The sequence below is a fragment of the Paraburkholderia caffeinitolerans genome (assembly GCF_902859945.1).
Classification (GTDB): domain Bacteria; phylum Pseudomonadota; class Gammaproteobacteria; order Burkholderiales; family Burkholderiaceae; genus Paraburkholderia; species Paraburkholderia caffeinitolerans.
In genome coordinates this window covers 1-56,628 of sequence record NZ_CADIKL010000009.1, presented here as the reverse complement: position 1 = coordinate 56,628, position 56,628 = coordinate 1, and the positions used below count along the sequence as shown (strand labels likewise).

The following is a 56,628-nucleotide window of genomic DNA, read 5'->3' as shown; positions in this document are numbered from 1 at the left end:
AACTTCTCGCCGAGGCCTTCCAGTTGCCTCGAAACCGATAATCCAACGGAATCCTATGAACATCGACATCAAGATCCTGAACGAACGCATGCGCGACCAGCTGCCCCACTACGCCACGCCGGGCAGCGCCGGCCTCGACCTGCGCGCGTGCCTCGACACGCCAATCACGCTCGAACCCGGCGAAACGAAGCTCGTGCCGACCGGCCTCGCGATCCATCTGGCCGATCCCGGCTGCGCTGCGCTGATCCTGCCGCGTTCGGGCCTCGGCCACAAGCACGGCATCGTGCTCGGCAACCTCGTCGGCCTGATCGACTCCGACTACCAGGGCGAGCTAATGATCTCCACCTGGAACCGCGGCCACACCACGTTCACGCTCAATCCGATGGAGCGCCTCGCGCAGCTCGTGATCGTGCCGGTGGTGCAAGCGCAGTTCAATATCGTCGACGACTTCGAGCAAAGCGAGCGCGGCGCGGGCGGCTTCGGCAGCACGGGCAAGCACTGAGCCTCAACCCCAGGCGCGCTCCAGCGCACCGCGCAGCAACAAAAAAGCACGCTCCCGGCGTGCTTTTTTCGTTCAGAGCGACTCTTGAGCCCGTGTGGCGGGCTGCATCCGGCGATACCACAGCGCATACACCACCACGAGTACCGCGAGAAATGCGAGCCCATACGCGAGCGTCATGCGGAATTCGCGCGTGAACACCGTGCCGACCAGAATGCCGAGCATCAGCAGCGCGCCCAGCACGCTCGTGAACGGAAAGCCCCACATGCGAAACTCGAGCGGCGCGCTTGCGTCGCGCGCGCGCCGCACGCGGAAAAAGATCTGCGTCACGAAGATCATAAGCCACGTGAACATCGCGCCGAACATCGCGATCGACATCATCAGCGTGAACGCCGCCTGCGGCCACAGCGCGTTGAGCACCGCCGCCACGGCGATGCCGATGGTCGACAGCGAGAGCGCCGCAGTGGGCACGCCATTGGGCGTGAGGCGCCCGAACAGCGCCGGCGCGTAGCCCGCGCGCGAGAGGCTGAACATCATGCGCGTGGTGATGTAAAGCTGGCTGTTCATGGCCGAAAGCGCGGCCACGAGCACGATAAAGTTGATCGCTCCCGCCGCGTACGGCACGCCGGTTTCGGCCATCACCTTCACGAATGGGCTCTCGTTGCCGCCTGCCTCGGTCCAGGGGACGATGGCGAGCATCAGCGCGAGCGTGAGCAGATAGAACAGCACGAGGCGCAGCACCGTCGCGCGGAACGCGCGCGTGACGGCGCGCGCCGGGTCCTTGGCCTCCGCTGCCGCAACCGCGATGGTTTCCACGCCGAGGTAGCTGAAAAGCGAAACGATCGTGCCCACCCAGACGCCCCACCAGCCCTTGGGCAGCAGCCCGCCATGCGACGTATAGTTCGCAATCCCCACGCCCGAACTGGCGGGCGCGCGCCACACGAACCACGCGCCGAGCACGATGAACGCGACAATCGCCGCGATCTTGAGACTGGAAAAGAGATACTCGATGGTGCCGTAGGCCTTCACACTCATGGCGTTCACGGCGATCAACGCCGCCGAGAAGCCGACAATCCAGTAGAGCCCCGGCACATGCGGCAGCCAGAACTTCATGTAGATGGCGATGGCCGCGACCTCAGTGCCCACGGCCAGCACGTAGGCCGACCAGTACGCGTAGCGCACGACAAAGCCGGCGAGCGGGCCGATATAGTGCTCCGCATACGCACCGAACGAACCGGAGGTCGGATGCGCGACGGTCATTTCGGCCAGCGCACCCATCAGCAGCAGAGCGATTAGCGCGCCGATCGCATAGGACACGAGCACGCCCGGCCCGGCAAAACCGATGGCGAAGCCGCTGCCGAGAAAAAGCCCGGTGCCCACCGCGCCGCCGATGGCGATCATCGTCATCTGGCCTGCGGACAAGCCCTGGCGCAGCCCCTGCTCGCGCTCGACGATGGAGTCGAACGCGCCCGATTTACGTGGTACCACTATTGCTCCCCTGCTTTGCGCTGCCGCTACGAATGGACGCCTATTTTACTTTGCGAAAGTCGCATCCACCTTAAGGATGGCGCAAATCATTTCGCATTCCTTATATTCTGGCGGAAAATAAAACGGCGTAACCCATAATGGGCTACGCCGTTGTACCTTGACGTCAGGCGGCGCTTACTCGACTTCCACCGCTTCCGGATTGCGCGGCGCGGGTTGCGCGTCGAACGTGAGCTGGATCTTGTCCTCCTCGTCCACGTCCACGGTCACGCGGCCTCCGTTCATGAGCTTGCCGAACAGCAGTTCGTCGGCGAGCGCACGGCGGATCGTGTCCTGGATCAGGCGTTGCATCGGCCGCGCGCCCATGAGCGGGTCGAAACCGTGCTTGGCCAGATGCTTGCGCAGCGCGTCGGTGAAGAGCGCATCGACCTTCTTCTCATGCAATTGGTCTTCCAGTTGCATGAGGAACTTGTCGACCACGCGCATGATGATTTCTTCATCGAGCGCGCGGAAGCTGATCGTCTGGTCGAGCCGGTTACGGAACTCGGGCGTGAACAGCCGCTTGATGTCGGCCATTTCGTCGCCCTGCTCGCGCCGGGTCGTGAAGCCGATGGTCGACTTGTTCATCGTGTCGGCGCCCGCGTTCGTCGTCATGATGATGATGACGTTGCGGAAGTCCGCCTTGCGGCCGTTGTTGTCGGTCAGCGTGCCGTGGTCCATCACCTGCAGCAACACGTTGAAGATGTCCGGGTGCGCTTTCTCGATCTCGTCGAGCAGCAACACGCAGTGCGGCTTCTTCGTGACGGCTTCGGTAAGCAGACCGCCCTGATCAAACCCTACGTAGCCCGGCGGTGCGCCAATCAGACGGCTCACCGCATGGCGCTCCATGTACTCCGACATGTCGAAGCGAATCAGCTCGATGCCGAGCGTGAACGCAAGCTGACGCGCCACTTCGGTCTTGCCGACGCCCGTGGGGCCGGAGAACAGGAACGAGCCGATCGGCTTGTCGGTCTTGCCCAGACCCGCGCGCGCCATCTTGATGGAAGCCGAAAGCGCATCGATGGCGGGATCCTGACCGAACACCACGGCCTTGAGGTCGCGGTCGAGCGTCTGCAGCTTGCTGCGGTCGTCCTGCGACACGCTTTGCGCCGGCACACGCGCGATCTTCGAAATGATCTCTTCGATCTCGCTCTTGCCGATGGTCTTCTTCTGCTTCGACTTCGGCAGGATGCGCTGCGCCGCGCCCGCTTCGTCGATCACGTCGATCGCCTTGTCAGGCAAATGACGGTCGGTGATGAAGCGTGCCGAAAGCTCAGCCGCTGCGTTCAAAGCGCCCGACGAATACTTCACGCCGTGGTGCTCCTCGAAACGCGACTTGAGCCCGCGCAGGATCGCAACCGTCTGCTCGACGGTCGGCTCGACCACGTCCACCTTCTGGAAACGCCGCGACAGCGCCGCGTCTTTCTCGAAGATGCCACGGTATTCCGTGAAGGTCGTCGCGCCGATGCACTTGAGCGTGCCCGACGACAGCGCCGGCTTGAGCAGGTTCGAAGCATCGAGCGTGCCGCCCGATGCGGCGCCCGCGCCAATCAGCGTATGAATCTCGTCGATGAAGAGAATCGCATGCGGGCGCTCCTTGAGCTCCTTGAGCACGGTCTTCAGACGCTGCTCGAAGTCGCCGCGATATTTGGTGCCCGCCAGCAGCGCGCCCATGTCGAGCGAGTAGACCTGCGCGTCCGCGAGAATGTCCGGCACTTCGCCGCGCGTGATGCGCCAGGCGAGGCCTTCGGCGATGGCAGTCTTGCCCACGCCGGCTTCGCCCACGAGCAGCGGATTGTTCTTGCGACGGCGGCACAGCACCTGCACCACGCGCTCGACTTCGGGCTCGCGCCCGATCAGCGGATCGATGCGGCCATCCTTCGCCAGCTGGTTCAGGTTCTGCGTGAACTGGGCGAGCGGGGTTTCCTTCTGGCCTGCCGCGTCTTCGGCTTCGGCATTCGCGTCGCTGGCCTTGGCGGCTTCGCCGCTGCCGGTCTTCGCAATGCCGTGCGAAATGAAATTCACCACGTCCAGACGCGTGACGCCCTGCTGCTGCAGGTAGTACACCGCGTGCGAGTCCTTCTCGCCGAAGATCGCGACCAGCACGTTCGCTCCCGTCACTTCCTTCTTGCCGTTGGAAGTGGACTGGACGTGCATGATCGCGCGCTGGATCACGCGCTGGAACCCGAGCGTCGGCTGAGTATCGACGTCATCCGTGCCGGGAACCGTAGGGGTGTTGTCGTGAATAAAGTTGCGCAGGTTCTGTCGCAGGTCTTCGATATTCGCAGCGCACGCTCGCAGCACTTCCGCGGCTGTTGGGTTATCCAGCAGCGCGAGTAAAAGATGCTCGACCGTAATGAACTCATGCCGCGCCTGACGTGCTTCCATGAACGCCATGTGCAGGCTGACTTCCAGTTCCTGGGCAATCATGCTTCCTCCATCACACACTGCAGCGGGTGCCCCGCTTGCCGCGCGTGGGTAACGACTTGCTCAACCTTGGTCGACGCGATGTCCCGCGTATAGACCCCACAAACGCCCCTGCCCTCGCGATGCACCTTCAACATGATCTGTGTTGCGGTCTCGCGGTCCTTATTGAAATACTCTTGCACGACCATCACGACGAATTCCATCGGCGTGTAGTCGTCGTTCATCAGCACGACCTTGTACATGGAGGGCGGTTTGACCTTGTGCTCCTGCCGCTCCACTACGGTTGAATCCTGCTTGTCCGGGATAATCGCCATACACCCATTCTAAACAACTCGGACAGGCCCGCAATCCTGCCGAAACCCGACCGGCCGTCCGGTGAACCGGGCTGCGGCGCCGTGCGGACAATCCCGGCGCAGCTCCGTTTTCCCGGACTCGATCAGCCTCGCCCAACCGGTACTTCAAGCCGTACTTTCGCGGGCGCCCGGCTGCGGGGCCGGTTCGAACCATTGTGCCAGCAGCTTTCGGGCCACCGTCGAATCGAGTATCGCACAACCTGCGTGCGCACGTGGACAGCCACTGTCGGCCTCCGCACGCATGCCTGCAAATTCCGTGCTGCGATGCATCCCATGTGAGTCGATTATGCGACTTTTCAAGACAGCTCGTGCAACTCCGACTGATAAAAATCGAACCCGATGAGCACACCGCCAACGGGCTTCGATTCCCGACAGACAGAGTCGCAAGAAAAGCCGGAAAAACCCTGGAATGTGGTCTTTACAACGCGTCAGATAACGTCTCAAAATATTCTTGACAGCAGAATAAAGAGCCTCAACAATCAAGCTGGCACTTTTTTCAACCGCCTATATTTTCGAAAAAATGCCGTTGGTGAGCTTGTGAGGAGGGGGCGTTCGCACCATGCGATCGTTTAGCTTTTCGAACTGCTCGTGGTAGTGACATGAGTTACAGGGGAAGTTGGTATGGCAACCGGTACGGTCAAGTGGTTCAACGACGCGAAGGGTTTCGGATTCATCACGCCGGATGAAGGCGGTGAGGATTTGTTCGCTCACTTTTCGGCCATCCAGATGAATGGCTTCAAGACCCTCAAAGAAGGTCAGAAGGTGAGCTTCGAGGTCGTGCAAGGCCCGAAGGGTAAGCAGGCATCGAACATTCAGGCAGCGGCCTGATCTGTTCGGTATCTGTACCTGAGAAACCCGGCTTCGGCCGGGTTTCTTTTTGGGCGGACGCCTCGCGCCGCGCCCGCCTTTTTCACACCGGCTTCGCGCCGATTTCACGCGAGTTTTACGATCCGTGTGCTAGATCACGCGCAACGTGCCCATCATGCCGAGGTCCTCATGCTCGAGGATATGGCAATGGAACATGCGCTCGCCCGCGACGTCCTGCACGGTCGCGATATGCACGCTTTCCCCGGGTTTCACGTTGACGGTATCGCGCCATGCGAGATACGGCTCGTCCACGCGCTTTGCATCTGTCTCGCGCGACATTACCTGGAACTGCGTACCGTGCAGATGGAACGGATGATCCATGTCTGTGTGGTTCGCAATCGTCCAATGCTCGACCTCGCCGCGACGGCTCGTGAGCGTGACGCGCTCGGGATCATAGGTTGTGCCGTTGATCATGAATTGCATACCGCGCGGCATACCCGATTGCGATGCTCCCGGCTGATGCATTGCATGCATGTCCATGACTTCGCTGAACACCACGGATTTTTGCGTGGGGGCCGCCATGGTCTTACCGCGCGAAGCCAACGGTTCGATCGTGCGCAACTGCGCAGGCAATGCCGGCGCCTCATCACGCGGCGCGAATTGCATCTGGGCCAATGCGGCCGATGGCGTGGGCGGCAGGCTTCCGTGCGACATCGCCATCTTGCGCCGGTCGTACTGCGCGGCCATCAAGCGCGCGCGTGACTCTCCCTTGCCCGCGTGCACGATCAGTTCGGCGCGCTCGCCCGGCGCGAGCAGCAGCGAAGTTACGCCTTCGCGCGGGACGGCGAGCAGACCGCCATCGGTGCCGACGTGCGCGAACGCGCGGCCATCGTCGAACGCGAGCAACAGATAACGCGCGCTGCAGCCGTTCCAGATGCGCCAGCGCTCGTCGCGTACGACGTCGATGCGTGGCTCGCGCGCGCCGTTCACGAGCACGAACTGGCCTTCGCGGCCGTTCATCCAGTCCATCATGTCGTTCGCAGGAATCGTGCCGTCGGCGGCAAGCTTGAGGTCGGAAGCGAACAAATGGCGCTCCGGCCAGGCCGCAAGCGGATCGTTCGCGGCGCGCACGACGATCGGACCCGCGAGCCCGCGAAACACCTGCTCGGACGTGTGCATATGCGGATGCGGGTGATACCAGTAGGTGCCGGCACTGCCCTTGGGCAACGTGAACCGATAAACGCGTTCGTCGCCTGGCGCCACGAGGTTCATGGGATTGCCGTCCTGATCGGGTGGCACGGGCAGACCGTGCCAATGAATCGTGGACGGCTGCGGCAACCGGTTGACGAAGCGGATCTCGACGGTATCGCCTTCGTGCACGTCGATCAATGGACCGATCCCGGGGCCAGTGTCATTGGCCTTATCGCCCGCGTCGTATTGCCAGAATGTGGTAGCCGGCTGACCCGCGAGCAAGGGCCGCGTCACGGGCCGGGCAATCAGCGTCGCGCGAAAATGCCCTGCTTCGTCGCTTTCGTTCGCCAGCGTCCGCAACGTCGCCAGCGGCGCGCCCGCGGGCAATGCATCGGCTGCCGCGAGCGGCGTCTGCGCGTGCATCATGGCGCCGGACATCCCGCTCATGCCGCTCATGTTGGCCATGCCGGACATCGCATGGCCGCTCTGCTGTGCCAGCGCCGCGCGCGCAAACAGCGACGCCGTGGCGGCGCTCAACGCGCCGGACAAAAAAGTTCTGCGTTTCATCGATGAATTCCTCAAACACACCTGACGACGCGACGCGCAATGACAGCGCGCCGCACATGTAGCCATTGGCTTCGCGTGCGCTCACCGCACAACGAATCCTTTCGGACATGCATCGGGCCGCTTCCGCCCATGAGACGGAGCGCCCGCGTTCAGACAATGGGAGGCGGCAGCGGAGGCGCGTGGGTAATGCCCGCGCGCAGTGCAGCGGCAGGAGCAAAGCGCGGGGAGCGCTCGAGCATGCCCACACCTATGCGCATGCCGGCAGGTGGCGCAGCGCAATGCCCACAGCAACTCGCGGCGCAATTGTTCACATGGCCGGCGCAATGGTCATGCGAGCGTGCCGGCGCCGTGACACCGCAATGATCGTCCGCCGCAACGGCCCGATGCGCATCCGGCGAAATCCACGCAACCGGCGATGAGTCAGCGCCTCGCTGCATGGGCTCGCACGCGCTGGCTCCGCTCATGCCAAGAAGCGCGAGCAGACCAACGAGAAGGAGACGGCACAGGAAAGTCATGCGAAACGAGACGGCGAAGGAACTCAATTGATGGGCGTCATGATAACGCACAGGCGACTTCGCCGCGCGCGCCAAATCGTGCGCCTTGGCACGAGTACGACAAAGAAACAGGTAGGAGTGCTCGATAAGATCGCGGCAGCCTCGCCGGAACGGCGAGAGCGCAACGCGCCGATGAGCGCTTCCCATACAAGAAAACGGAGCATCGCTAATCATGTCATCTAAATCCGTACGCCTCGCCGCCCTGCTTTCGACTCTGCTCATTGCCGCCTGCTCGACCTCGCTCACCGGCACACCCATTTCCACCGTCAGCGAAGCGTCTTCGCGCGCGCAACTCGATCAGGCCGCGCGCGAGGCCTTGCATACGCTTTATGAGACAACGCCGGGCGCTCGGGCACTGGGCGCAAAGTCCGCCGGCATTCTGGTCTTTCCGCAAGTGCTGAAGGCGGGCTTGCTGGTAGGCGGATCGAGCGGCAACGGCGTGCTGTTCTCGGCGCAAGGCAAAGTGCTGGGCTACTACAACTCCAGTGCAGTCTCGTGGGGTCTGCAGGCCGGCGCACAAAATTTCTCCGAAACCATGTTCATGATGACGCACGAGTCGATGCAGTATCTCAATAGCTCAGATGGCTGGTCGGTTGGCATGGGGCCGAGCGTCGTGATCGCCGACTCCGGCATGGCCAAAGACCTCTCCACCACCACCGAGCGCTCCGACGTCTACGCGTTCATTTTCGGGCAGTCCGGCCTGATGGCTGGCCTTGGCGTACAAGGGCAGAAAATTACGCGCCTGAGCGAGTAGCAGATTCAGTTCTCCGCATCAATTCGCATATCAAATCAATCAGAATCGAGCATCGTTTTCTGGCAAGCCAAAACGCAAAAACCCCGACAGCCTTTATGGCCTCGTCGGGGTTTTTACGTTGCGGCGCGAACGTGCCAGATTACGCTTACATATTGTCGATCATCACCTGCCCGAACGCGGAGCACGACACCTGTGTCGCGCCTTCCATGAGCCGCGCGAAGTCGTACGTCACGCGCTTTTGCAGAATCGACTTTTCCATCGAAGCGATGATGAGATCCGCCGCCTCCGTCCAGCCGAGGTGGCGCAGCATCATTTCCGCGGAAAGAATCTCCGAGCCCGGATTCACATAATCCTTGCCCGCGTACTTCGGCGCCGTGCCGTGCGTTGCTTCGAACATCGCCACCGAGTCCGACAGGTTCGCGCCCGGCGCGATGCCGATGCCGCCCACCTGCGCCGCCAGCGCGTCCGAAATGTAGTCGCCGTTCAGATTCAGCGTGGCAATCACGTCGTACTCGGCCGGGCGCAGCAGGATCTGCTGGAGGAACGCGTCGGCGATCACGTCCTTGATCACGATGTCGCCGCCCGTCTTCGGGTTCTTGACCTTCATCCACGGGCCGCCGTCGATGAGTTCCGCCGCGAATTCCTTCTGCGCGAGCGCATAGCCGTAGTCGCGGAACGCGCCTTCGGTGAACTTCATGATGTTGCCCTTGTGCACGAGCGTCACCGAGCGACGCTCGTTGTCGATCGCGTACTGGATCGCCTTGCGCACGAGACGCTCCGTGCCTTCGCGCGAAACCGGCTTGATGCCGAGACCCGAGCTGTCCGGAAAGCGGATCTTGGAAACGCCCATTTCCTCTCGCAGGAACTTGATGATCTTCTTCGCGCCTTCCGATTCGGCGGGCCACTCGATGCCCGCGTAAATGTCTTCCGAGTTCTCGCGGAAGATCACCATGTTGACCTTCTCGGGTGCGCGCACGGGCGACGGCACGCCCTTGAAGTACTGCACCGGACGCAGGCACACATAGAGGTCAAGTTGCTGGCGCATCGCCACGTTCAGCGAGCGGATGCCGCCGCCTACCGGCGTCGTCAGCGGGCCCTTGATCGACACGACGTATTCCTTCACGGCGTCGAGCGTCTCGTCGGGCAGCCACACATCGGGGCCGTACACGCGCGTGGCCTTCTCGCCCGCGTAGATCTCCATCCAGTGGATCTTGCGCGTGCCCGCGTAGGCTTTCTGGACCGCCGCGTCGACCACCTTGAGCATGACCGGCGTAATGTCGACGCCGGTGCCATCACCCTCGATGTACGGAATGATCGGCTGATCGGAGACATTGAGCGAGAAATCCGGATTGACAGTGATCTTCTCACCGCTAGCCGGGACCTTAATGTGCTGATACGGCATGATCAACTCCAGTAGGGGGATCGGTCTGTCGACCGCGAACAGATTCAAAAACGGTATGTGCCCGATTGCAAGGCGGCCGTGCACAGCGCCAGGGTCTGGTCGTTATTCTAGCCCACGGCCCGAATGCCCGCCCCGCTGGTCATTCATGCATTTATGCTGCGCAGCGCCGCCGCCAGCCATGCATGTTTGATGTCTTATATAAGACCCATTATTCGATGTGGAGCAATATGCATTAATATCGCGGCGCGCCCTGATTCCAGATTTCCATTCCTCACTGGCACGCTTGCCCTATTCGCTATGCGCTTGATCGCCCTCAATAAGCCGTTCGGTACGATTTGCCAGTTCTCGCCGCACGAAACACGCCAGTCGCTTGCGGATTGGGTCAAGACGCCGGGCGTCTATCCTGCTGGCCGTCTCGATGCGGACAGCGAAGGTCTGCTGCTGCTCACCGACGACGGCGCGCTGCAAGCCCGCATTGCCGAACCGAAGCGCAAACTCGTGAAGCGTTATTGGGCGCAGGTCGAAGGCGCCCCCGGCGAGGACGCGCTCGCGGCGCTAGAGCGCGGCGTCGATCTTGGCGATTTTGTGACACAACCGTGCCGCGCAAAAAAAATCGCCGATGCCGACGCCGATCTCCTGTGGCCGCGCACGCCGCCCATTCGCTATCGCGCGGCGATTCCAACCACGTGGATCGAACTCGCCATCAGCGAAGGCAAGAATCGCCAGGTGCGGCGCATGACTGCGGCAGTGGGCTTTCCGACGCTGCGTCTCGTGCGCGTAGCAATCGGTTCGCTCGATATTTTTTCGCTGGGCCTCGCTCCCGGCGCAAATGTTGAAGTGCCCACCGATGCCCCCTGGCGCCGCGCGACAGCCACGCGCGCCGCACACAAGTGACTGTTGCATAAGCACTTTTCCCGCGTTCGGGCCCTGCCGCATGCGCCATGCATCGGCGCGCTGCCTTGCGAATTTCGCGCGATGAAAAACAAATGCGCATTTCGCGTCAACCGGTACGCGAAACCATGCGTTATTTCACGCAGATGCCGCCCAGAAGCTATCCGGCATTCAGCCTTACGGGTTCAGCGCAGCAATGCGTGATCCCGACCGCTGGCAGACGCGTTCGCGAATTTGCTCTGAATTTGTCGATCACGACTGTCAACCGAAAGGTGGATGGCACGTTTACTGACCTGACTCCAATAACCGGGTCACTTGGTTAATTAACTCAAGCTGAGGATTCACAAAATGAACAAACTGATCGCCGCTCTGGTCGCTGGCCTCTTCGCAACGGCTGCATTCGCACAAGCTTCGGCTCCGGAAGCTGCTGCTCCGGCAGCTGCAGCTCCGGCTGCTGCTGCTTCGACGGCTCACAAGTCGTCGACGCACAAGAAGTCGACGCACAAGAAGTCGTCGCACAAGAAGGCAGCTAAGGCTGAAGCCGCTTCGGCAGCTTCGGAGTAAGCTCGCTGAAAGACGCCTCGAAGAGCGGCCCATCGTGCCGATCTTCACCGCGTTCGAAAGGCAGAGTGTCGCAAGGCACTCTGCCTTTTTGTTTATGCATCGTCCGCATATCGTCCCACTACGGCCCCACTACGGCTGCATGTTTTGACCCGCGTTCGCGTACTCGCGTAACATGCGCGGATTATTCCCAGGTAAGGAGCTCACTCGTGCGATTTTCCCTGCGCCCGCTTATCGCGCGTTGCGCGCTCGCCATCGCTTTTCCGCTCGCCGCCACGCTCGGCACCCTTGCGGTCCTCACGTTCACCGCGGCCGTCACCAGCAGCGCAGCGCAGGCACAGCAGATGCCGCCCGGCGCCAAGCAGCCCGGCGATTTTCCGCATACGAAGCTCACCGCGGGCATGTTCGTGATCGACGCCGCCGTGGCCGCCAATGACACGGACCGCGAACAAGGCCTCATGTATCGCACGCAGCTCGCGCCGAACGAAGGCATGCTGTTCGTGTTCGGCGAAAACGCCGTGCACTGCTTCTGGATGAAGAACACGCTGATTCCGCTGTCGATCGCGTTCATGCGCGCCGACGGCACGATCACCGACATCGACGAGATGCAGGCCGAAACCACCAACAACCACTGCCCGCGCAATAACGGCGTCTATGCGCTCGAAATGAGCAAGGGCTGGTTCACGGCAAAGGGCATCAAGCCCGGCATGAAGATCGACGGCCTGCCGCCGCTGCAATAAGCGCTCGGGCAACATCGGCCCAAGATTGACGGCCCGGCGCCGATTTTCCGCCGCCCCGCCGCCTTCCGACGCGCATGAGCCGGTTTCCGCAGTTCGCGGCGCCGGCTTTTTTTCACCCTCATCGCGCACCGCCCGGCCGCGCCCAGCTGACGCGCCCCTTCCGCCCGGCCGCGACGCGACGCCCTCCACAAGACGCTTTTTCAGGCTCTGACGCCCTTTCAGCAAAAGCGCCGCGCAAGCGCTATCCTAGTAATCCGCCGCGCGGCACGCGCCTGCCCGATGTACGTTTAAGCACCTCGAAGCACGCTTAAACACCCCGGGCACGCCACCGCACGGACCGCCGGACCACGCGCAGGCCGCGCCGCGCGCCGCCCGGCACATTCCATGGCGCGTTATTCCAAGGAGATCACCGTGCCTCGCAAGACTCCCATCGAGCGCTATCGCAACATCGGGATCAGCGCTCACATCGATGCCGGCAAAACCACGACAACCGAACGCATCCTTTTCTACACCGGCGTGAATCACAAGCTGGGTGAGGTTCACGACGGCGCGGCGACCATGGACTGGATGGAGCAGGAACAGGAGCGCGGCATCACCATCACTTCGGCCGCGACCACCGCGTTCTGGAAGGGCATGGCCGGCAATTACCCCGAGCATCGCATCAACATCATCGACACCCCGGGGCACGTCGACTTCACCATCGAAGTCGAGCGCTCCATGCGCGTGCTCGACGGCGCCTGCATGGTGTACGACTCCGTGGGCGGCGTGCAGCCGCAATCGGAAACCGTGTGGCGCCAGGCGAACAAGTACAAGGTGCCGCGCATCGCGTTCGTCAACAAGATGGACCGCGTGGGCGCGGACTTCTTCCGCGTGCAGCGGCAGATCGGCGAGCGCCTGAAGGGCGTGGCCGTGCCCATCCAGATTCCCGTGGGCGCCGAAGACCACTTCCAGGGCGTGGTCGACCTCGTGAAGATGAAAGCGATCGTCTGGGACGACGAGAGCCAGGGCGTGAAGTTCGCGTACGAGGAGATTCCCGCGAATCTCGTCGAACTCGCGCACGAATGGCGCGGAAAGATGGTCGAGGCCGCCGCCGAAGCCGATGAAGTGCTGCTCGAAAAATATCTGCACGACCACGAGAGCCTCACTGAAGAGGAAATCAAGGGCGCGCTGCGCAAGCGCACGATCGCCAACGAAATCGTGCCGATGCTGTGCGGCAGCGCGTTCAAGAACAAGGGCGTGCAGGCGATGCTCGACGCCGTGATCGACTATCTGCCCTCGCCGGTGGATATCCCCGCGATTCTCGGCCACGACCTCCACGACAAGGAGATCGAGCGCCACCCGAACGACGAGGAGCCGTTCTCCGCGCTCGCGTTCAAGATCATGACCGACCCGTTCGTCGGCCAGCTGATCTTCTTCCGCGTCTATTCGGGCGTCGTGAATTCGGGCGACACGGTGCTCAACGCCACGAAGGACAAGAAGGAGCGTCTCGGGCGCATCCTGCAGATGCACGCGAACGAGCGCAAGGAAATCAAGGAGGTGCGGGCGGGCGACATCGCCGCCGCCGTGGGCCTGAAGGAAGCCACCACGGGCGACACGCTCTGCGATCCGGCGCATGCGATCGTGCTCGAAAAGATGATCTTCCCCGAGCCCGTGATCTCGCAGGCCGTCGAGCCGAAGACCAAGGCCGACCAGGAGAAGATGGGCATCGCGCTAAACCGCCTCGCGCAGGAAGACCCGTCGTTCCGCGTGCAGACCGACGAGGAATCCGGTCAGACCATCATCTCCGGCATGGGCGAACTGCACCTCGAAATTCTGGTCGACCGCATGAAGCGCGAGTTCGGCGTGGAAGCGACCGTCGGCAAGCCGCAGGTTGCGTACCGCGAAACCGTGAAGAACAAGGTCGCAGATGTGGAAGGCAAGTTCGTCAAGCAATCGGGCGGGCGCGGCCAGTACGGCCACGCGGTCATCACGCTCGAACCGCAGCCGCCGGGCAAGGGCTACGAGTTCGTCGACGCCATCAAGGGCGGCGTGATTCCGCGCGAGTTCATCCCGGCCGTCGACAAGGGCATCCAGGAGACGCTCAAGGCGGGCGTGCTTGCGGGCTACCCGGTGGTCGACACCAAGGTGACGCTCACGTTCGGCTCGTACCACGACGTGGACTCGAACGAAAACGCGTTCCGCATGGCCGGCTCGATGGCCTTCAAGGAAGCGATGCGCAAAGCCAAGCCGATTCTGCTCGAGCCGATGATGGCGGTGGAAGTCGAAACGCCCGAGGACTTCATGGGCAACGTGATGGGCGACCTCTCCAGCCGGCGCGGCATCGTGCAGGGCATGGAGGACATCGCGGGCGGCGGCGGCAAGATCGTACGCGCCGAAGTGCCGCTTTCGGAGATGTTCGGTTACTCCACGTCGCTACGTTCGCTCACGCAGGGCCGCGCCACCTACACAATGGAGTTCAAGCACTACGCCGAAACGCCGCAGAACGTGGCCGAAGCGGTCATCAATGCGAAGAAGCAATAAGGTGTGCGCCTACGCCTTGCGCGTAAGCGAGGCGTACGATTCGAAGCCCGTCCCCGTCAGTTCATGGGGGCGGGCTTTTTCACAGGAGACACGGCGATGGATCACGATCATGAGCACGATCACGAGCACCACCATGAGGACGCGCCCGACTGGCGCGAGAACGGCGTCAAGGTGATACGCGGCGACCAGCTCGACACGAACACGGCGCAAACGCCCGGCATGAACCGCGCCGCCGCAATCAACGCGGCACGCGTGGGCGCACAGAAAATCTGGGCCGGCACGGTGACGATCCATCCGAACGCGAAGACGGGTGCGCATCATCACGGCGCGCTCGAAAGCGTGATCTACGTGGTGCGCGGCCATGCGCGCATGCGCTGGGGCGAGCACCTCGAATTCACGGCCGAAGCGGGCCCGGGCGACTTCATCTTCGTGCCGCCCTACGTGCCGCACCAGGAGATCAATGCGAGCACCGACGATCCGCTCGAATGCGTGCTCGTGCGCAGCGACAATGAGGCCGTGGTCGTGAATCTGAACATCGACGCTGTCGAAGCGCCGGAAACGGTCTATTGGGTCGATCCGATTCATCGCCATCCGCACGACCATTGAGATCGCATAGCGCATGACATTGTCCGCCCCGCCCGTTTCAGTCGCCTCGGCCAGATCGCTGCGTCCGCGCCTCATTGCGCTTTACGCAGTCCTGATCGGGGTCAACATCGCGGCGTGGGCGTGGGCGCTGATCGCGTTGCGCCACTATCCGCTGCTCATCGGCACCGCCGTCATCGCCTACGGCTTCGGCCTGCGCCACGCCGTGGACGCCGACCACATCGCCGCCATCGACGCCGTCACGCGCAAGCTCATGCAACGCGGCGAGCGTCCGCTTGGCGTGGGACTCGCGTTCTCGCTCGGACACTCGAGCATCGTGATCGCGGCCACGGTCGGCATCGCGCTCTCGGCGCTCACGCTGCATGGGCGCTTCGAACAGTTGCACGAGATCGGCTCGACTATCGGCACGCTGGTGTCGTCGGGTTTCCTGCTCGTGATTGCGGGCGTGAACCTCGTGATCTTGCGCGACGTCTGGCGCCGCTATCGTCGCGTGCATCGGAACGAAGAAGCCGAAGAAACAGCGGCGACCGCTGAAACGATGGCCCCCGCCGGGCTCTTCTCGCGCGCGCTGCGGCCGCTCTTCGCGCTCGTGAGCAAGAGTTGGCACATGTACCCCGTGGGCCTGCTGTTCGGCCTCGGCTTCGACACCGCCACCGAGATCGGCCTGCTCGCCATCGCCGCCGCGCAAGCGGGCAAGGGCTTGCCGATGGTGTCGATCCTCGTGTTCCCGGCGCTTTTCACCGCGGGCATGACACTCGTCGATTCCACCGATAACGTGCTGATGGTTCATGCCTACGGTTGGGCCATGGACGATCCGAAGCGCAAGCTCTACTACAACGCGAGCATCACGCTGGTCTCTGCGCTGGTAGCGATCGCGATCGGCGGCGTGGAGGCTGCGGGACTCATCGGCGAGAAACTCGGCGCGAGCGGCGGCCTGTGGCCGGCGGTTGCCGACGTGAATGCGCACTTCGGCGAGATCGGCTACGCGCTCGTCGCGCTTTTCATCGCGTGCTGGATCGGCTCGGTGCTGTTCCACCGCTGGCGCCGGCCCGGCCTGGTTGGCCTGGCAGCGCAATCCGGTACAACCCCGGCTACGCCCGTACCGGCGAGCATGGCCGAAAACGCATAGACTAAACACTATTCGTCGTCTGCCGTACCGCATGCCGCCGTCGCGGCCGCTTCCATCGCGGCCGCGCCCTTCCACGGAACAGCACGGAAACCCGCGCCGATGAAACGTCAGCAGTCCAAGCCGCCCCGCCGCCTCTCGCTCTCGAAGCCCGCTTTACAGCCTGCTTCACAGCCCGCCCCACAGCCCGCCCCACAGCAAGAGCCCTCCTTGCCCGCCTCGCACGAACCGGCGCAAGCCTTGCGTTCGACAGTGGCCGCCTCCTTCGACGCATTGCGCGCTCACGCAGGCGCATACGGCAACCATGCCATCGACGAGTTCCTCGCTGGCCGGCTCACTCGCCGCGAGTTGCTGCGTTATGCAGGCGTGCTCGGGCTGTCGAGTCTCGCGCTCGCGGGCGGCGGCCTCGTCGCGCCGCGCAGTGCGCGCGCCCAGGCAGCACCGGGCAAGCCCGGCAACCAGACCATCCGCGTTGCGCACCTGATGCCGGCGGGCGCAGTCGACCCACTCACCGCGACCGACGCGGGCGCGCTGTGCCTCATCAACCAGACCGGCGAATTCCTCGCCAACGACGACGCCGACGGCCATCTGCAGCCGGCGCTCGCGCTCTCCTGGGAGCCCAACGCGAAAGCCGACGTCTGGACCTTCAAGCTGCGCCCCGGCGTGAAATTCCACGACGGCCAGCCGTTCGGCGCAAAGGACGTAGTGGCCACATTCGATCGCCTCGCCGATCCCGCGAGCGGCTCGGCGGCGCTTTCGGTACTCAAGGGCGTGCTTTCGAAGGGCGGCACGAAGATGGCCGATGAGCACACCGTCGTGTTCCATCTCGACGCGCCCAACGGCAACTTCCCCTACACCGTTTCTTCGGACAACTACAACGCGGTGATGCTGCCCGCGAATTACACGGGCAATTACGAAAGGAGCTTTATCGGCACCGGGCCGTTCAAGCTGGAGCGCTACGAGACGCGGCGCGGCGCGAGCTTCGTGCGCAACGACGCCTACTGGGGCGAGAAGGCGCTGCCCGAACGCGTGCAGTTCGCGTTCTACGCCGACGAGCAGGCGCAGATCCTCGCGCTGCAGGGCCATCAGGCCGACGTGATGGGCACCTTCACCGTACAGGGCGGCCTCGGCATCCTGAACAATCCGGATTTCAAGGTGATCGGCGTGCGTTCGAGTTCGCACCGGCAGATTCACATGCGCAACGACTCGCCCACCTTCAAGGACAAGCGCGTGCGCCAGGCGCTCGCGCTCGCGCTCGATCGCGACGTCATGGTGCGCGGGCTCTTCAAGGGCCGCGCCGTGGTGGGCAACGACAGCCCGTTCGCGCCCGTCTTCCCGTCGACGGCCACCACGGTGCCGCAGCGCAAGATTGATGTGGCGAAGGCGCGCCAGCTGCTGGCCCAGGCGGGCGTCGCCAATGGCTTCGACGTCGCGCTCACGACCGAGAAGTTCATGGAGATCCCCGATCTCGCCGTGGTCGTGCAAAACGCAGCGAAGGCGATCGGCGTGCGCATCGCGTTGAAGGTGGAGAGCCAATCGCAATACTACGGCGCGGGCACCTTCGGCAAATCGGACTGGCTCGACTCGCCGCTAGGCATTACCGATTACGGGCATCGCGGCGTGCCGAACGTGTTCCTCAACGCGCCGCTTACGAGCGGCGGCGCGTGGAATGCGGCGCACTTTCGCAACCCGCAGTACGACAAGCTGGTCGCGCAGTTCGTGGCGACGCTCGACGTGGCCGCGCAGAAGCAGGTCGCCGCGCAAATCGAGACGCTGCTGCTCGACGAAACACCCGTGATCATCCCGTACTTCTTCGACCAGTTGATTGCGCAGCGCACCGCGCTTTCGGGCGTGCGCTTCACGGCGCTCGCGCAGCTCTACTTCGACCGCGCCACGCTAGCGGCGTAAGCGTCGCTCAACGCCCGCAACGCCTGCAATGCCCGCATCTGGAGTCCGATGGCTACCCCGCTGACGAGACCGCCCTCATTGAACCCGCGCGAGCCGCTCGGCGCACACCCCATGCGCGGAGTGCGCGGCAGCGGCGTCGCGCGCTTTCTCGCGCGGCGCGCCGCATGGGCGCTATTCACGCTCTGGCTGCTTTCCGTGCTGGTGTTCGCGGGCGGCCAACTGCTGCCCGGCGACATCGGGCGTGCGGTGCTCGGCCCGCTCGCCGACGCGCGCGCCGTGGCGGCGCTCAACCACACGCTCGGCGCGGACCGGCCGCTACTCGACCAGTACGCCAAGTGGATCGGCCATGCCTTGCGCGGCGACTTCGGCACCTCGTGGACTTTCCGCGAGCCCGTCGCGCCGCTGGTGGGCGATGCGCTCCTGCAATCAGCGAAGCTCGGGCTGCTCGCGTTCGTCGTGGTCGTGCCGCTCGGCATCGGCGGCGGCGTGTGGGCCGCACTGCACGGCGGGCGCTGGCTCGACCGGCTCATCAGCACGCTGGGCCTGTGCGCGAGCGCGGTGCCGGAATTCGTCTCGTCGATCGCGCTCATCCTCGTGTTCGGGGTCTGGCTGCGCTGGCTGCCGATCGAGGCCGTCGCGCCAGCGGATGCAGGGGTGCTCGACACGCTGCGCCACCTCGTGCTGCCGGTGCTGCCGCTCGTGTTCGTGTTCTTCGGCTATCTCGCGCGCATCGCGCGCGCGGGCATGCTCGAAGCGCTCGAAGCCGACTACACGCGCACCGCGATCCTCAAGGGCCTGCCGCGCCGCGTCGTGATCGTGCGCCACGTGCTGCGCAACGCACTGCTGCCGAGCGTGACCGTGGCGGCCACGCAACTCGGCTATCTGATCGGCGGGCTCGTGGTGGTCGAGTCGTTGTTTCGCTACCCCGGCATCGGCTCGCTCATCTACAACGCGGCGAAGGCAAAGGACTTCCCGTTGCTCGAAGCAGGCGTGCTCACGGTAGGCCTTGTCTACACGCTCGCGAATCTCGGCGCCGATCTGTTGCACGCGCTGTTCGATCCGCGACTGCGTGCACAAAAAGGTTCTTGACGGATTCACGGGGATACGCATGAACGATACGGTATCCGAATCGATTAACGATGCACCGTCGCACGAGACCGAAGCCGACGCACCGCGCTTCGTGGCCACGCTGCGCCTTTTGCTGCACTCGCCCGCGTTCGTGCTGGGCGCGCTGATTCTGCTCGCATGGATCGTCTGCGCGCTCGCGGGCGCCCGGATCGCGCCTTACGACGCCTATGCGTCGGACCCGCTCAGCTCGCTCCTGCCGCCCGACCACACGCACTGGTGCGGCACCGACCAGCTCGGCCGCGACATCTGCTCGCGCGTGATCGTAGGCGCGCGCGACATTCTCACGATCGCGCCGCTTGCCACCTTGACGGGCACACTAGTGGGCGCCGCGCTCGGCCTGCTGACCGGCTACGTCGAAGGCTGGGTGGGCACGCTCGTCGCGCGCGCGCTCGACGCCGTGCTCGCGCTGCCCCTCGTGATCGTCGCGCTACTCGTGCTCGCCGCCGTGGGCGCGTCGAACCTCGCCGTCGTGCTGGTGATCGGCATCACCTTTGCGCCGCTCGTCGCGCGCACCGTGCGCGCGGCCGTGCTCGCCGAGCGCCATCTCGACTACGTGGCCGCCGCGCGGCTGCGCGGCGAGCGCGCGCACTACGTGATGTTCGCGGAGATCCTGCCCAACGTCTGGCCACCGATCGTTGTTGAAGCAACGGTACGCCTCGGTTACGCGATCTTCGCGGTGGCGACGCTCTCGTTTCTCGGCTTCGGCATCCAGCCGCCTTCGGCCGACTGGGGCCTCGCGCTCGCCGAGTCGTACACGCTGCTCGCGGGCGGCGCGTGGTGGACCGTGGCCTTCGATGCGCTCGCGATCGCGTCGCTCGTCGTGGCGGTCAACCTGATCGCAGACAGCCTGCGCGAGGTGCTCGACTCATGAACGCCGCGCGCCCCGCCCTCGCCACCTTCCACGCGCCGCGCGCCGACGACGCGCTCGCGCTGGTCGGCCTCACGGTGGCCTACCGCGTGCGCGGCAAGGACCGCGACGTGCTTACCGACGTGTCCCTGCGCATCAAGCGTGGCGAAGCGTATGGGCTCGTGGGCGAGTCGGGCTGCGGCAAGTCGACCGTCGCGCTCGCCGTGCTGCGCTATCTCGCGCACAACGGCCGCGTGAGGGCGGGACGCATCGCCATCGCGGGCGAGGACGTGCTCGCGCTCGATCGTGAAGGCCTGCGCATGCTGCGCGCCCACAAGGTGTCGATGGTCTATCAGGACCCCGCCAGCGCACTGAACCCGACGCTCACGATCGGCCGGCAGTTGAGCGAGGCTTTCGAAGCCGCCGGCGCAAACGCCGCCGATGCGCTTGCGCAGTCGCACGCCATGCTCGAACGGGTGCGCATCGCCGACCCTGCGCGCGTGATGGCGAGCTGGCCGCATCAGCTTTCCGGCGGCATGCAGCAGCGCGTGGTAATCGCGATGGCGCTCGCATCGAACCCGGCGCTGCTGATCCTCGACGAACCCACCACGGGCCTCGACGCCACCGTCGAAGCCGAGGTGCTCGCGCTCATCGCGCAACTGCGCGCGGAACTCGGCATGGCCGTGCTGCTCATCAGCCACGACCTGGCGGTGATCCGCGGGATGTGCGAGCGCATGGGCGTGCTCTACGCGGGACGCCTCGTGGAAGAAGGCGCAACGCGCGACGTGTTCGCGCGGGCGCGCCATCCATATACGGTGGGCCTGCTGCGCTGCCTGCCGGCGCCGGGCCGCAACAAGGCGCACGGCGCGCTGGACACGATTCCCGGAGAACTGCCGGCGCCCGGCACGCTCGCGCACGGCTGTGTCTACGCCCCGCGCTGCCGCCTCGCTGACGCGCGTTGCCACGAGCACGCGCCGCCTCCGCATCGTATGGAGGCCGCGCACGGTGAGCAGATGTCGCGCTGCCACTATCACGAGCGAGCCATCGAGTTGCCGGTTGCTGACGCGGCTAACGATGCGAACACTGCCGATTTGCGCGCCGGCGCACAGACCATCGCGCCGCCAGCCGGACAATCGGACCCACGGACCAACGAACCGGCCGGGGAAACGCCATGCGCGCCGCGCGCGCATGAGGAGAAAGTGGTGCTGCGCGCGGCCAATATCTCACGCACCTTCGGCCGTGGCCCGCACGCACAGCGCGTGCTCGACGACGTCTCGCTCGAGTTGCGCGCGGGGGAAACGCTCGGGCTCGTCGGCGAATCGGGCAGCGGCAAGACGACGCTCGCGAAGCTTCTGCTCGGGCTCCATGCCGCCGACCCGGGCGGCACCGTCGAACTCGACGCACGGCCCCTCGCCGAGCGTCTCGCGCAACGCGACGCCGGACAGTTGCAGGCGTTGCGCATCGTGTTCCAGCATCCTGACGCCTCGCTCAATCGCGCGCTGCCGGTGAAGCGACTGGTGGGCCGTGCGCTCGCCCTGGCACGGCGCGCAGGCGCGAGCAATGCGCCGAGCGCAGGATCACACGAAACGGCGGCGGAACCTGCGGACGAAGCGGCAGGCGAAGACGCCGAAGCCCGCAACGCGGCGCGCGTCACCGCGCTGCTCGATGCGGTGCGCGTGCCGGTGCGCTACCTCGCGGCCCGCGCGCGGCAACTCTCGGGCGGCCTCAAGCAGCGCGTGGCGATCGCCCAGGCGTTCGCGGGCGAGCCGCGCGTGGTGATCTGCGACGAGCCTACCTCGGCGCTGGATGTCTCGGTGCAGGCCGCCATCCTGAATCTGCTGGCACGCCTGCAGCGCGAGCACGGCGTGAGCTATCTGTTCATCTCTCACGACCTGGACGTGGTGCGTTATCTCGCGGACCGCGTCATGGTGCTCTATGCGGGCCGCGTGCTGGAGAGCGGCCCCGCGAACGCCGTGCTCAACGGCCCTTGCCACCCGTACACCGAAACGCTGCTCGATCCCGGCATGCTCACGCGCGATACATCCGCGAGCGAGGCGCGGATCGGCACGCCCGGCGGCGACATACCGCGCAACCCCACCGGCAGCGTAGCGGGCTGCGTCTTCAGCGCGCGTTGTCCACGCAAGCTCGGCGCGATCTGCGACGAAGCGGCGCCGCCCTTCGATGCGGACGCCCACGGCCATCGCATCCGCTGCCACATTCCGGCCGAGCAGCTACGCAAGCTTCAAGCCGAAACGGCTCCAGCACAGCCTCACCCCTGATCCGCGCGAAGGTCAGACGAAATCCGTTGCGTTGTCCAGTTTTGCAACGCGAATCATCGGGCACACCGCACACGTTTCATCGGCGAAACGTTTTCCGCGAATTTCCCCGCTTCAAGACTGTAAAGAAAATGTTAAGTCCGCGTCACACGGACGTCTCGGACCGATGGCATAGAACTCGCTAAATCGAGACCAGGCATCCAGTCGCCGCCCAGCGACGCGAAATCCGCATGGATTGGGGATGAAGCGCGCGGTTCGCCGCGCTGGGCGAACGGATGGCCGGCAGCACGGCACACCTGCTTTCCGCCGCCTCCGTAACGGACTGCGGCAATCAGCAAGGATTCCTTACTGAGCTGGCCATCCGGTAAAAATCACCCGGGTGCCACGCATGCCGCCCGCGCCGGCGAGGCTGTGTGGACAGCACACAGCATGAAGCGCGCGCCGGCGCGGTGTGGGCACAAAACGGTTTTTGCCTGACGGGGAACGGGGTCTGCGCCTCAGTAGTGCAGCGCCGGACACAAGGCGAAAGAGAAGCGAAGCGGGTACACGCTATCGCTTCCCGGGAGGAAGAAATGAACAAAGCAGCTTTTTATAAGCACTGCTACGGGGTTGGTCGGGGGCTCGCAATTGTTGCGATCGGTGCAATCAGTGCGATCGGCGCGGCGGGCGCGAGTGTGTTTCTGCCTGCCGTCGATGCCCATGCCGCCGATAACGCAACGGCTCCGAGTTGGGTGATCGTCGCCGACGCCGCGCTGCCTGCGAGCGGCGCGGCCGGCACGGTTGACGCCGACATGCCGGTCGAAGGCGCGTCGCCGGGAAATCCCGCGCCCAAGTCGACTATGTCGGGCACCACGGGCAATGCGACGGGCGCGGATACCGCCGCCACGGACCCGGCCGGCGCGGCAGCCGATGCCGCCTTCGTGTTCGAGCCGAAGAAATGCTACGCAGGCACTAGCGGCAACTGCGGTCGCGGCGGCGGCAACGGGCCTGCGTCGAGTTCCGCGAGCGCTGGAGGTACGGGAGGGACAAGCGCTGGAAGCAGTTCGGGAGCGGGGTCGGGATCTGGCCGCGGCAGTTCGGGCGTCGGCGGCGCAACCAGCGGCTCCAGCAACTCGGGCGGTGGTAGTGGCAGCGGCCGAGGTGGAGGCAACGGCAGTGGCGGCAGCAACGGCGGCGGTGGAAACAACGGCGGCGGCGGAAGCAACGGCGGCGGCGGAAGCAACGGCGGCGGCGGAAGCAACGGCGGCGGCGGAAGCAACGGCGGCGGCGGAAGCAACGGCGGTGGCGGAAGCAACGGCGGTGGTGGAAACAACGGCGGTGGCGGATCGAGCGGATGCGGTTGCGGCGGCGCTCACGGTGGCCCTTCGGGTGGACCTTCAGGTGGACCTTCAGGCGGCCCATCGGGCGGGTTCGGCGGAGGTTTTGGCGGAGGCTTCGGAGGCGGTTTCGGCGGTGGCTTCGGTGGAGGATTCGGCAAGGGGGGACCGTCGGGCGGCCCGGGCGGCGGGTACGGCGGCGGTTCCGGTGGCGGCAAAGGCGGCGGTCATTGAGTTCGCACGGCGGTGCGAGCATGCCGCCGCAACCACTCCGAATTGGCGCGACGGCCGGTCGCGTCATTCCAGGCATCACGGCGGCGGTCTCCTGGTCCCCCGGCCGGGCGCCGCCGCCGGTGGCCGGAAGCCTCCGCACTCTCCCGGCCTGTCCAGGCCTTTCCCGCGCGCTACAGCATCTCCAGCGGCCGCTTGCTGCGCGGCGGCTTGAAGTACGCGTCCAGCGTCGCGTGGTCCTCGGCGCTCAGCACGAGGTCGAGCGCAGCGCGGTTGTCGCGCACGTGATCGACGCGCCCCGCCTTCGGAATCGTGCAGACGTTGGGCTGGCGCAGCACCCACGCGAGCGCCACCTGATAAATCGACACGCCATGCCGCGACGCGATGTCGTCGAGCGGCGAGCGTCTCGGCAGACGCGCATGATCGACGGGGCTGTACGCCATCAGCGGCATGCCGTGCGCGCTGCCCCAGGGCAGCAGGTCGTACTCGGGGCCACGCCGCGCGACGTTGTAGAGAATCTGATTGATCGCGCAGGCGTCGCCGCCGGGGACCTCGAAGAGCTCCTCCATGTCCTCGGTATCGAAGTTGCTCACGCCCCAGTAGCGGATCTTGCCCGCGCGCACGAGCGCCTCGAACCCTTGCACCGTTTCCTCGAGCGGCACGCCGCCACGCCAGTGCAGCAAATATAGATCGAGCCGGTCGGTGTTCAGGCGCTTCAGGCTCGCCTCGCAGGCACGCTCGACACCGCGCCGGCTCGCATTGTGCGGATACACCTTGCTGACGAGAAATACGTCCTCGCGCAGCCCTTGCAGCGCTTCGCCGACGAGCGTTTCGGTCGCGCCGTCGCCGTACATTTCGGCGGTGTCGACGAGCGTCATGCCGAGCGCCACGCCTTCGCGCAGTGCGGCGATTTCGTCGGCCTTGCGCGATCCCCGCTCACCCATTTCCCACGTGCCCTGCCCGAGCTTCGCAATGCGTTCGCCGCCGGGCAGCGCGATACTGGCGATATCCGTTGTCATGTAGTCTCCTGTCCCATGCAAAGCGCCCAAGCCGGGCCTTTGTTCGCGGCCTCACGCGAATCCGCGCTTGCAGCAAACGGCCAGTGTATCGCCTCGCGTGGCCCCGGGCCATGTGCCGGCGAGTAAGTCCATCATTTCCTCGCCGCGCCGCCCTTGGCATAAAATTGCCGTTCGCTTCTCACGCCTGCCTCCCATGAACGCCTCCACGGAAGACCGCTGGCGCGGCCTGCGCCCGGACCCGGACAACGACACGCCGCTCTATCTGCAGCTCGCACGCAAGCTGACCGATGCCATTCACGAGAACCGCTGGGCCGCCGGCGAGGCGCTGCCCTCCGAGCGCGTGCTCGCCGACGCGCTCGGCGTCTCGCGCATCACTGCGCGCAAGGCCATCGCGCTGCTGGTCGAGCAAGGCATGATCCGTCGCACCCAGGGCGCGGGCAGCTTCATCACGCCGCGCTATGAAGATCCGCTCTCGCGTCTCACGAGCTTTAGCGAAATGCTGCGCCAGCGCGGCTTCACGCCGAGTTCACGCTGGCTCTCGCGCGAGATTCAGCCCGCGAGCCGCGACGAGGTGATTCAGCTCGGCCTTTCGCCCGCCGCCGCCGTGACGCGGCTGAAGCGTCTGCGTCTGGCCGACGGCATCGTCATGGCCGTCGAGAACTCGACCTTCCCCGCCGCGTTGATCCCCGACCCGGGCGCCATCGGCGATTCGCTTTACAGCTTCCTCGAGCAGCGCGGCCTCACGATCGTGCGCGCACTGCAGCACTTTCGCGCGGTCAACGCGAGCGAGGAAATCGCGCAGCAGATGAGCATCGCGCCGAACGAAGCGCTGCTGCTCATCACGCGCGTGGGCTATACCGCCGATCAACGCGCCATCGAGCTCACCGACACCTACTGCCGCAACGACTACTACGACTTCGTCGCCGAGTTGCGCAAATAAGGCAAGAAGCAAAGCGGCGTGCATGGATGCGCGCCGCGCTCACACAGCGGCTCACCGCACCGCTTACCCCGCTTCTCGTGGCCCACTGCGTGCGGCCCAGTGCGGCGCATCGGTCCCGATCGGCACGCTTGGGCGCGCATAGAACGCCGGCGTGCGTTCGAGCCGCTCGGCGCTGGCCACGGCGCGCACGCGTCCGAACGGCGTATCCATCTCCTCGAAGCAATCCGCGAGATCTTGCGCACACACGTCGGGCACGCGCTGGCCTTGCGCGAGCGTGCCCATCGTCTGCAGCCAGCGGCCCGTCTGCGCGAGCGAAACGCGCACGTGCCAGCTTCCGCCTTCCTGCGCGCGCCGCGCCAGCGCGACCATCGCCCCGTATGCGGCGAGATAGCCAGTCGCATGATCGAGCGCCTGGCAAGGCAGCGGGCGCAGCGCATCGAACGGCTTGCAGACCGATGCGCCGGTTGACGCATCCGCTTCTGTGGCCGGCATGACGCCGCCGTGCGCGGCCGCCACGCTCTCTGCCCAGACGATCCCGCTCGCCGACTGCACGAGGCTGTCGAAGCCGCGCCGCTCGCGCCACGGCCCGCGATGCGAGTACGCGCAAATCGATACGCACACGATACCGGGCCGCTCGCGCGCGAGCATCTCGGGCGCGAAACCGTGCGCCGCCAGCGCGCCGGGCCGGTAGCCTTGCAGGAACACATCGGCGTCGCGCACCAGCGCGTGCAGTTGCGCGCGGTCCTGGGCCTCGCGCAAGTCGAGCGTGGCCGAGCGCTTGCCGCGCCCGTTGTCGATCACGAGCGGCGCGATGTTGGGCAGATGCGGGCCGTTGACGAGCAGCACGTCGGCGCCGTGATGCGCGAGCACGCGCCCCGCCACCGGCCCCGCGATGATGCGCGTGAGGTCGAGCACGCGCACGCCATCGAGCGGACGCGCACCGTGCCGCGGCAAGGGCGCGCCATCATCGCCATCGCCGATGCGCTCGATTTCAAGAAGCGGCAGGCTCGCCACGGCCTGCGCCTGTTCGAGCGCGGCCCATTCGCGCGGCGTGCGCACGAGCGCCGCGCACAGTCCCGCCTGCGCGAGCGCCTCGTCCAGCGCGGCGCCGTCCCAATGCGTGCGGATCGCGTGCGCAACGTCGTCGCGGCGCTCGCCACAGCCGAGCACGCGCAGGATGCCGTGCAGATGGTGGGCGAAGTTCGCATGCAACTGGATCCAGCGGTCATCGCGCGTTTCGAAATATCCGGTGACCGGATGGCGCAATTCGAACGGCGCGCCGCCATCGACGCTCAGATAACGCTCGCTGCGAAACGCCGCGAGCGCGCGGCGCACGTCGATGCCCACGCGCTGCTCCGGGCCGCCGCGCAGCCGGTGAAGGCGCGCCGCGGCCAGCCCCGCCGCGCCGATGCTCGCCGCCGCTAGCGTGCCGATGCGAAACACCGAAGGCAGGCCGGGATCGTCGCCTTCGATGTCGACCGTGTCGAATGCCGCCTGATGCGTTGCGGCGCTGTCGTGGGGATGGGCCAGCATCCAGAGGTGCTCGAGCGCGTCGCGGGGTGTCATGGCTTGCGTCCTGTCGGGGCCTGGAAAAGATGTCCCAAGGGTAAGTGCGCGCTCGTCATCGGATCAATCTTGATTATGATGATCAACATAGATCGATTTTTCCGGTTTCACGAGGCGCGCCACCATGTCCAGCTATATGACCGCGGCCGAAGCCGCCGCTGCGCTCGGCATCAGCCGGGCTACGCTCTATGCCTACGTGAGCCGAGGCATGCTCACCTCCGTGCCCGCCGACGCCGCCAACGACAGCGGGCGCCAGAACGCCCCCCCGAGCGACCACCCAAGCCGGCCCCAATCGCGCCGCTACGCCGCCGCCGAAGTCCGCCGCCTCGCGCGCCGCAAGGCCGACGGCAAGCGCGCGGGCAAGGTCGCGCAGAAAGTGCTCGATTGGGGCGTGCCGGTGCTCGAATCGTCGATCACGCTGATCGCGGACGGCAAGCTGTTCTATCGCGGCCAGGACGCCATCGCGCTCGCGCGTCACGCCTCGCTCGAAGAGGTCGCGGCGCTGCTCTGGGAATGCCCACCGCGCCGCGTGCTGGAAGCGAGCGCGGCGCCGATCGCCGTCGCGCAGTGGTCGGCGTGGCTCAAGCTCTGGAGCGCGCATTCCCCACTCGAGCGAGCGCTGGTGCTGCTGCCTTCCGCCGCCGCGCAAATGCCGCGCATCTGGGCCCAAGGCCGCGACGCGCAACTCGAAACCGGCACGCAACTGATGCGCCTGCTGGCCGCCGCGCTAGTCGGTGCGGCCCCGTCCAGCGAGCCACTGCACCGCCAGCTCGCGCATGCGTGGGGCGTGCGCTCGCGCGCGCAGGCGGAACTGCTGCGCGCCGCGCTCGTGTTGTGCGCCGATCACGAACTCAACGCCTCTGCCTTCACGGTGCGCTGTATTACCTCGACGGGCATGCATCTATTCGGCGCGGCGGCCGGAGGTCTCGCAGCGCTCGGCGGCCCGAGCCATGGCGGCGAGACCACGCGCGTGGCGGCGCTCTTCGACGAAGCCGCGCACGCCGATGATCTGCACCGCTATCTCGCCCAGCGGCTCGCGGCGGACGAGTTCGGCGCAACGCCGAAGCTGCCGGGCTTCGGGCATCCGCTTTACCCGGGCGGCGATCCGCGCGCGCGACTGCTGCTCGACCTGCTCGCGCAACACGCGAGTGCCCGCTCGCCGATGGATGAAGTCGATGCGCTCGCGCACGCCGTGGCGGAAACCACCGGCGCGCGGCCCACGCTCGACTACGCGCTCGCGGCCATCGAGCGCGTGCTCGCCCTGCCGCGCGGCGCGGCGTTCACGCTGTTCGCGGCTGCGCGGGTGACGGGCTGGATCGCACACGCACTGGAGCAGAACGCCGATGGCCGCCTGATCCGGCCGCGCGCCCGTTATGTGGGCAAGTTCGCGGGCGAATCCGGCGACGAGCGTTAAGGCGGCGCGAGCGGATCAGCCCAAACGCGGCCCAAGCGCGGCTCAAGCACAGCCCAACCACGGCTCAATCCGGCTCAACTCGGCTCAACTCGGCTCAACCCGCCGCGTGCGCGCCCCACTGCAATCGCGTCGAGCACTCGCGCAGCGCCTGGGCAAGCCACCCCGCAAACCCACGCGCGCCCTGCCCCCGCGGCAATGCCGCCGCCGGCGCCGCTTGCATATCGCGCGCGTCGTTTGCCGATGCCCCGCCGAGCGCAAGCATGAAGCGCGCCCCCACGCGCCCCGCGCTCAGGTACGCACGCACACCCGCGGGAAGTCGAATCGACTCGCCGGCACGCAGCCAGTAATCGTCCGCGTCGCCGCCGAGCGTGAGCCAAAGCTCGCCCTCGCTCACATGCAGTTGCATTGCCTGCGCGAGCTGCCAAGTCTCGGCGGGCTCGCCGTGCTCCAGTTCGAAAATACGGATTTCGCGCATTGCCGTGCTCCTTGATGATGACTCGCGGGCCGGCGCCAATGCCGCCGCCAACGCTCGACAGATCGCGTGTGACAGAGGCTTGAAGGGCCTTCCCGGTTAGAGCATTATTACGGTCAGCGCGGGGCGATCCCATGCACAGTTCCGAACAGTTCATCCGGAACTGTGCAGTGAAAAAACTGAACACTTGATCGTCCCTCAGCCGTCTTCACGCAACGCCCGGACAACCCCGGCAGTTCCCAGCGAGGCCCGCATGAAACTCGAACTCGACCGCGCCAGCGGCGTCCCGCTCACCGACCAGATCGTCGCCGGCGTGCAGACCTGGATCCGCTCGCGCGGCGCGCACCCGGGCGCGCGCCTGCCCTCAATCCGCCAGTTCGCCGCCGATTACCGCATCAGCCGCTTTCCCGTGATCGAGGCCTACGACCGGCTGGTTTCGCTCGGCTATCTCGACTCGCGGCACGGCTCGGGCTTCTACGTGAGCGAGCACGCGCGGCTCGGGCTGTCCGGCATGGGCACCTGCGACCTCTCGAACGCCGCCGACGAATCGGGCCACGTGCTCACCCAGCTCAACCGGCCCGGCGAGACGCTGCAGCTCGACAGCGGCTCGATCCCGCAGGCGTGGCGCGACATCGACGCGATCGGCCAGGCGATCCGTCACGTCTCGCGCACCGACCCGTCGAGTCTCGTCGATTACGGCTCGCCGCTCGGCGACGCCACGCTGCGCGAGCATCTGCGCAACCGGCTCGCGCCGCTCGGCATTGCCGCCGACGCCCAGCAGATCCTCATCACCGAAGGCGCGAGCGAAGGCATCGACCTGCTGATGCGCTACATGCTCAAGCCCGGCGACACCGTGTTCGTGGAAGACCCGGGTTACTTCAATTTGTACGGACTACTGAAGCTTCACGGCGTGCGGATCGTCGGCGTCACGCGCACGACGAGCGGGCCCGATCTCGAGCATCTGCATGCACTGCTCGCGCAGCATCGCCCGCGTGCGTTCTTCATCAACACGGTGTTCCAAAACCCGACCGGCACCATCGTCTCGCCGCCGGTCGCGTTCCGCCTGCTGCAACTCGCGCGCGAGCACGGCTTCACCATCGTCGAGGACGACATCTACGCTGACTTTCAGGCCGAGCCCAGCGACCGCCTCGCCGCACTCGACCAGTTCGAACACGTGATCTACGTGGGCGGGCTCTCGAAAACGCTCTCGTCGTCGCTGCGCGTCGGCTATGTGGTCGCGAATCCGGCGATCGTGCGCGACCTTGCCTCGATCAAGGCGCTCACGAGCCTCAGCGGATCGCGCTTCACCCAGGCCGTGGTGGCCACGCTGCTCGAGCGCGGCGCGTACCGCAAGCATCTGGAGCGGCTGCGCCGCCGCCTGACCGAAGCGCTCGGCACCGCCTCGCGCACGCTGGAAGAGCACGGCTGGGAGCTGTTCGCGGGGCCGCTCGCCGGATCCAACGGGGCGCAAAGCGGCGCTCGCGCTTACGCGCAGAGCGGCGGCAAGTTCATCTGGGCACGCGTGCCCCACGTGGACGACTCGGCCCGGCTCGTGCCCTGCGGCGAGCCGTTCGGCGTGAGCGCGTCGCCGGGCAGCCACTTCCGGCCCCACGGCGAGCCGAGCCCGTGGCTGCGCATCAACGTGGCGTTCGCGCAGGACCCGCGCGCACAGGCGTTTTTCGCGGCGGCTGCTCGCGTTCCGGGGTAATCCGCCTCGCGCGCCAAGCCCCTGGCTGCGCCGCTTTGCCGTATCGCGCAACGGCAGGGGCACGCCGCTACGTCGCTATATCGCCGGGTTCACTACAATGGCGGCTGCCAGCCACCGCCTGCGCGCCCGCCTTCTCCCATGCCCGAATCCGCCGCCTCGCCCAACCCCAACCCCAGCCCCACCCCTACGCCTTCCGCACGCAAGTTGTCCGTGATGCTGTGGCTCGTCGCCACGGGCTTCTTCATGCAGACGCTCGATTCGACCATCGTGAACACGGCGCTGCCGGCGATGGCCACGAGCCTCGGCGAATTGCCACTGCGCATGCAATCGGTGGTGATCGCGTATTCGCTGACGATGGCGGTGATGATCCCCGTCTCCGGCTGGCTCGCCGACAAGCTCGGCACCCGGCGCGTGTTTCTCGGCGCGATCCTCGTCTTCACGATCGGCTCGCTGCTATGCGCGAGCGCGCACACGCTGAACCAGCTCGTGCTCGCGCGCATCGTGCAGGGCGTGGGCGGCGCGATGCTGCTGCCGGTGGGACGCCTCGCCGTGCTGCGCACGTTTCCCGCCGAGCGCTATCTGCCCGCGCTGTCGTTCGTGGCGATTCCAGGCCTGATCGGCCCGCTGATCGGCCCGACGCTCGGCGGCTGGCTCGTGCAGATCGCCTCCTGGCACTGGATTTTCCTCATCAACGTGCCGGTGGGCGTGGCGGGCTGCATCGCCACCGCCATCTTCATGCCCGACAGCCGCAACCCCGATACGCCGAAATTCGACGTGCCGGGCTACCTGCTGCTCGTCACGGGCATGCTGACGATCTCCCTCGCGCTCGACGGACGTGCGGAGCTAGGCATTCCTCAAGCAACCGTGCTCGTGATGCTGATCGTTTCGCTTGCGGCCTTCGTGGCTTACGGGCTGCACGCGGCGCGCACGCCGCGGCCGATCTTCTCGCTCGAACTCTTCAAGATCCACACCTTCAGCGTGGGGCTGCTCGGCAACCTGTTCGCGCGCATCGGCAGCGGCGCGATGCCGTATCTGATTCCGCTGCTCCTGCAGGTCGCGCTCGGCTACACGCCATTCGAAGCGGGCCTCATGATGCTGCCGGTGGCTGCGGCGGGCATGTTCTCCAAGCGCCTCGTCACACATCTCATCACGCGCCACGGCTACCGGCGCGTGCTCGTGACCAACACGGTGCTGGTGGGTCTCATGATGGCGAGCTTCACGCTCTCCACGCCGGCCGAGCCGCTGTGGCTGCGCCTCGTGCAACTGGCCGTGTTCGGCAGCGTGAACTCCATGCAGTTCACGGCGATGAACACGCTCACGCTCAAGGACCTGGGCATGGGCGGCGCGAGCAGCGGCAACAGCCTGTTTTCGCTCGTGCAGATGCTTTCGATGAGCCTCGGCGTGACGGTCGCGGGCGCGCTGCTCACGACCTTCACCGGCCTGATCCGCCATGCGAGCGGCTCGAGCGTGATCCCGGCGTTCCACGCGACCTTCGTGTGCGTGGGGATCATCACGGCGGCCTCGTCGTGGATCTTTGCCCAGCTCTCCGACGACGTGCGCCGCACGGCAAAAAAGACCGATCCATCGGAGCGCGCCTGATAGCACGGGACGCCAAGGCGCGCCGCCTGGCCGCTCGATAGCCCGCGTGCGCACCGCAGCGGTGCACACGCGCCGCGCGAGTGCGGGACCGCCCCACGCATGGCCCCGCAACGGGGCATCGAAGCGAGTCTCGAAATAGCCGCTATCCCGCGCGCATGGCCCGAGCGGCCATGTATCTGAATGCGCATACTTTTTGCACGGCTATCCAGTAATGTAAACTCGAGATTCGCGCGCGGCCTGTCGTGCGCGCCACCCAGCTCCATGACCAGCATGATCGACCTCGATCCTCCCGGCTTTCAGTCACGCCCCGTCGCGGGCGAAGAAGGCGCGCGACGCACCGTGCTCTACGGCGGCTACACCGTGTTCAGCGTGTTCCAGCCGGTGTTCTCGGTCGCCCACCGCCGGGCGATCGGTTACCACGCCTCGCTGCGCGCGCACGACGAGCAAGGCGGACAGGTGCCGTCGCAGGAGGTCTTCACACAAGCCGCGCGGCGCGGCGATCTGCTCGAACTCGGCCGGCTCGCGGAATCGCTGCATCTGGGCAACTTCAACGCCTTCGACTCGCACGACGAATGGCTATTCCTGAGCTTGCACCCCGCCGCGCTGATGGACACGAGCTATGGCGACGCGCTGCTCGCGGGCATCAAGGCGCTCGGGCTACAGCCGCAGCGCGTGGTGCTGGAAGTTTCGGAACAGGCGGGCGGCGAGAATTCGCGCTTCGCGGAGATCATCGACGCGTTGCGCAAGTCGGGTTTCGTGATCGCGCTCGACGGCTTCGGCGCCAAGCATTCGAACATCGATCGCGTGTGGCAGCTACGACCCGATATCGTCACGCTCGATCGCAGCCTGCTCGCCCAGGCGAGCCGCCATGCGCACATCGAGCGTGTGCTGCCGGGGCTCGTTTCGATGCTGCACGAGTCCGGCCAACTGGTGCTGGTGGGCGGTCTCGCGACCGAGCGCGACGCGTTGATCGCGCTCGAAAGCAACGCCGACTTCGTGCAGGGCGCGTACTTCGCGCGCCCCGAGGTGGAGCCCGTGCCGCCCGCGACCGCCGCGCGCCTGATGGACGATCTCTCCGCGCGTCTGCGCGAACGCGTGAGCGCGCGCGAGAAGACCCAGTGCACGCGCCTCGCGCCTTACGTGAAGGCGCTCGAAGCGGCGGCAGCGCAACTCGCTGCGGGCGCGAGCATGGCCGACGTCTCGCAGCCGCTGCTCGGGCTCGCCGATACCGCACGCAGCTTCCTGCTAGACGCCTCGGGCCGCCAGATCGGCGACAACGTGCTGCCCGACGGGCGCGCAACGCCTCGCGCCAAGCGCTTCAGGCCACTCCTGCATTCCGAGGGCGCGAGCTGGGAACGCCGGCCCTATTTCATCGGGGCCATGAAGGCGCCCGGCAGCGTGCAGTTCACGCCGCCGTATCTCTCGATCAACGAGGCGCACCTGTGCGTGACCGCCTCTGTCGCCGCCCAGACGGCGCATGGCCTGCAAGTGCTGTGCGTCGACATCAACTGGGACGCCGCTTCCCGGTAACACCGGGCGCTCAGGCTGGCGCGAGCGATTGGGCGATGCCCGCCAGCAGCGAGCGCACCGCCGCCCCTCCGAACGCACAGTTGGCCGCCCGCAAGGCGCTTGAGCCCGCCGTCGCGGCTACACAGACCACGGGCGTGACGCGCCCGTCGTCGGTCTCGCCGATGTGCAGCCATGCGGCCAGTTCGCCATCCTCCGCCACCAGCACGACGCCCGGCTCGCCGTCGAGCACGAGCGACTCGGTACGCAGGCTGCGTACCGGCGCATGAACGACGCTGGGCGCGCCCGCAGCTCCGGCACGAGTAAATGGCCTGCCCGCCGCGGCATTCATCATCGCATCCGTCGTCGCGCTCGCCAGCGCCGTCGCGGTCACGCCCAGCAGATCCATCAAGCCCACGCGGTCCTGCGCGTGAAGCACCTCGCGCAGCCGCTCGACGGTGAGCGCGTGCTGCGCCGCGTCGGCGGGCTTCATGGATCTGGACGCCTGCTCGCGCACCAGCCGCACCCGCGCGCGGCGCACGATCTGGCGGCAATGCACGGGCGTGCAGCCCGTGAGCGCGGCAATCTCGGCGTAGTCGCAGTCGAACGCCTCGCGCAGCACGAAAACGGCCTGCTCTAGCGGCCCGAGCCGCTCCAGCAACATCAGCAGCCCGTCCGCGAGACGCGCGGCGCGCAGGCCCGCCTCTTCCGCCGAGGGCGCGGCGTCGTCCAGCCACGGCGCGGCGCCGGGCGCTTCGCGTTCGCCCGCGCGCTCGCGGCGCTGCTTGCGCAGCCGGTCGATCGCGAGGCGCACCGTGGCCGTCGCGAGCCATGCTTGCGGCACGCGGACCGCCTGGGCATCGGCCTCGCGCCAGCGAAACCATGCGTCCTGCACGACGTCTTCCGCCTCGGCGCGGCTGCCCAGCACGCGCGTGGCCAACGCCAGCAGCCGCGCGCGCTCCTGGTCGAAGACGGCGGCGCGGCGGCTCTCGCTCCATGCGCCGTCTGGCAGTCCTGGCGGCGCTTCGAACCCCACCTCGCCCCGCTCGAACTCGCGCGCGTCGCGCAGATCCTGCACGCCAATTTCGTCGCTAACTTCGTCGATCACCTGGGTCATTCGCTTCGCTCCTCTTTGCACCGCTTCGCATCTGTTCGCATGGCTTCGCCTGCGCTACATGCGCCCCTCGCCCGCAAGACGATCGCCAGCGCGCCGATGTGACAGTCTCGCGCAAAAAAATTTTTGTCACACGCGACGCGCGCCGCACGTCTTGGTGAGGGAACCGCGCAACCACGCCGCGCCCTTTCACCCATTTACCCGCATGCGAGGAATTTCATGCATTCCAACGTCCAGCATCAAGCCACCATCGCGCCGCGCGCGCTCAGTCTTGTGCCGACCGTCATCGAAACCTCGGGGCGCGGGGAGCGCGCCTACGACATTTACTCTCGCCTCTTGCGCGAGCGCATCGTGTTCCTGGTCGGACCGGTGACCGAGCAGACGGCGAGTGTCGTCGTCGCGCAGTTGCTGTTTCTCGAAGCCGAGAATCCGGAGAAGGACATCAGCCTCTATATCAACTCGCCGGGCGGCTCCGTCTACGATGGCCTCGCAATCCACGACACGATGCAGTTCGTGAAGCCCGACGTCTCCACGCTGTGTACCGGCTTCGCAGCGAGCATGGGCTCATTTCTGCTAGCCGCCGGCGCGCGCGGCAAACGCTTCGCACTCCCGAATGCGCGCATCATGATCCACCAACCCTCGGGCGGCAGCCAGGGAACCGCCGCCGATGTCGAGCTTCAGGCGCGCGAAGTGCTCTTTCTGCGCGAGCGTCTGAACACGATGCTTGCTGCGCACACGGGCCGCGACATCGCGCAGATCGCGCGCGACACCGACCGCGATCATTTCATGTCCGCGGAAGCGGCGGCCGAATATGGGTTGATCGACCGCGTACTCACATCTCGCGGCGAAGCGGTGCCGCGCTGAGATCCAACGCACGCGCAACCCGCCTTGTGGCAATGGACAGGTGGACGGGCGCCGCAAACAAAAAAGCCCTCGATTCACATCGAGGGCTTTTTTTCTGCGCCATTCGAGCCGAACGGCGCAACAGCAAAACTGGGGGACTGCGCTTTACGCGAAGTTCTTCGCAGCGAATTCCCAGTTTGCGATGTTCCAGAACGCTTCGACGAACTTCGGACGTGCGTTGCGGTAGTCGATGTAGTAAGCGTGTTCCCACACGTCGATCGTGAGGAGCGGCTTGGCATCCGTCGTGAGCGGCGTAGCGGCGTTGCTGGTCGACACGATGTCGAGCGAGCCGTCTGCCTTCTTCACGAGCCACGTCCAGCCCGAACCGAAGTTGCCGACTGCAGCCTTCGTGAAGGCTTCCTTGAACGCGTCGAAGGAGCCCCACTTCGCGTTGATCGCGTCGCCGAGCGCGCCCGACGGTGCGCCACCACCTTGCGGCGAGAGGCTGTTCCAGAAGAACGTGTGATTCCAGATCTGGGCCGCGTTGTTGAACACGCCACCCGAGGACTTCTTGACGATCTCTTCGAGCGAGAGGTTTTCGAACTCGGTGCCCGGAATCAGGTTGTTCAGATTCGTGACGTAGGCCTGGTGGTGCTTGCCGTAGTGGAACTCGAGCGTTTCTTCCGACATGGTCGGGGCAAGAGCGTTCTTCGCGAACGGCAGCGGCGGGAGCGTAAATGACATGATGCGGTTCCTTCGTCGTGTTATGGGGAGTTCTGCGTGGAGTTCTACAAATTCGCCGGCATGGAGCACCCGATTGTAGGCGAGTTGGAATAACCCCGCAAACGCGCGGACATTATGCCGATCATCGGTTACGCAGCACTTTTGCGCCGGGATTTCGTGTCGTTTTCACGCTGCTTTCGCGCCGATTTTGCGGCGCTTGCATGGCGGTTATATGGCTATCCGCCCCACATCCCAGCAAACGCCGCGCCCGCTTCAAAAGTCTTCAGAAAGGCGCGACTGCACGTCGGCGAGCGCGATATCGGCGCTGCCCTGCGCGAGATGCACGGTCAGGCGCTTGCCCGGCTTGAGCGCGCCTGGCGAGCGCACCGCCGCGCCGCTTTGCGCGTCGAGCAGCGCCGCGTAGCCGCGCTCGAAGGTGCGCTGCGGGCTCAGCACTTCGAGGCGCGCCGCGAGCCCCGCAACCCGCACCGTTTCACGCTCGCGTCCCCGCGCGAACGCGCTGTCGAGACGCCGCGCGAGCGACTCTACCTGCACGCGCTGCGCCGAAGCGTCGGGGCGCATGCGCCGCCAGCGCATCTGCGCGATGTTGAATTGCGCGCGCGCCTGCGCCGTCGTGCGCGAGCCCGCCGACGCAAGCCGGATCGCCAACTGGCGCAGATGCGTGCGCTGCTGCGCCAGCCGCTCGCCCGGCGAAACGAGACGGCGCGCGAGCCAGTCGAGCTGTTGCGCGCGGCGCTCCATCAGGCGGCCGAAGCCCCGCGCGAGCGCGGCGTGGCGCTGGTCCAGTTCGCGCAGCAGCAGCGCGCGCTGCGGGCTCACGAGTTCGGCGGCGGCGGTGGGCGTGGGCGCGCGCACGTCGGCGGCGAAATCGGCGATCGTGAAATCGGTTTCGTGGCCCACGCCGCTCACCACGGGAATCGCGCTCGCCGCAATGGCGCGCGCAAGCGTCTCATCGTTGAACGACCAGAGGTCCTCGATCGAGCCGCCGCCCCGGCACAGCACGATCACGTCCACTTCCGCACGCGCGTTCGCGGCATCGAGCATGGCCGTGAGCTTTTCCGCCGAACCCGCGCCCTGCACTGGCGCCGGATAAACGATCACGGGCACGTGCGGCGCGCGGCGCGCGAGCGTCGTGAGCACGTCACGCAGCGCGGCAGCCTGCATCGAGGTAATCACGCCGATCGCGCGCGGATGCGTGGGCAACGCGCGCTTGCGCCCGGCATCGAACAGCCCTTCAGCCTCCAGTTGCGCCTTCAGGCGCAAGAACGCCTCGAAAAGACGCCCTTGCCCCGTGCGCCGGATCGCCTCGACGTTCAGTTGCACCTCGCCGCGCGGCTCGTACATCGTCACGAGCGCGCGCACCTCGATGCGGTCGCCCTCGCGCGGGGTGAACTCGGCGTATTGCGCGCGGCCGCGGAACATCACGCAGCGCATTTGCGCCTGCGCGTCCTTGATCGAGAAATACCAGTGCCCGCTCGCGGCGCGCGTGAAATTCGAGACTTCGCCCGAGATCCACGTGAGCGGAAACGAACGTTCGAGCATGGAAGCGATCGCGCGGTTGAGCGCCGAAACCGGGACGACGACGTCGCCGCCCGGCGCGGAAGAAAAGCGGTCGGAATTCATGAGCAGGACGTAAATAAACGATGGATTGAAAACAACCCGGAAAATAGCCCGGACAGACGATAGACCGTTCGGGGTATGGCAGTCCAGCGGGAAGCGCTCCCATGAAACAACGGCCGCGAAGTGTCCACATCGACTCCGTCATGTGACATATTGGTTGCGAATCCGTAAAAAGCACTGAAAAAATACGCTATCCGATTGATTTACATAGGATTTTTATCTCTATAACAAAGAGTTACACCGATGAGATGGCCCACGAGCGGGCTTTTGCGGCTACCCGCACCTCACTTTTCCACAAAGTTATCCACAGACGCGCCGTTCGCCTGAAATTGGTCTCGGCACCATCGGCTTCACGCCGTCGCGTGGCCACGCAGCTTGCCGCCCGCTGCTCACCCGCGCTAGAGTGCCGGGTTCACGACGGCCCTTTCGCGACGCGATATGACGCAACAGCGCGCAACAGCGGACACGACAGCGAGCCGTCCTTGCTTTCCCTGCGGCGCCCATTGCCATTCATTCCGGCGCCTGCCTCGAACTGGAGAACCGCTCCGATGTCCGTTCTGCCCGTCAGCCTCCGGCGTCTTTCGTGTCTTTCGCACACAAGGCCCGCATGCCGCACACGCCGATGAGCGGCCCCGTTGCCGATCTCAAAGCGCGCGTCGAAGCAGGCCTTGCGCGCGAGTGGCAGCAGCGCGGCGCGCTCGCCTGGGCGCTCGCGCCGCTTTCCGTCGTGTTCGCCGCCGTGAGTGGCGCGCGCCGGGCAGCCTATGCGGCCGGCTGGTTCAAGTCTGTGCGTGTGGCTGCGCCGGTCGTGGTGGTCGGGAACGTGACCGTGGGCGGCACCGGCAAGACGCCCACGGTGATCGCGCTCGTCGAGGCACTTCGCGCCGCCGGCTTCAGCCCCGGCGTCGTGTCGCGCGGCTACGGCGCGAAAGTGCCGCGCCCCACGCCGGTGACGGCGGACACGCCCGCCCGCGCGTGTGGGGACGAGCCGCTGCTGATCGCGCGCCGCACCGGCGTGCCGGTCTGGGTCTCGCCCGACCGCGTTGCGGCGGCGCAAGCGCTGTGCGCAGCGCACCGCGACGTCGACGCCATCGTGAGCGACGACGGCCTGCAGCACTACCGTCTCGCGCGCGACGCCGAGCTGGTGGTCTTCGATCACCGGCTAGGCGGCAACGGCTTTCTGCTGCCCGCCGGGCCGCTACGCGAGCCACTCTCGCGGCGGCGCGACGCCACGCTGGTCAACAATCCGTTCGAGCGCGCGCTGCCCGACTGGCCGAATACCTTCGCGCTCAAGCTCGAGCCCGGCGAAGCCTGGCATCTCGCGAATCCCGACCTGCGCCGGCCGCTCAAGCAATTCGCGGCAGCAGGCGCACCCGGCGGCGCGTCCAGTCAGCCGCCACAGCGCATCGTGGCGGCCGCCGGCATCGGTTCGCCGGAGCGTTTTTTCGCGACCCTGCGCGCGGCGGGCCTCGCACCGCAAACGCTCGCGCTGCCCGACCATTTCGACTACGCGACGAATCCATTTAGCGAAGTCGCGGCCGACGCCATCCTGGTCACCGAAAAAGATGCCGTAAAATTAGCGGCCTGGAACGACGCGCGCATCTGGGTCGTCCCCGTCGAAGCCGCGCTCGATCATCGCCTCATTACCCTGGTTGTGGAGAAACTCCGTGGACGCACGTCTGCTTGAAATCCTGGTCTGCCCGATCTGCAAGGGCCCGCTCAGCTACGACCGCGCCGCGCAGGAATTGATCTGTAACGCCGACAAGCTCGCTTATCCGATTCGTGACGGCATTCCCGTCATGCTCGTCGACGAGGCGCGCCAGACCGTCGAGGGCACGCCCGTCGATCCGGCCGATCCGGCCGGTCCGTCCGGCTCGACCGGCGCCTGAGCATGGCCGCGCCCGCGCAACCCTTCATCGCCGTCGTCCCGGCGCGCCTCGCCTCGACCCGGCTGCCTAACAAGCCGCTCGCCGACATCGGCGGCAAGCCGATGGTGGTGCGCGTGGCCGAGCGCGCCCGCGCCTCGGGCGCGCAGCAGGTGCTGATCGCCTCGGACGCCCAAAGCGTGCTCGACGCCGCGCGCGAGCACGGCTTCGAAGCGGTCATGACGCGCGCCGACCACCCCTCGGGCACCGACCGCCTGGCCGAAGTCGCAGAGCACTTTGGCTGGAGCGACGAGTTGATCGTGGTTAATGTTCAGGGCGATGAGCCGCTGATCGACCCCGCCTTGGTGTGCGACGTGGCGTCGCACCTTGCCGCGCACCCGGAATGCGCGATCGCCACGGCGGCGCACCCCATCACCGCGCCCGACGAGATCCTGAATCCGAATGTGGTGAAGGTCGTGCTGGACGCGCGCGGCGTGGCGCTCTACTTCTCGCGCGCCCCCATTCCCTGGGCGCGCGACGCCTGGCAGCCGCACTGGTCGCCGGCCCACCTCGATCTGGCCGCCATGCCCGCTCCGCCGGCTCCGGCGACCGTTTACCGGCATATCGGCCTGTATGCGTATCGGGTGAAATTCCTGCGCAGCTACCCCTCGCTCGCACACTCGCCAATCGAGCAGGCCGAAGCGCTCGAACAACTGCGCGCCATGTGGCACGGCGAGCGCATCGCGGTGCTCGTCACTGCCGAAGCGCCGGCGCCCGGCGTCGACACGCCCGCCGACCTCGCCCGCGTGCAGGCGCTATTCCGGCCTTAACAGGGGCCGTGGGGCGAAAATCCCATGGCATAATCGGTGGTTTGCGCGAGCCGTCGAAGCCTTTGTCCGTGGGGGTTTCCCCCCGACCTGGCCTGCTGGAGGAGACGCACGACGCCGCCGATGCCGCCCGTCAGGGCCGTCGCCGCGCCGCAAGAATTCACATAAATCGGAGAAAGTTCAAATGCGTTTGATCCTGTTGGGCGCCCCCGGTGCGGGCAAGGGAACCCAGGCAAACTTCATCAAGGAGAAGTTCGGCATTCCGCAAATCTCGACGGGCGACATGCTGCGCGCGGCCGTCAAGGCCGGCACGCCGCTCGGCGTCGAGGCCAAGCGCTACATGGACGCGGGCGAACTCGTGCCCGATACGCTGATCATCAACCTCGTGAAGGAACGCCTGCAGGAACCCGACTGCAAGAACGGCTACCTGTTCGACGGCTTCCCGCGCACCCTGCCGCAGGCCGAAGCCATGAAGCAGGCCGGCGTGGCCATCGACTACGTGCTCGAGATCGACGTGCCGTTCGACGAGATCATCGTGCGCATGAGCGGTCGCCGCATGCACCCGGCATCGGGCCGCACCTATCACGTCAAGTTCAACCCGCCCAAGCAGGACATGGTCGACGACGTGACGGGCGAGCCGCTCGTCCAGCGCGACGACGACAAGGAAGAGACCGTGCGCAAGCGTCTCGACGTGTATGTCGCGCAAACGAAGCCGCTCATCGCCTATTACAGCGACTGGGCTAAGCGCGGTGAAGAAAACGGCATGAAGGCGCCGCAATACCGCGCCATCGCGGGTCTCGGCAGCGTCGAGGAAATCCGCAACCGCGCTTTCGAAGCACTCAAGTAAGACGTCTTTTGCCGGCCGCGCCGGGCGATCCCCGGCGTGAACGCCGGCCTCCCCGTTCGGCCGGTCCTCGTCCTTCTGCTCCTCTTAGCCGTCGAGTCGCGGGCTGACCCGTCGCGGGGTTACGCCGCAAGAAATTACCCATCGAGCAGCAAGGAGGAAGACAAATGCAAATCCGCGACAACGTATTTCTGATCACCGGCGGCGCGTCGGGTCTCGGCGCGGCCAGCGCACAGCTCATCGCGGCCGAAGGCGGCAAGGTCGTGCTCGCCGACCTCAACGAGGAAGCGGGCAACGCGCTCGCGCAAGAACTCGGCGGCACCTTCGTGAAGTGCAACGTCGCGAGCGAGGAAGACGGCGCACGCGCCGTAGCCGCCGCCACCGCGCTCGGCACGCTGCGCGGCCTCGTGAACTGCGCGGGCATCGCCCCCGCCGTGAAGACCGTCGGCAAGGACGGCCCGCACCCGCTCGACGCGTTCAGCAAGACCATCTCGGTCAACCTGATCGGCACCTTCAACATGATCCGCCTCGCGGCCGCTGCGATCGCGCAGACCGCACCCAACGAGGGCGGCGAGCGTGGCGTGATCATCAACACGGCATCGGTGGCCGCGTACGACGGCCAGATCGGCCAGGCGGCCTATGCGGCCTCCAAGGGCGGCGTCGTGGCGATGACGCTGCCGATCGCCCGCGACCTCTCGCGCAACGGCATCCGCGTGATGACGATCGCGCCGGGCCTGTTCGAAACGCCGATGCTGCTCGGCATGCCCAAGGAAGTGCAGGATGCGCTCGGCGCGATGGTGCCGTTCCCCCCGCGCCTCGGCAAGCCCAACGAGTACGCAATGCTCGTCAAGCAGATCATCGAAAACCCGATGCTCAACGGCGAAGTGATCCGCCTCGACGGCGCGATTCGCATGCAGCCGAAGTAAGCAGGCACGCATCTGGCGTAAAAAAACCCGCGAACGAAAAATTCGCGGGTTTTTTGTTTGCAGAATTTGCACAAAGTGCACGCTGTCGCGGCGCAGCGCTCAATCGTTATCGAGCGTGCGCTGGCGCAGTTCCTGCAGTTGCGACTCGACCACCATGGCGTCCTCGGCGTCGGGGCGCTCGTCGAGATAATGCTCGAGGTCCTCCAACGCGGGCCGCAGGTAATCGAGGCGCGCGTACGCGAAGCCGCGATCGCGCACCTCCTCGATGCTCTCCGGCAGCAGAATCACGAGCCGCTGCTGGATGCCGAGCAGGCGCTCCCAACGCTCGGTCTGCAGATACACGGACTTCAGGTTGCGCAGCATGCGCGCCACGATCTCGCGCCGCGTGGCCGGTTCGAGCAGCATGCGCAGCGCGCGCGCGACCGAGTCGCCCGCACTCATCACATAGGGCTCGAGCATCTCGACCATGTCGGATTCGGTGAGCGTGCGACCGGTAGTGGGATCGAGCATGGCGTCGCCATCGGGCAGCGAGACGCGCAGCAGGAAGTGCCCCGGAAACGACACGCCCTGCACCGGCAGCCCAAGCTGCCCCGCGATCTCCAGATAGAGCACGGCGAGCGAAATGGGAATGCCGCGCCGGCGCTTGAGCACGACGTTCAGATGACTGTTATCGGGATCGAAAAAGTCGTTGAGATTGGCGCCAAAGCCCATCTCGCGAAAGAACACGCGGTTCAGAAACGTGACCTGCTGGCGCACATCGATGCCCTCGGGCATGTGCTTTTTCGCGCGCAGCGCCAACTCGTCGATTTCGGCGAGCGTGCCTTGCACGTCGAGGTCGGGGTAGGCGTCCTGCGCGATGGCCAGCGCCGCTTCGGTGAGCGGCAGGCTTTCGTCTTCGGCAACGAGCGCGCTGAAATAGTCGAGCACCCGCGTGTTCATCGTGATCACTTCGCGCGCCTCTTGAAGTATGCGTATTTGAAGCCCATCAACCAAAGCATACCGAAATATAGCGTGGCGAACAGCACGAGGCAGGCGGCAAGCAGCGCCATGCGCGCAAGCGGCTCGCGATGCAGGCCGATCCAGTCGTAGCTGATCGCACACCAGTGCATCGCACCCGAAAGCACGAGGCATGCCCCGAGCAATTGCACGAAGAATCGGGCCCAACCCGAGGACGGCATGTAAATGCCGCGGCGGCGCAAGCCAATGAAGAGCAGCAGCGCGTTGATACAGGCGCCGAGTCCGACCGAGAGCGTGAGGCCCGCGTGCGCGAAGATCGGCACGAAGAGGTAGTTGCCGATCTGCGTGGCGACCAGTACGCCCACGCCGATCTTCACCGGCGTCTTGATGTCCTGGCGCGCATAAAAGCCCGGCGCGAGAATCTTGATGAGAATCAGCCCGATGAGCCCGACACCATAAGCCGTAAGCGCGCGGGCCGTCATGACGACCGAATTCGCGTCGAACTTGCCGTAGTGGAACAGCGTGGCCGTGAGCGGCTCGGCGAAGAAGAACAACGCAACCGCCGAAGGCGCCGCGAGCAGGAAAGTCACGCGCAGCCCCCAATCGAGCAGCGCGGAATATTCGTGCGGATCGGCATCGACGTGCGCTTTCGACAGGCTCGGCAGCAGGATCGTGCCGAGCGCCACGCCCAGCAGCGCGGTCGGAAACTCCATCAGGCGGTCGGCGTAGTTGATCCACGAGACCGCGCCCGCGCCGAGGCGCGAAGCAATGTTCGTATTGATGATGAGGCTGATCTGCGCGACCGACACCGCGAACATGGCCGGCACCATTTTCGCGAGCACGCGCTTGACGCCGCGATGCGCGAGCGCCTTGAGCGGATTGAGGCCGATGTGCGGCAGCATGTCGATCTTCTTCAGCCCCGGCAGTTGCACGATGAACTGCAGCACGCCGCCGACGATCACGGCCCACGCGAGCGCAAAGACCGGCTGCTTCATGTGCGGCGCGAACGCCACTGCCGCCGTGATGAACGCCACGTTGAGCAGCACCGGCGCGAACGCGGGCAGCGAGAACTGCTTGTACGTGTTGAGCACCCCGGACGCGAGCGACGTGAGCGAGATGAACACGATGTACGGGAACATGATCCGCGTCATCGTGACGGCAAGCTGATACGCCTGGCCGTCGTTCTTCAAGCCCGTGGCCACCACGGTCACGACGAACGACGCCCCGACGATGCCCAGCACCGAAAGAACGGCAAGCACCCACGCGAGCACCGTCGATGTGGCATCGACGAGATCGCGGGTGGCGTCATGTCCCTTCTGGCTCTTGAACTCCGCGAGGATCGGCACGAAGGCCTGCGAAAACGCGCCTTCCGCCGAAATGCGGCGCAGCAGGTTGGGAATGCGAAACGCGACGTAAAAGGCGTCGGTGTACTGACTCGCGCCAAATGCGCGGGCAATCAGCGTTTCTCGGGCCAGTCCGGTCACGCGCGACAGCAGCGTGAAGCCGCTGACCGTCAGCAGGGCTCGGAATAGATTCATGGGGCGCTTATTATACGGGTGCCGCCAAGTTCGTTACCGCTTTGCTCTGCGCTTCGTCCTCCGACTCGTCGTCGATACGCGACGGCATGCCAACTGCGTCGCCATTGCCACGCCCATGATTTCATTGCTATAATTCACGGTTTCGAGTTTCACTAGCACTCGAGAATCGCGTCTTGGAAAGGAAGCGTTGAGCGGTCGGCATTTCAGGCCCTCTTTCCGCTTTGGCACAAAAGACGCGGCTGGCAAGCTAGATCAATGCCGGCAAATACCGTTTTGTGCTTTCGGGCAATCGCCCCGGAAGTTCAAATCCAGGCAAGGAGCATCGTCCTGCTCGACCCAGCGTCGGCGGACTGAAGCTCTCGAAACATAAGGAACCAACATGGCAAATTCCGCACAAGCACGCAAGCGCGCCCGTCAGGCCGCGAAGGCAAACTCGCACAACTCGGCGCTGCGCTCGAAGTTCCGCACCGCTATCAAGGCTGTCCGCAAGGCGATCGACGCTGGCGACAAGGCAAAGGCCGCAGAAGTCCTGAAGGCCTCGGCAAAGACGCTCGACATCATCTCGGACAAGAAGATCGTTCACAAGAACAAGGCCGCTCGCAATAAGAGCCGCCTCGCAGCTGCCGTCAAGGCAATGCAAGCTGCGCAGTAAAGAGAATCGCGGGCCGTCCGCCACGGCGGGCGCTTGCTGATTCCGCTGCACAAAAAACCCGCTTCGGCGGGTTTTTTATTGCCCCCACGCCTACGCGCCTGCGAAAAACCGTTGCCCCGCGTGCGGGCACAAAAAAACCCGCCGCAGCGGGTTGGTTCGATTCAGCGGCTGCCGCCCTGCTGTGTCGCATGATCCAGCGGCAACTCGCAGGCCTCTGTCACCACCAGATCGTTGTCCTTGGCGAAATTCATAACGAAGTTGAAGGCCATCGGCTCGACGTCCTTCAAGCGCGAATCCAGCACCACGACCTTGAGGTCGCCGATCATGGTCGGCCGCACGTATAGCGAATAGCGCAGATAGGCGTTCGGCCCTCGCGCATTGGCGGACGCCTTCGGGCCAAAGCTCGACATCACCCCCGCCAGGCGCTCGGACCAGTCGCTCGGGCGAAACTTCTTTCCCGTACTGGTGATGCCTTGAATGAAGTATTCGGTTGGAGCGTCGTCGGCCATGTAGGGTACCTGTATGACTGCGCGGGGCCGCGGTGACGCGGTGCGCTTTGCGGCTGAAACGAGAGCACGAGCACGCCGCTCCGCGCTTGTGCCGCAGAGCGCCAGCCGCGGGCAGTTCGCCCGATGGCCGCGTGCAAATACAGTCCGATGGAGAGGGGAGAAGCCGACCGCGCACCCCAACCGGCGCGGCGCCGCATCGAACCTGCAGCGCGCTTTCCGGCCAGCGCACGGGCCGCTCCCGCGAGCCCCGCGTCTTGCGCGTCGAGCCCGCTGTCGTGCCTGGAAAATCTTTGAGATTATAGCGCAGCAGCACTTTTGACGCACTGCACATAAGACAATCGGCAAGGGTTCGCGCCCGCGCTTCGCCGCGTCTTTCGCCCCTGGCGCCGAACCTGGCCCTGCCCTGGGCGCCCCTTCCCGCCGACTCGTCAAAGTCCGCAAAATCCTTTATGCTGCATTGACTTACCACCAACCGCAGCGGCGTCGCCGGCTTCAACCTGCAGTTCGAGGCCGGATCAGGCGCCATTTTCGTTTCATGACCTCCCGTACCATACGCCATTACCTGCAGTTCAAGGATTTCTCCCTTGACGATTATGAATATGTGCTGGAGCGCGCGCGCATCCTGAAGCGCAAGTTCAAGAACTACGAGACGTATCATCCTCTGCACGACCGCACGCTCGCGATGATCTTCGAGAAGAGTTCCACGCGCACGCGCCTCTCATTCGAAGCCGGCATCTTCCAGCTTGGCGGCCACGCCGTGTTCATGAACACGCGCGACACGCAGCTCGGCCGCGGCGAGCCCATCGAAGATTCGGCGCAGGTGATCTCGCGCATGGTCGACATCATCATGATCCGCACGTTCGGCCAGGACATCCTGCAGCGCTTTGCCGAAAGCTCGCGCGTGCCGGTCATCAACGGTCTCACGAACGAGTACCACCCCTGCCAGGTGCTGGCCGACATCTTCACGTACTACGAGCATCGCGGCCCGATCCGCGGCAAGACCGTGGCGTGGGTGGGCGACGCCAACAACATGCTCTACACATGGATCGAAGCCGCGCAGATCCTCGACTTCAAGCTGCGCATCTCCACGCCGCCGGGCTACCCGCTCGACCCCGCTCTGGTCGCGCCGGAAAGCGCGCCGTTCTACGCGGTATTCGAGGATCCGAACGAAGCCTGCGCGGGCGCCGACCTCGTCACCACGGACGTCTGGACCAGCATGGGCTTCGAGGCGGAAAACGAGGCGCGCATGAAGGCCTTCGCCGACTGGTGCGTGGATGCCGAAATGATGGCGCGCGCCAACCCCGACGCCCTGTTCATGCACTGTCTGCCCGCACACCGTGGCGAAGAAGTGAGCGCCGAGGTAATCGACGGCCCGCAAAGCGTGGTCTGGGACGAAGCGGAAAACCGCCTGCACGTCCAGAAGGCGCTGATGGAGTTCCTGCTGCTCGGCCGCCTGAATCACTAAGCCGGACGCTCTGCTCCATGAAAAAAGCCGACCCTCGGGTCGGCTTTTTTTCGTCGATGGCTGCGCGTTACACCGTCTCGCCGAGCCTGCGCGCCAACGACTTGAGAAGCGGCGCCACGCGCTCGCGAAACACTTCCGGCCCCATCGACGAAGCCGGCCCGCTGCAACTGAGCACCAGCCAGCGCCGCTCGCGCGGCTCGCGAAACGGCACCGCCACGGCGTTGACGTCGTCGTGCCAGTCGCGAAACGAATAGCAGACGCCCTCCCTCGCAAAAATCTCGATCTCGCGCTTGGCCGCCGCAACCTGCGCGGGGCCGTCAGCGCCCGCCGCCTTTTCCAGTTCCGCGAATAACGCCGTGCGCACATCGAGCGGCTGCACCGCCAGATACGCGCGCCCCATCGAGCTCGTCAGCATCGACAGGCGCGAGCCCGAAGCCAGACCCAGCGTAAGCGCCGTCTCGCTGCGGATGGTGTCCAGATAGATCACGTCGAGACCGTCGCGGCACCCCAGCGACACCGCCGCCCCCACCTCGCGCGCGAACACGCGCATGTGCGGGCGCGCGAGTTCGAGCGTGTCCGTGCCCGAGAGCAGCGCAAAACCCAGCGACAGCACGCCCGCGTCGAGCGCATATTTGCCGAGCAATTCGTCGAAGCGCAAATAGCCGAGTACCGTGAGCGTGTAGGCAAGCCGATTGACGGTCGCCTTCGGCAAGCCAGTGCGCTCGACGAAATCTCGGTTGCCGAGCAGCGTCTCGCCGGGCCGGAAGGCGCGCAGCAGTTCGAGCCCGCGCGCGAGCGCCACGACGAACTTGCGCTCGTCGATCGGGCCCTCCGCCAGCGCGGAAGAAAACGATGAAGATGCGTTCATTTCAAGTGCAGACATGAGCAAGCTGGTGATACACTAAGGCGAATTTGCAAAACATTGTTCCGCATAGCGGAACTATAGTCAAGCGCAAATTGCCCATTTCGAGATTTTGGAGAGACACCATGGCCGCACATGCCCAGTTCCATTGGGAAGATCCGCTGCTGCTCGACCAGCAGCTCACCGAAGACGAACGCATGGTGCGCGACGCCGCCGCGGCCTACTCGCAGGACAAGCTCGCGCCGCGCGTGCTGGAGGCGTTCCGTCACGAAAAAACGGATGCTTCGATCTTCCGCGAAATGGGCGAAGTCGGTCTGCTCGGCCCGACCATCCCCGAACAATACGGCGGCCCCGGCCTCAACTACGTGGCCTACGGCCTGATCGCACGCGAAGTGGAACGCGTCGACTCGGGCTATCGCTCGATGATGTCGGTGCAGTCGTCGCTCGTCATGGTGCCCATCTACGAATTCGGCTCGGAAGCGCAAAAGCAGAAGTACCTGCCGAAGCTCGCGAGCGGCGAATGGATCGGCTGCTTCGGCCTGACCGAGCCGAACCACGGCTCCGATCCGGGCAGCATGGTCACGCGCGCGAAGAAGGTGAACGGCGGCTACTCGCTCTCGGGCGCCAAGATGTGGATCACGAACTCGCCCATCGCCGATGTGTTCGTCGTTTGGGCAAAGCTCGAGGAAGACGGCAAGGACGACATCCGCGGCTTCATCCTGGAAAAGGGCTGGAAGGGTCTCTCGGCGCCGGCGATCCACGGCAAGGTGGGCCTGCGCGCGTCGATCACCGGCGAAATCGTGCTCGACGAAGTGTTCGTGCCGGAAGAGAACATCATGCCTGGAGTGAAGGGCCTGCGCGGTCCGTTCACCTGCCTGAATTCGGCGCGCTACGGCATCGCCTGGGGCGCGCTCGGCGCGGCGGAGTCGTGCTGGCACACGGCGCGTCAGTACGTGCTCGACCGCAAACAGTTCGGCCGCCCGCTAGCAGCCAACCAGTTGATCCAGAAAAAGCTCGCCGACATGCAGACCGAAATCACGCTGGGCCTGCAAGGCTGCCTGCGCCTCGGCCGCATGAAGGACGAAGGCACGGCGGCAGTCGAGATCACCTCGATCATGAAGCGCAATTCGTGCGGCAAGTCGCTCGACATCGCGCGTCTCGCGCGCGACATGCTGGGCGGCAACGGCATCTCCGACGAATTCGGCGTGGCGCGGCACCTCGTGAACCTCGAGGTGGTGAACACCTACGAAGGCACGCACGACATCCACGCGCTGATTCTGGGCCGCGCTCAGACGGGCATTCAGGCATTCTTCTAAACGCCCTCCCCGCCGTAACTGTTGGCGTATGAAAAAAGCGCCGCGCGAGTCGACTCGCGCGGCGCTTTTTTTGTGCCGCGCCTTCCGTAAGCGCGCGGCTAGACCTGAACCTTACTTGTTCGGCTGCGGCGTCAGGCGCAGATACGGACGCAGCGCCTTGTAGCCCTTCGGAAACTTCTGTTTGAGCACCTCTTCGTCCTTCAGCGACGGGACAATCACGACATCGTCGCCGTGCTTCCAGTTGCCGGGCGTCGCGACCTGAAAGTTGTCGGTGAGTTGCAGCGAATCGATCACGCGCAGCACTTCGTCGAAATTGCGGCCCGTACTCGCCGGATACGTGATGATGAGGCGCACCTTCTTGTTCGGATCGATCACGAATAGCGAGCGCACCGTGAGCGTCTCGTTCGCGTTTGGATGGATCATGTCGTACAGCGTGGACACCTTGCGGTCGCCGTCGGCGAGAATCGGGAAGCCGACGCTAACCGCCTGCGTCTCGTTGATGTCCTTGATCCATTCGTTATGCGAATCCGCGTTATCGACCGACAGCGCGATCGTCTTGACGTTGCGCTTCTCGAACTCGTCCTTGAGCTTCGCGGTCAGGCCCAGCTCGGTCGTGCAGACCGGCGTGAAATCGGCCGGATGCGAGAACAGCACGCCCCAGCTATTGCCGAGCCAGTCATGAAATTTGATGCGGCCAACGCTTGAATCCTGCTCGAAGTCGGGTGCGATATCGCCAAGACGCAGACTCATGGTGCGGTTTCCTTTGAACGAGGTGGGCGATCCGTTACCTGCACTGGCACAGCGCCCGTTGATCCAGTGAACATTTACAAGATTGAAGCATACAGGGCACGCTCATGCCCCGAGAACGAACATCGGGTCAGACCGATATGAGTTTTGGTAATTTTGGCCGCCATCGTGGCAACATGGCGGAAACTTTACGTTCCAGATCAACTCCATATTTCTCTTACTGTTGCCGCCACGCCCCTCTCGCAGGAATAAATCGTGCGGGATCCTGTCGGGCAACGGCCGGCCACGCTTGCCAGCGCGCGTATCTTTGTTACGATTCACGCGTGGTATGACACGATGGGAGTTAGTCAATGTCAGAGGTCAACAAGGAGAGGCTGATGTCGGATATCAAAACCGTCCTCGCAGATGCGGAGGACTTGCTCAAGCAAGCGGCGAGCGCCACTGGCGAGCGCGCTTCGGAGCTTCGCGAAACGGCCCTCACGCGCCTGAAGCAAGCCAAGGAAAAGGCGGCCGACGTTCAGGTCGTTGTGGTGGAGAAAGGCAAGAAAGCGGCGCGCGCCACTGACGATTACGTGCACGAACATCCGTGGGCGTCGATCGGCATCGCCGCAGGCGTGGGCGTGCTCGTGGGCCTGCTGATCAACCGTAAGTAAGACGCGGCGTATAGCCGCAGCGGGCGGCCCACACAGGGCCGCGTCCCGCGCCAAACCACAAGCCGCCAGGCCGGTGCGCTGCACCGGCCTGTCTTTTCTGGGCGCTTTTTTCGCGCACTCGCCTCGCGCTCGCGCGTAGGCGCCAACCGCATTCGCCATGACGACAGACACCCAATCGCAGCGACACGAACCCGGAGCGGCGCGCCGTCTCCTCGGCTCTGCGTTCGCGATGCTTCATACGCGGCTCGAGCTGATCGGCATCGAGCTGGCAGAGGAAAAGGAGCGCCTGCTCGGCATGCTCCTCCTCGGACTTGCTGCGATGCTGCTGGGAACCATGGCGCTGATCGCGCTGACCGCGCTCGTCGCGATCGCTTTCTGGGATACCTGGCGCTGGCAGGCGCTCGCCGGGATCACAGCCGTCTATGCGCTCGGCGCGCTCTTCTGCGGGCTGAAGGCGCGCAATGTCCTGCGCAATGCCCCGCCGGTATTCCAGGCGACGCTCGAAGAATTCGAGAAGGATCGTGAAATCCTTCGCAAGCCCTAGCCCACGTCTGCCAACCGCCTGCCGCGAATCGAAGCCATGAGCCAACCCCGATCGGACAATACCTTTCGCCCTTCACGCACGCGTAGCCGCGATCTTTCGACACCGCAACTGCGCGCGCTGCGCAAGGAGCTGCTGATCGTGCGCGCGAGCGTCGAGCGCGCCGAAATGGCGGCCTCGGTTGTCGAGTTGCGCGAAACCCTCACCCACTTCAGCTGGCTGCGCTTTGTCGTGCCGGGTTTCGGCAACGTTGGCGCGAGTCGCGTGGGCGCCGGGTTTGGCAATCTGCTCAAGCAATATCCCCTGTTGAGCTCCATCGCCTCGCTCGTGCTGGCCAAGCCGCTGCGCGATAGCGTCGCCTCGGCCGCCGGACCGGTCGTGAAATGGGGCGGTCTGGCGCTCACGGCGTGGGAGGCCTGGCGCGTCTGGCAACAGTTGCGTCGCCAGCGCGGCGCGCCGACCGGCGGCACACGACGCCACGCGTCCGAAGAAGACGACATCACCGGCTAAGGCGCCTATCAACGATCCCTCCAGCAATCGCGCGAATTGGGAGCCGCCGCGGGCGTGGCCGCATCCACACCCGGCATCTGGTTGTCACGTATGCCATTCGCGTCGAGCACGAACGCCCCACATGAATCGTCGTGCATCGGACCGCTTTGAGCGGGCGAGGCCACGATCGTATAACCACCGTTCATTTCGTCCGCCGCGAAAAGCTTCAGCCGATAAACCGCTGCTCCCGCCGGCGGCGCCTGATCCATGCCCATGGGCAACGAAGCCGGCAACGGGCTTTGCGCTTCGACGTATTGCGCAGCGCGATAAAGCGCCGCGACAGCGTCGATCCGATGCCCGCGCGCGATCTGATTGCGCCAGCCTGGCAACGCGAAAGCCGCCACGATGGCCACCGCCGCCAGCGCGACAACCAGTTCAAGCAAGGTAAAAGCACGCTCACCGCGTTTCATCCCTCCCCCTTTGCCGCCCTCAAAATGGCTGCGCCACGACGCGCCGCCAATGGCGCTCGATGCGCATGCCGTCCACGACGAGCTGCATTTGCAACCAGCTTTGCGCGTCGTCCGTGGCGCCGAATCCACGCGCGGTGACAAGAAACGCTCGCACCGCCGTCCGCGCCTCGATGCGCCACGCCTCGACGAGGCACTGCGGCGGCCTCGCGGAACCGGGCCACGACAGCACCGGCGTCGTAGCCCGCGCTTCGAACGTCTGCTGGCGTCGCCAGTCCTGCGGTTCGCCCGACTGCGCGGGAGCGGGTGGCGCTATCGTTGCGCCGTCGGCCAGTGCGCGGGAACAAAGTGCAAGCGCTGCGTCGGCCGCTCGGAACGACTGCATCTGGTCGATGACAGCGCTGCTGTTGCGGGCCGCGAACAGCGCCCCCTCGAACCACGCGGCAGACGTGGCGAGCATCATCGAAACGATCAGCAAAATGACCGGCAACGCGGTGCCCCGCTGACTCCCGCACCCCCCATGCAAACGCCGCGCCGCGCAGGTCATTGGCGGGCCGCGAGCACATTGCGCAGCGCCACGTGACGCCAGAACGCCTGCCGCGCGCGACCGTCGACGGCGCCAGCCGACACGCCTTCGCAATCGACGTAGCGCACGCGCCGGGCGAACGACGCCCCGCGCACGAGCACGCATAGATCGACAGCGACGACCGAGGCCCACTGATCGCGCGAAATCGCAGCAGCGTCGACGGCTTGCGCGGCGCCGGCCAGCCAGTAACGCACGCGCAGGCGCTCGACGCCCTCCACCAGCGGCTGCGCCGTGCCGGCTTTACCCGAGCCCTCGCAGTAGAGTTCAGGCTCGCCGGTCGAGCCGCTCGTCTTCGCATGAAAACGGTTGAGCACCTCGGTCGGCGGCGGTCCAACCGCCTGGCCCAGGCAGTCGGTGACCTGACCATTCGCAGCCGGCCAGGTGGACTCGCCGTCGCCTCGATAGCGCACTTCGAAGCCATCAGAGCGACTAGCAAGCGCTTCGCACGTCGGGCTCGCATGTGTGCCGGCAGGACGCCCAGCGGTACAACCAAAGATCGGCGAACCCGCGAGCCCTTCCCGATCATCGGCGCCCACGAACCCGGCCATCTGGATCTGCTCGCCCATGAGCGTCAGCGCGTTCACGCCTGCGTCGTGGATGCGGGTAGCGTCGATTGCGACAGCGAACGCCTGGCGCTGCGAACGATATGCAGCAAGCGCGCCCGCGATCACAACGAGGCCGAGCGCCACGGCAATCGTGAATTCGAGCAGCGTGTGCCCGGCACCGGCGCGCAAGCGCAATGAAACGCGCCTCATTGGACGAATGCGAGCGCGATGCAGGCTCGCCCTTGTGCCAGCGCCGCGCCGCCGGATTGGGTGTTTTCGCACCCATCGGCGGACGGCAGCGCGCGAGGCGCGGCCTCATCGCGGAAGGCAGCCCATGTCAGTACGACGAACGAGGCTGTGCCCGCTGTGCCGGACACGGTTGCCCGCCCCTCGGGCACGATGACGGCAGCACGCGCCTTCCATTGATCGCGAGGCGCGGCGCCTGTTTCCAGCGCGGCCTCGGCGATCGCATCGGCGGCGAATGCGGCACGCGCCCGCGCCGCAGAAGCAAGCGCATGCCGCGCAAGACCGAGTTGCGCACCGAGAAGACCCAGTCCGCACATCGACATGATGACCATCGCCAGCGCGACTTCGAGCAAAGCCACGCCGCGCCCGCTGCGCGGACCACGCAGGAGACGCCTGTTGCGCGCGTTCATGACGCCGCCCCGGACGCCGCCCCGCATGCCCCGTCGCTCACGCGTGCGCGCCCGCCCGCCGCCACGCGTATGCAGCGCCGCCATCCGGTCCCACGCATGGAAGGCGCGGCGGCGCGCGGCGCGATTTCGAAGTTGCGCAAACTGCCAATTGTCTGCCCCGCCGGCGGCGTGAACGTGAGCGCCGTCAAGCCCGACGCCACGGTAATCTCATCGAGCGCTGGCTGCGCACGCAGCTGCAACGACATGCCCGCACGTTCGGCTATTACGGCCCAGCCGCACGACCAATCGGCCCGCCCGTTCGGGCAGTTCTTCCCGGCCGTAAGACAATGCCGTGCGGCGTCGATCCGGCACACGCTCACGCGCACCTTGCGCCGGATCGCCTCGCTGCGCGCATAAGAAAGCGTGCCAAGCAATGCGTTCGCACGTGCGTCGACCTGGTCGCGCGCGCGCCACGATATGAACACGGGCGCGCTGGCCGTGGCGCACATAGCGAGCAAGACGATCACGACCATGGTTTCGATCAGCGTGAAGCCGGCGCATTTCATCTGCAATCCTTATCGTCGAGGAATTGCAGTCACTCTACGGAACCACAGGAAACGGAACAATTAGCCGAACGGCCAGCTTATGCGCGCGCTGCCTTCACGCGACACTGCAACGGTCACAGGCAACGGCAGGGAGAAGAGGAAATGCGAGGATGGAAAACGCGCACGCGTTCGAAGGTAACGCTCAAACGCTCAGCGCTTCTTGGGTGGCGTGGCGGCGCCGCTTGCACGGCGAAACTCTTCGATGACGTCCTCGAATTCGGATACGTCCTCGAAGCGCCGGTACACGGAGGCAAAACGCACGAATGCAACCGTGTCGAGTTCGCGCAGCTCCGCCATCACGAGCTCGCCAAGGCGCTCGCTGCGCACCTCGCGCTCGCCGCTGCCGAGCAGTTGATACTCGATGCGGGCGACCGCAGCGTCAATCGCGTCGGCAGCAACGGGCCGCTTGCGCAGCGCCAGTTGCATGCTCGCCTCGATCTTGCGGCGGTCGAATTCCGTGCGGCTGCCATCCTTCTTGACGACGGCCGGCATAGCCAGCTCGACCCGCTCGTACGTCGTGAAACGCTTGTCGCAGGCCGGGCAGCGGCGGCGGCGCCGGATTGCGGCGCCGTCCTCGGACACGCGCGAATCAACTACTTGCGTGTCTTCGTGCCGGCAGAAGGGGCAGCGCATGATGCGTGGGGGTCCGGATCAGCGATAAACCGGGAAGCGCTTCGTGAGCTCGGCCACCTGCACCTTCACGCGCTCGATCGTTGCAGCGTCTTCCGGGTTGTCCAGCACGTCGGCAATCAGGTTGCCCACCTGCTCGGCTTCCTTCACGCCAAAGCCGCGCGTGGTCATGGCCGGCGAGCCCAGGCGCACGCCGCTC

The 56,628-nt window shown here is 65.6% G+C and carries 54 protein-coding genes and 1 pseudogene (1 of these 55 only partly in view); 32 read left to right on the top strand and 23 right to left on the bottom strand.

The features are described 5' to 3' along the window. Both HV773_RS11220 and dut read left to right on the top strand, forming a co-directional pair. Positions 1-41: the 3' end of an LLM class flavin-dependent oxidoreductase gene (locus tag HV773_RS11220; RefSeq protein ID WP_129562661.1), read on the top strand. Its footprint begins 967 nt before the window's first position; the window shows 41 of its 1,008 coding nt (coding positions 968-1,008); its start codon lies beyond the left edge, outside the window; its stop codon occupies positions 39-41. A gap of 14 nt (positions 42-55) precedes the next feature. Next, a complete protein-coding gene (gene dut, locus HV773_RS11215) occupies positions 56-502 on the top strand; it encodes a dUTP diphosphatase (protein ID WP_129562662.1) in 447 nt (148 codons plus the stop codon). Between the two features lie 72 nt (positions 503-574). Here dut and HV773_RS11210 read toward each other — a convergent pair whose 3' ends face one another. From HV773_RS11210 to clpS, 3 genes are all read right to left on the bottom strand, one after another. Continuing rightward, positions 575-1,987 (bottom strand): amino acid permease, encoded by a 1,413-nt coding sequence (locus HV773_RS11210; RefSeq protein ID WP_227875317.1) that lies wholly within the window; start codon positions 1,985-1,987, stop codon positions 575-577. 174 nt (positions 1,988-2,161) lie between these two features. Next, positions 2,162-4,453 (bottom strand): ATP-dependent Clp protease ATP-binding subunit ClpA, encoded by a 2,292-nt coding sequence (gene clpA, locus HV773_RS11205; protein ID WP_129562663.1) that lies wholly within the window; start codon positions 4,451-4,453, stop codon positions 2,162-2,164. After that, complete coding sequence (clpS, locus tag HV773_RS11200) at positions 4,450-4,764, bottom strand: ATP-dependent Clp protease adapter ClpS (protein ID WP_129562664.1); 315 nt, start codon at positions 4,762-4,764, stop codon at positions 4,450-4,452. Before clpS ends, clpA begins: the two co-directional genes overlap by 4 nt. Positions 4,765-5,424: 660 nt before the next feature. Between clpS and cspD the strand changes: the two genes are divergently transcribed. Next, positions 5,425-5,631, top strand: a complete 207-nt coding sequence (gene cspD, locus HV773_RS11195) for a cold shock domain-containing protein CspD (protein ID WP_017776809.1) — start codon at positions 5,425-5,427, stop codon at positions 5,629-5,631. Positions 5,632-5,760: 129 nt separating this feature from the next. On the opposite strand, the gene HV773_RS11190 is transcribed toward cspD, so the two are convergent. Then, positions 5,761-7,368 carry a multicopper oxidase family protein gene (locus HV773_RS11190; protein ID WP_129562665.1) on the bottom strand — a complete coding sequence of 536 codons (1,608 nt, stop codon included), beginning with the start codon at positions 7,366-7,368 and terminating at the stop codon, positions 5,761-5,763. 726 nt (positions 7,369-8,094) lie between these two features. Between HV773_RS11190 and HV773_RS11185 the strand changes: the two genes are divergently transcribed. Next, the gene (locus HV773_RS11185; protein ID WP_129562666.1) at positions 8,095-8,676 is read left to right on the top strand and encodes a lipid-binding SYLF domain-containing protein; all 582 of its coding nucleotides are present in this window, start codon (positions 8,095-8,097) and stop codon (positions 8,674-8,676) included. A 145-nt stretch (positions 8,677-8,821) separates the two neighbouring features. Here HV773_RS11185 and icd read toward each other — a convergent pair whose 3' ends face one another. Further along, positions 8,822-10,078: an NADP-dependent isocitrate dehydrogenase gene (gene icd / locus HV773_RS11180; RefSeq protein WP_129562667.1), complete on the bottom strand. Its 1,257-nt coding sequence runs from the start codon at positions 10,076-10,078 to the stop codon at positions 8,822-8,824. Positions 10,079-10,375: 297 nt separating this feature from the next. On the opposite strand from icd, the gene HV773_RS11175 reads away from it, so the two are divergent. From HV773_RS11175 to HV773_RS11125, 11 genes are all read left to right on the top strand, one after another. Further along, positions 10,376-10,972, top strand: a complete 597-nt coding sequence (locus tag HV773_RS11175) for a pseudouridine synthase (protein ID WP_129562668.1) — start codon at positions 10,376-10,378, stop codon at positions 10,970-10,972. A 345-nt stretch (positions 10,973-11,317) separates the two neighbouring features. Further along, entirely contained in the window at positions 11,318-11,533 is a 216-nt protein-coding gene (locus tag HV773_RS11170) for a hypothetical protein (protein ID WP_129562669.1), read from the top strand. A 206-nt stretch (positions 11,534-11,739) separates the two neighbouring features. Continuing rightward, the gene (locus tag HV773_RS11165) at positions 11,740-12,270 is read left to right on the top strand and encodes a DUF192 domain-containing protein (RefSeq protein ID WP_129562670.1); all 531 of its coding nucleotides are present in this window, start codon (positions 11,740-11,742) and stop codon (positions 12,268-12,270) included. Positions 12,271-12,681: 411 nt separating this feature from the next. After that, entirely contained in the window at positions 12,682-14,790 is a 2,109-nt protein-coding gene (fusA, locus tag HV773_RS11160; protein ID WP_129562671.1) for an elongation factor G, read from the top strand. 96 nt (positions 14,791-14,886) lie between these two features. Then, the gene (locus tag HV773_RS11155) at positions 14,887-15,396 is read left to right on the top strand and encodes a cupin domain-containing protein (RefSeq protein ID WP_129562672.1); all 510 of its coding nucleotides are present in this window, start codon (positions 14,887-14,889) and stop codon (positions 15,394-15,396) included. Positions 15,397-15,409: 13 nt separating this feature from the next. Continuing rightward, positions 15,410-16,522 (top strand): HoxN/HupN/NixA family nickel/cobalt transporter, encoded by a 1,113-nt coding sequence (locus HV773_RS11150; RefSeq protein ID WP_129562673.1) that lies wholly within the window; start codon positions 15,410-15,412, stop codon positions 16,520-16,522. 237 nt (positions 16,523-16,759) lie between these two features. Continuing rightward, positions 16,760-18,427: an ABC transporter substrate-binding protein gene (locus tag HV773_RS11145; RefSeq protein WP_227875416.1), complete on the top strand. Its 1,668-nt coding sequence runs from the start codon at positions 16,760-16,762 to the stop codon at positions 18,425-18,427. A gap of 111 nt (positions 18,428-18,538) precedes the next feature. Further along, positions 18,539-19,516, top strand: coding sequence for an ABC transporter permease (locus HV773_RS11140; RefSeq protein WP_377729056.1), 978 nt, complete (start codon positions 18,539-18,541; stop codon positions 19,514-19,516). A gap of 19 nt (positions 19,517-19,535) precedes the next feature. Beyond that, positions 19,536-20,426: an ABC transporter permease gene (locus HV773_RS11135; protein WP_129562676.1), complete on the top strand. Its 891-nt coding sequence runs from the start codon at positions 19,536-19,538 to the stop codon at positions 20,424-20,426. Further along, positions 20,423-22,681, top strand: coding sequence for a dipeptide ABC transporter ATP-binding protein (locus tag HV773_RS11130; RefSeq protein WP_129562677.1), 2,259 nt, complete (start codon positions 20,423-20,425; stop codon positions 22,679-22,681). Before HV773_RS11135 ends, HV773_RS11130 begins: the two co-directional genes overlap by 4 nt. Before the next feature lie 569 nt (positions 22,682-23,250). After that, on the top strand, positions 23,251-24,228 hold the full coding sequence (locus HV773_RS11125; RefSeq protein WP_162497814.1) for a hypothetical protein: 978 nt from the start codon (positions 23,251-23,253) through the stop codon (positions 24,226-24,228). Positions 24,229-24,398: 170 nt separating this feature from the next. Here the strand turns inward: HV773_RS11125 and HV773_RS11120 are convergent, their stop codons facing one another. Then, positions 24,399-25,244, bottom strand: coding sequence for an aldo/keto reductase (locus HV773_RS11120; RefSeq protein ID WP_129562678.1), 846 nt, complete (start codon positions 25,242-25,244; stop codon positions 24,399-24,401). A 193-nt stretch (positions 25,245-25,437) separates the two neighbouring features. On the opposite strand from HV773_RS11120, the gene HV773_RS11115 reads away from it, so the two are divergent. Continuing rightward, positions 25,438-26,184, top strand: a complete 747-nt coding sequence (locus HV773_RS11115; protein WP_129562679.1) for a GntR family transcriptional regulator — start codon at positions 25,438-25,440, stop codon at positions 26,182-26,184. A 63-nt stretch (positions 26,185-26,247) separates the two neighbouring features. Here HV773_RS11115 and HV773_RS11110 read toward each other — a convergent pair whose 3' ends face one another. Beyond that, positions 26,248-27,750, bottom strand: a complete 1,503-nt coding sequence (locus HV773_RS11110; RefSeq protein WP_129562680.1) for a CoA transferase — start codon at positions 27,748-27,750, stop codon at positions 26,248-26,250. Positions 27,751-27,874: 124 nt separating this feature from the next. On the opposite strand from HV773_RS11110, the gene HV773_RS11105 reads away from it, so the two are divergent. Beyond that, positions 27,875-29,164 carry a citrate synthase gene (locus HV773_RS11105; protein WP_129562681.1) on the top strand — a complete coding sequence of 430 codons (1,290 nt, stop codon included), beginning with the start codon at positions 27,875-27,877 and terminating at the stop codon, positions 29,162-29,164. A gap of 94 nt (positions 29,165-29,258) precedes the next feature. Here HV773_RS11105 and HV773_RS11100 read toward each other — a convergent pair whose 3' ends face one another. Continuing rightward, on the bottom strand, positions 29,259-29,639 hold the full coding sequence (locus tag HV773_RS11100; RefSeq protein WP_129562682.1) for a DUF2917 domain-containing protein: 381 nt from the start codon (positions 29,637-29,639) through the stop codon (positions 29,259-29,261). A gap of 250 nt (positions 29,640-29,889) precedes the next feature. Here HV773_RS11100 and HV773_RS11095 point away from each other — a divergent pair, with 250 nt between their 5' ends. From HV773_RS11095 to HV773_RS11085, 3 genes are all read left to right on the top strand, one after another. Beyond that, positions 29,890-31,344 (top strand): aminotransferase-like domain-containing protein, encoded by a 1,455-nt coding sequence (locus HV773_RS11095; RefSeq protein WP_129562683.1) that lies wholly within the window; start codon positions 29,890-29,892, stop codon positions 31,342-31,344. Positions 31,345-31,557: 213 nt separating this feature from the next. After that, a complete protein-coding gene (gene mdtD / locus HV773_RS11090) occupies positions 31,558-32,943 on the top strand; it encodes a multidrug transporter subunit MdtD (RefSeq protein WP_129563383.1) in 1,386 nt (461 codons plus the stop codon). A gap of 261 nt (positions 32,944-33,204) precedes the next feature. After that, positions 33,205-34,473 (top strand): EAL domain-containing protein, encoded by a 1,269-nt coding sequence (locus HV773_RS11085; RefSeq protein ID WP_129562684.1) that lies wholly within the window; start codon positions 33,205-33,207, stop codon positions 34,471-34,473. A gap of 10 nt (positions 34,474-34,483) precedes the next feature. Here HV773_RS11085 and HV773_RS11080 read toward each other — a convergent pair whose 3' ends face one another. Further along, positions 34,484-35,566, bottom strand: a complete 1,083-nt coding sequence (locus HV773_RS11080) for a sigma-70 family RNA polymerase sigma factor (protein WP_129562685.1) — start codon at positions 35,564-35,566, stop codon at positions 34,484-34,486. Positions 35,567-35,782: 216 nt separating this feature from the next. On the opposite strand from HV773_RS11080, the gene clpP reads away from it, so the two are divergent. After that, positions 35,783-36,427: an ATP-dependent Clp endopeptidase proteolytic subunit ClpP gene (gene clpP, locus HV773_RS11075; protein ID WP_129562686.1), complete on the top strand. Its 645-nt coding sequence runs from the start codon at positions 35,783-35,785 to the stop codon at positions 36,425-36,427. Positions 36,428-36,571: 144 nt separating this feature from the next. Here the strand turns inward: clpP and sodB are convergent, their stop codons facing one another. Both sodB and xseA read right to left on the bottom strand, forming a co-directional pair. Continuing rightward, the gene (gene sodB, locus HV773_RS11070) at positions 36,572-37,150 is read right to left on the bottom strand and encodes a superoxide dismutase [Fe] (RefSeq protein ID WP_035522111.1); all 579 of its coding nucleotides are present in this window, start codon (positions 37,148-37,150) and stop codon (positions 36,572-36,574) included. Between the two features lie 252 nt (positions 37,151-37,402). Next, entirely contained in the window at positions 37,403-38,773 is a 1,371-nt protein-coding gene (gene xseA, locus HV773_RS11065) for an exodeoxyribonuclease VII large subunit (RefSeq protein WP_129562687.1), read from the bottom strand. Positions 38,774-39,392: 619 nt separating this feature from the next. On the opposite strand from xseA, the gene lpxK reads away from it, so the two are divergent. The 5 genes from lpxK (at position 39,393) to HV773_RS11040 (ending at position 43,232) form a co-directional block, all read left to right on the top strand. Continuing rightward, positions 39,393-40,457, top strand: coding sequence for a tetraacyldisaccharide 4'-kinase (lpxK, locus tag HV773_RS11060; protein WP_129563384.1), 1,065 nt, complete (start codon positions 39,393-39,395; stop codon positions 40,455-40,457). Next, entirely contained in the window at positions 40,438-40,659 is a 222-nt protein-coding gene (locus tag HV773_RS11055) for a Trm112 family protein (protein WP_129562688.1), read from the top strand. The genes lpxK and HV773_RS11055 overlap by 20 nt, the downstream gene beginning before the upstream one ends. Before the next feature lie 2 nt (positions 40,660-40,661). Next, complete coding sequence (gene kdsB / locus HV773_RS11050; protein ID WP_129562689.1) at positions 40,662-41,465, top strand: 3-deoxy-manno-octulosonate cytidylyltransferase; 804 nt, start codon at positions 40,662-40,664, stop codon at positions 41,463-41,465. A 181-nt stretch (positions 41,466-41,646) separates the two neighbouring features. Continuing rightward, positions 41,647-42,309 carry an adenylate kinase gene (adk, locus tag HV773_RS11045; RefSeq protein ID WP_129562690.1) on the top strand — a complete coding sequence of 221 codons (663 nt, stop codon included), beginning with the start codon at positions 41,647-41,649 and terminating at the stop codon, positions 42,307-42,309. Positions 42,310-42,473: 164 nt separating this feature from the next. Further along, positions 42,474-43,232, top strand: a complete 759-nt coding sequence (locus HV773_RS11040) for a 3-hydroxyacyl-CoA dehydrogenase (protein WP_129562691.1) — start codon at positions 42,474-42,476, stop codon at positions 43,230-43,232. A 99-nt stretch (positions 43,233-43,331) separates the two neighbouring features. Here HV773_RS11040 and HV773_RS11035 read toward each other — a convergent pair whose 3' ends face one another. Together HV773_RS11035 and murJ are read right to left on the bottom strand one after the other, a co-directional pair. After that, positions 43,332-44,171, bottom strand: a complete 840-nt coding sequence (locus tag HV773_RS11035; protein WP_129563385.1) for a SirB1 family protein — start codon at positions 44,169-44,171, stop codon at positions 43,332-43,334. Between the two features lie 5 nt (positions 44,172-44,176). Continuing rightward, positions 44,177-45,727, bottom strand: coding sequence for a murein biosynthesis integral membrane protein MurJ (murJ, locus tag HV773_RS11030; RefSeq protein WP_129562692.1), 1,551 nt, complete (start codon positions 45,725-45,727; stop codon positions 44,177-44,179). Between the two features lie 379 nt (positions 45,728-46,106). Here murJ and rpsT point away from each other — a divergent pair, with 379 nt between their 5' ends. Next, positions 46,107-46,379, top strand: a complete 273-nt coding sequence (gene rpsT / locus HV773_RS11025; RefSeq protein WP_129562693.1) for a 30S ribosomal protein S20 — start codon at positions 46,107-46,109, stop codon at positions 46,377-46,379. A gap of 161 nt (positions 46,380-46,540) precedes the next feature. On the opposite strand, the gene HV773_RS11020 is transcribed toward rpsT, so the two are convergent. Further along, a complete protein-coding gene (locus HV773_RS11020; RefSeq protein ID WP_129562694.1) occupies positions 46,541-46,888 on the bottom strand; it encodes a DUF3579 domain-containing protein in 348 nt (115 codons plus the stop codon). A 535-nt stretch (positions 46,889-47,423) separates the two neighbouring features. Here HV773_RS11020 and argF point away from each other — a divergent pair. Beyond that, complete coding sequence (gene argF, locus HV773_RS11015) at positions 47,424-48,353, top strand: ornithine carbamoyltransferase (RefSeq protein WP_129562695.1); 930 nt, start codon at positions 47,424-47,426, stop codon at positions 48,351-48,353. 67 nt (positions 48,354-48,420) lie between these two features. Here argF and HV773_RS11010 read toward each other — a convergent pair whose 3' ends face one another. Continuing rightward, complete coding sequence (locus tag HV773_RS11010) at positions 48,421-49,221, bottom strand: IclR family transcriptional regulator (RefSeq protein ID WP_129563386.1); 801 nt, start codon at positions 49,219-49,221, stop codon at positions 48,421-48,423. 119 nt (positions 49,222-49,340) lie between these two features. Between HV773_RS11010 and HV773_RS11005 the strand changes: the two genes are divergently transcribed. Continuing rightward, positions 49,341-50,531, top strand: a complete 1,191-nt coding sequence (locus HV773_RS11005) for an acyl-CoA dehydrogenase (protein ID WP_129562696.1) — start codon at positions 49,341-49,343, stop codon at positions 50,529-50,531. Between the two features lie 111 nt (positions 50,532-50,642). On the opposite strand, the gene HV773_RS11000 is transcribed toward HV773_RS11005, so the two are convergent. Beyond that, positions 50,643-51,281, bottom strand: coding sequence for a peroxiredoxin (locus tag HV773_RS11000; RefSeq protein WP_129562697.1), 639 nt, complete (start codon positions 51,279-51,281; stop codon positions 50,643-50,645). Positions 51,282-51,628: 347 nt separating this feature from the next. Between HV773_RS11000 and HV773_RS10995 the strand changes: the two genes are divergently transcribed. From HV773_RS10995 to HV773_RS10985, 3 genes are all read left to right on the top strand, one after another. Beyond that, complete coding sequence (locus tag HV773_RS10995) at positions 51,629-51,931, top strand: ElaB/YgaM/YqjD family protein (RefSeq protein ID WP_008919742.1); 303 nt, start codon at positions 51,629-51,631, stop codon at positions 51,929-51,931. Between the two features lie 157 nt (positions 51,932-52,088). Next, positions 52,089-52,475, top strand: coding sequence for a phage holin family protein (locus tag HV773_RS10990; RefSeq protein WP_129562698.1), 387 nt, complete (start codon positions 52,089-52,091; stop codon positions 52,473-52,475). A gap of 36 nt (positions 52,476-52,511) precedes the next feature. Continuing rightward, a complete protein-coding gene (locus HV773_RS10985; protein WP_129562699.1) occupies positions 52,512-52,982 on the top strand; it encodes a DUF3318 domain-containing protein in 471 nt (156 codons plus the stop codon). An 8-nt stretch (positions 52,983-52,990) separates the two neighbouring features. Here the strand turns inward: HV773_RS10985 and HV773_RS10980 are convergent, their stop codons facing one another. The 7 genes and pseudogenes from HV773_RS10980 to glyA all read right to left on the bottom strand — a co-directional run. Further along, on the bottom strand, positions 52,991-53,431 hold the full coding sequence (locus HV773_RS10980) for a type IV pilin protein (protein WP_129562700.1): 441 nt from the start codon (positions 53,429-53,431) through the stop codon (positions 52,991-52,993). 19 nt (positions 53,432-53,450) lie between these two features. Further along, positions 53,451-53,918, bottom strand: coding sequence for a pilus assembly PilX family protein (locus HV773_RS10975; RefSeq protein ID WP_246282272.1), 468 nt, complete (start codon positions 53,916-53,918; stop codon positions 53,451-53,453). A gap of 53 nt (positions 53,919-53,971) precedes the next feature. Next, on the bottom strand, positions 53,972-54,769 hold the full coding sequence (locus tag HV773_RS10970; RefSeq protein WP_129562702.1) for a PilW family protein: 798 nt from the start codon (positions 54,767-54,769) through the stop codon (positions 53,972-53,974). Continuing rightward, on the bottom strand, positions 54,766-55,215 hold the full coding sequence (locus HV773_RS10965) for a hypothetical protein (protein ID WP_129562703.1): 450 nt from the start codon (positions 55,213-55,215) through the stop codon (positions 54,766-54,768). Before HV773_RS10965 ends, HV773_RS10970 begins: the two co-directional genes overlap by 4 nt. Continuing rightward, a complete protein-coding gene (locus HV773_RS10960) occupies positions 55,212-55,760 on the bottom strand; it encodes a GspH/FimT family pseudopilin (protein ID WP_175195264.1) in 549 nt (182 codons plus the stop codon). Before HV773_RS10960 ends, HV773_RS10965 begins: the two co-directional genes overlap by 4 nt. 189 nt (positions 55,761-55,949) lie before the next feature. Continuing rightward, the gene (gene nrdR / locus HV773_RS10955) at positions 55,950-56,432 is read right to left on the bottom strand and encodes a transcriptional regulator NrdR (RefSeq protein ID WP_129562705.1); all 483 of its coding nucleotides are present in this window, start codon (positions 56,430-56,432) and stop codon (positions 55,950-55,952) included. A gap of 18 nt (positions 56,433-56,450) precedes the next feature. Beyond that, positions 56,451-56,628, bottom strand: a pseudogene (gene glyA / locus HV773_RS10950) (serine hydroxymethyltransferase); the annotation flags it as partial.

Coding starts and splice junctions, on each gene's coding strand:
- dut (WP_129562662.1), top strand. CDS start 56: ATGAACATCGACATCAAGATCCTGAACGAACGCATGCGCGACCAGCTG.
- clpA (WP_129562663.1), bottom strand. CDS start 4,453: ATGATTGCCCAGGAACTGGAAGTCAGCCTGCACATGGCGTTCATGGAA.
- clpS (WP_129562664.1), bottom strand. CDS start 4,764: ATGGCGATTATCCCGGACAAGCAGGATTCAACCGTAGTGGAGCGGCAG.
- cspD (WP_017776809.1), top strand. CDS start 5,425: ATGGCAACCGGTACGGTCAAGTGGTTCAACGACGCGAAGGGTTTCGGA.
- HV773_RS11190 (WP_129562665.1), bottom strand. CDS start 7,368: ATGAAACGCAGAACTTTTTTGTCCGGCGCGTTGAGCGCCGCCACGGCG.
- HV773_RS11185 (WP_129562666.1), top strand. CDS start 8,095: ATGTCATCTAAATCCGTACGCCTCGCCGCCCTGCTTTCGACTCTGCTC.
- icd (WP_129562667.1), bottom strand. CDS start 10,078: ATGCCGTATCAGCACATTAAGGTCCCGGCTAGCGGTGAGAAGATCACT.
- HV773_RS11175 (WP_129562668.1), top strand. CDS start 10,376: ATGCGCTTGATCGCCCTCAATAAGCCGTTCGGTACGATTTGCCAGTTC.
- HV773_RS11170 (WP_129562669.1), top strand. CDS start 11,318: ATGAACAAACTGATCGCCGCTCTGGTCGCTGGCCTCTTCGCAACGGCT.
- HV773_RS11155 (WP_129562672.1), top strand. CDS start 14,887: ATGGATCACGATCATGAGCACGATCACGAGCACCACCATGAGGACGCG.
- HV773_RS11150 (WP_129562673.1), top strand. CDS start 15,410: ATGACATTGTCCGCCCCGCCCGTTTCAGTCGCCTCGGCCAGATCGCTG.
- HV773_RS11140 (WP_377729056.1), top strand. CDS start 18,539: ATGCGCGGAGTGCGCGGCAGCGGCGTCGCGCGCTTTCTCGCGCGGCGC.
- HV773_RS11135 (WP_129562676.1), top strand. CDS start 19,536: ATGAACGATACGGTATCCGAATCGATTAACGATGCACCGTCGCACGAG.
- HV773_RS11130 (WP_129562677.1), top strand. CDS start 20,423: ATGAACGCCGCGCGCCCCGCCCTCGCCACCTTCCACGCGCCGCGCGCC.
- HV773_RS11125 (WP_162497814.1), top strand. CDS start 23,251: ATGAACAAAGCAGCTTTTTATAAGCACTGCTACGGGGTTGGTCGGGGG.
- HV773_RS11120 (WP_129562678.1), bottom strand. CDS start 25,244: ATGACAACGGATATCGCCAGTATCGCGCTGCCCGGCGGCGAACGCATT.
- HV773_RS11115 (WP_129562679.1), top strand. CDS start 25,438: ATGAACGCCTCCACGGAAGACCGCTGGCGCGGCCTGCGCCCGGACCCG.
- HV773_RS11110 (WP_129562680.1), bottom strand. CDS start 27,750: ATGACACCCCGCGACGCGCTCGAGCACCTCTGGATGCTGGCCCATCCC.
- HV773_RS11105 (WP_129562681.1), top strand. CDS start 27,875: ATGTCCAGCTATATGACCGCGGCCGAAGCCGCCGCTGCGCTCGGCATC.
- HV773_RS11100 (WP_129562682.1), bottom strand. CDS start 29,639: ATGCGCGAAATCCGTATTTTCGAACTGGAGCACGGCGAGCCCGCCGAG.
- HV773_RS11095 (WP_129562683.1), top strand. CDS start 29,890: ATGAAACTCGAACTCGACCGCGCCAGCGGCGTCCCGCTCACCGACCAG.
- mdtD (WP_129563383.1), top strand. CDS start 31,558: ATGCTGTGGCTCGTCGCCACGGGCTTCTTCATGCAGACGCTCGATTCG.
- HV773_RS11085 (WP_129562684.1), top strand. CDS start 33,205: ATGACCAGCATGATCGACCTCGATCCTCCCGGCTTTCAGTCACGCCCC.
- HV773_RS11080 (WP_129562685.1), bottom strand. CDS start 35,566: ATGACCCAGGTGATCGACGAAGTTAGCGACGAAATTGGCGTGCAGGAT.
- clpP (WP_129562686.1), top strand. CDS start 35,783: ATGCATTCCAACGTCCAGCATCAAGCCACCATCGCGCCGCGCGCGCTC.
- sodB (WP_035522111.1), bottom strand. CDS start 37,150: ATGTCATTTACGCTCCCGCCGCTGCCGTTCGCGAAGAACGCTCTTGCC.
- xseA (WP_129562687.1), bottom strand. CDS start 38,773: ATGAATTCCGACCGCTTTTCTTCCGCGCCGGGCGGCGACGTCGTCGTC.
- lpxK (WP_129563384.1), top strand. CDS start 39,393: ATGAGCGGCCCCGTTGCCGATCTCAAAGCGCGCGTCGAAGCAGGCCTT.
- kdsB (WP_129562689.1), top strand. CDS start 40,662: ATGGCCGCGCCCGCGCAACCCTTCATCGCCGTCGTCCCGGCGCGCCTC.
- adk (WP_129562690.1), top strand. CDS start 41,647: ATGCGTTTGATCCTGTTGGGCGCCCCCGGTGCGGGCAAGGGAACCCAG.
- HV773_RS11040 (WP_129562691.1), top strand. CDS start 42,474: ATGCAAATCCGCGACAACGTATTTCTGATCACCGGCGGCGCGTCGGGT.
- HV773_RS11035 (WP_129563385.1), bottom strand. CDS start 44,171: ATGAACACGCGGGTGCTCGACTATTTCAGCGCGCTCGTTGCCGAAGAC.
- murJ (WP_129562692.1), bottom strand. CDS start 45,727: ATGAATCTATTCCGAGCCCTGCTGACGGTCAGCGGCTTCACGCTGCTG.
- rpsT (WP_129562693.1), top strand. CDS start 46,107: ATGGCAAATTCCGCACAAGCACGCAAGCGCGCCCGTCAGGCCGCGAAG.
- HV773_RS11020 (WP_129562694.1), bottom strand. CDS start 46,888: ATGGCCGACGACGCTCCAACCGAATACTTCATTCAAGGCATCACCAGT.
- argF (WP_129562695.1), top strand. CDS start 47,424: ATGACCTCCCGTACCATACGCCATTACCTGCAGTTCAAGGATTTCTCC.
- HV773_RS11010 (WP_129563386.1), bottom strand. CDS start 49,221: ATGAACGCATCTTCATCGTTTTCTTCCGCGCTGGCGGAGGGCCCGATC.
- HV773_RS11005 (WP_129562696.1), top strand. CDS start 49,341: ATGGCCGCACATGCCCAGTTCCATTGGGAAGATCCGCTGCTGCTCGAC.
- HV773_RS11000 (WP_129562697.1), bottom strand. CDS start 51,281: ATGAGTCTGCGTCTTGGCGATATCGCACCCGACTTCGAGCAGGATTCA.
- HV773_RS10995 (WP_008919742.1), top strand. CDS start 51,629: ATGTCAGAGGTCAACAAGGAGAGGCTGATGTCGGATATCAAAACCGTC.
- HV773_RS10990 (WP_129562698.1), top strand. CDS start 52,089: ATGACGACAGACACCCAATCGCAGCGACACGAACCCGGAGCGGCGCGC.
- HV773_RS10985 (WP_129562699.1), top strand. CDS start 52,512: ATGAGCCAACCCCGATCGGACAATACCTTTCGCCCTTCACGCACGCGT.
- HV773_RS10980 (WP_129562700.1), bottom strand. CDS start 53,431: ATGAAACGCGGTGAGCGTGCTTTTACCTTGCTTGAACTGGTTGTCGCG.
- HV773_RS10970 (WP_129562702.1), bottom strand. CDS start 54,769: ATGAGGCGCGTTTCATTGCGCTTGCGCGCCGGTGCCGGGCACACGCTG.
- HV773_RS10965 (WP_129562703.1), bottom strand. CDS start 55,215: ATGAACGCGCGCAACAGGCGTCTCCTGCGTGGTCCGCGCAGCGGGCGC.
- HV773_RS10960 (WP_175195264.1), bottom strand. CDS start 55,760: ATGAAATGCGCCGGCTTCACGCTGATCGAAACCATGGTCGTGATCGTC.
- nrdR (WP_129562705.1), bottom strand. CDS start 56,432: ATGCGCTGCCCCTTCTGCCGGCACGAAGACACGCAAGTAGTTGATTCG.